The sequence below is a fragment of the Cryobacterium frigoriphilum genome, from assembly GCF_004403305.1.
GTDB classification, from domain to species: domain Bacteria; phylum Actinomycetota; class Actinomycetes; order Actinomycetales; family Microbacteriaceae; genus Cryobacterium; species Cryobacterium frigoriphilum.
In genome coordinates, this window is sequence record NZ_SOHE01000048.1 from 55,437 (window position 1) to 113,107 (window position 57,671).

The 57,671-nt window shown below is 66.0% G+C and carries 50 protein-coding genes and 1 pseudogene (1 of these 51 only partly in view); 31 read left to right on the plus strand and 20 right to left on the minus strand.

The window, feature by feature from the left end; genetic code table 11:
- Positions 1-80 precede the first annotated feature (80 nt).
- Positions 81-158 (minus strand): annotated as a pseudogene (locus tag E3T55_RS21215) (DUF2510 domain-containing protein); the annotation flags it as partial.
- 169 nt (positions 159-327) lie between these two features.
- On the opposite strand from E3T55_RS21215, the gene E3T55_RS11085 reads away from it, so the two are divergent.
- The 3 genes from E3T55_RS11085 to E3T55_RS11095 all read left to right on the plus strand — a co-directional run bounded on the left by E3T55_RS11085 (position 328) and on the right by E3T55_RS11095 (position 1,902).
- Positions 328-726 (plus strand): TA system antitoxin ParD family protein, encoded by a 399-nt coding sequence (locus E3T55_RS11085; protein WP_134519632.1) that lies wholly within the window; start codon positions 328-330, stop codon positions 724-726.
- 3 nt (positions 727-729) lie between these two features.
- Positions 730-1,296: an ATPase gene (locus tag E3T55_RS11090; protein ID WP_134519633.1), complete on the plus strand. Its 567-nt coding sequence runs from the start codon at positions 730-732 to the stop codon at positions 1,294-1,296.
- A 144-nt stretch (positions 1,297-1,440) separates the two neighbouring features.
- Complete coding sequence (locus tag E3T55_RS11095; protein WP_166791758.1) at positions 1,441-1,902, plus strand: SRPBCC domain-containing protein; 462 nt, start codon at positions 1,441-1,443, stop codon at positions 1,900-1,902.
- A 478-nt stretch (positions 1,903-2,380) separates the two neighbouring features.
- Here E3T55_RS11095 and E3T55_RS11100 read toward each other — a convergent pair whose 3' ends face one another.
- Positions 2,381-3,421 (minus strand): NAD(P)-dependent alcohol dehydrogenase, encoded by a 1,041-nt coding sequence (locus tag E3T55_RS11100; protein WP_198418559.1) that lies wholly within the window; start codon positions 3,419-3,421, stop codon positions 2,381-2,383.
- 135 nt (positions 3,422-3,556) lie between these two features.
- Here E3T55_RS11100 and E3T55_RS11105 point away from each other — a divergent pair, with 135 nt between their 5' ends.
- The 11 genes from E3T55_RS11105 to E3T55_RS11155 all read left to right on the plus strand — a co-directional run bounded on the left by E3T55_RS11105 (position 3,557) and on the right by E3T55_RS11155 (position 19,164).
- Positions 3,557-4,231 (plus strand): TetR/AcrR family transcriptional regulator, encoded by a 675-nt coding sequence (locus tag E3T55_RS11105; RefSeq protein ID WP_134519635.1) that lies wholly within the window; start codon positions 3,557-3,559, stop codon positions 4,229-4,231.
- A gap of 347 nt (positions 4,232-4,578) precedes the next feature.
- Positions 4,579-5,103 (plus strand): hypothetical protein, encoded by a 525-nt coding sequence (locus E3T55_RS11110; RefSeq protein ID WP_134519636.1) that lies wholly within the window; start codon positions 4,579-4,581, stop codon positions 5,101-5,103.
- A 130-nt stretch (positions 5,104-5,233) separates the two neighbouring features.
- Positions 5,234-6,712 carry a DUF2397 domain-containing protein gene (locus tag E3T55_RS11115; RefSeq protein ID WP_134519637.1) on the plus strand — a complete coding sequence of 493 codons (1,479 nt, stop codon included), beginning with the start codon at positions 5,234-5,236 and terminating at the stop codon, positions 6,710-6,712.
- Positions 6,709-7,875: a DUF2398 family protein gene (locus E3T55_RS11120; protein WP_134519638.1), complete on the plus strand. Its 1,167-nt coding sequence runs from the start codon at positions 6,709-6,711 to the stop codon at positions 7,873-7,875. The genes E3T55_RS11115 and E3T55_RS11120 overlap by 4 nt, the downstream gene beginning before the upstream one ends.
- Complete coding sequence (locus E3T55_RS11125; protein WP_134519639.1) at positions 7,872-11,957, plus strand: TIGR02680 family protein; 4,086 nt, start codon at positions 7,872-7,874, stop codon at positions 11,955-11,957. The genes E3T55_RS11120 and E3T55_RS11125 overlap by 4 nt, the downstream gene beginning before the upstream one ends.
- Positions 11,957-13,231 (plus strand): TIGR02679 family protein, encoded by a 1,275-nt coding sequence (locus E3T55_RS11130; protein ID WP_134519640.1) that lies wholly within the window; start codon positions 11,957-11,959, stop codon positions 13,229-13,231. The genes E3T55_RS11125 and E3T55_RS11130 overlap by 1 nt, the downstream gene beginning before the upstream one ends.
- Positions 13,232-13,555: 324 nt before the next feature.
- The gene (locus tag E3T55_RS11135) at positions 13,556-14,971 is read left to right on the plus strand and encodes a hemolysin family protein (RefSeq protein ID WP_134519641.1); all 1,416 of its coding nucleotides are present in this window, start codon (positions 13,556-13,558) and stop codon (positions 14,969-14,971) included.
- Entirely contained in the window at positions 14,968-15,999 is a 1,032-nt protein-coding gene (locus tag E3T55_RS11140; RefSeq protein WP_134519642.1) for a CNNM domain-containing protein, read from the plus strand. Before E3T55_RS11135 ends, E3T55_RS11140 begins: the two co-directional genes overlap by 4 nt.
- A gap of 95 nt (positions 16,000-16,094) precedes the next feature.
- Complete coding sequence (locus E3T55_RS11145; protein ID WP_166791759.1) at positions 16,095-16,673, plus strand: TetR/AcrR family transcriptional regulator; 579 nt, start codon at positions 16,095-16,097, stop codon at positions 16,671-16,673.
- A gap of 83 nt (positions 16,674-16,756) precedes the next feature.
- Positions 16,757-18,922: an MMPL family transporter gene (locus tag E3T55_RS11150; protein WP_166791760.1), complete on the plus strand. Its 2,166-nt coding sequence runs from the start codon at positions 16,757-16,759 to the stop codon at positions 18,920-18,922.
- Positions 18,923-18,972: 50 nt separating this feature from the next.
- Positions 18,973-19,164: a hypothetical protein gene (locus tag E3T55_RS11155; protein ID WP_134519645.1), complete on the plus strand. Its 192-nt coding sequence runs from the start codon at positions 18,973-18,975 to the stop codon at positions 19,162-19,164.
- A 217-nt stretch (positions 19,165-19,381) separates the two neighbouring features.
- Here the strand turns inward: E3T55_RS11155 and E3T55_RS11160 are convergent, their stop codons facing one another.
- Positions 19,382-19,801, minus strand: coding sequence for a hypothetical protein (locus E3T55_RS11160; RefSeq protein WP_134519646.1), 420 nt, complete (start codon positions 19,799-19,801; stop codon positions 19,382-19,384).
- 274 nt (positions 19,802-20,075) lie between these two features.
- Positions 20,076-20,342 (minus strand): hypothetical protein, encoded by a 267-nt coding sequence (locus E3T55_RS11165; protein ID WP_134519647.1) that lies wholly within the window; start codon positions 20,340-20,342, stop codon positions 20,076-20,078.
- Positions 20,343-20,759: 417 nt separating this feature from the next.
- On the opposite strand from E3T55_RS11165, the gene E3T55_RS11170 reads away from it, so the two are divergent.
- From E3T55_RS11170 to E3T55_RS11195, 6 genes are all read left to right on the plus strand, one after another.
- On the plus strand, positions 20,760-21,647 hold the full coding sequence (locus E3T55_RS11170; RefSeq protein ID WP_134519648.1) for a helix-turn-helix transcriptional regulator: 888 nt from the start codon (positions 20,760-20,762) through the stop codon (positions 21,645-21,647).
- Positions 21,648-21,868: 221 nt separating this feature from the next.
- Positions 21,869-22,297 (plus strand): NAD(+)--rifampin ADP-ribosyltransferase, encoded by a 429-nt coding sequence (gene arr, locus E3T55_RS11175; protein ID WP_134519649.1) that lies wholly within the window; start codon positions 21,869-21,871, stop codon positions 22,295-22,297.
- Positions 22,298-22,468: 171 nt separating this feature from the next.
- The gene (locus tag E3T55_RS11180) at positions 22,469-22,888 is read left to right on the plus strand and encodes a PEP-utilizing enzyme (RefSeq protein ID WP_134519650.1); all 420 of its coding nucleotides are present in this window, start codon (positions 22,469-22,471) and stop codon (positions 22,886-22,888) included.
- Positions 22,889-22,991: 103 nt separating this feature from the next.
- A complete protein-coding gene (locus E3T55_RS11185; RefSeq protein ID WP_134519651.1) occupies positions 22,992-24,431 on the plus strand; it encodes a hypothetical protein in 1,440 nt (479 codons plus the stop codon).
- 70 nt (positions 24,432-24,501) lie between these two features.
- A complete protein-coding gene (locus E3T55_RS11190) occupies positions 24,502-25,122 on the plus strand; it encodes a hypothetical protein (RefSeq protein ID WP_134519652.1) in 621 nt (206 codons plus the stop codon).
- On the plus strand, positions 25,119-27,659 hold the full coding sequence (locus E3T55_RS11195; protein ID WP_134519653.1) for a pyruvate, phosphate dikinase: 2,541 nt from the start codon (positions 25,119-25,121) through the stop codon (positions 27,657-27,659). The genes E3T55_RS11190 and E3T55_RS11195 overlap by 4 nt, the downstream gene beginning before the upstream one ends.
- 34 nt (positions 27,660-27,693) lie before the next feature.
- Here the strand turns inward: E3T55_RS11195 and E3T55_RS11200 are convergent, their stop codons facing one another.
- The 8 genes from E3T55_RS11200 to E3T55_RS11235 all read right to left on the minus strand — a co-directional run bounded on the left by E3T55_RS11200 (position 27,694) and on the right by E3T55_RS11235 (position 35,872).
- A complete protein-coding gene (locus tag E3T55_RS11200) occupies positions 27,694-29,916 on the minus strand; it encodes a helix-turn-helix domain-containing protein (protein ID WP_134519654.1) in 2,223 nt (740 codons plus the stop codon).
- Positions 29,917-29,939: 23 nt separating this feature from the next.
- Positions 29,940-30,989 (minus strand): alcohol dehydrogenase catalytic domain-containing protein, encoded by a 1,050-nt coding sequence (locus tag E3T55_RS11205; RefSeq protein ID WP_198418560.1) that lies wholly within the window; start codon positions 30,987-30,989, stop codon positions 29,940-29,942.
- Entirely contained in the window at positions 30,986-32,335 is a 1,350-nt protein-coding gene (locus tag E3T55_RS11210; protein ID WP_134519655.1) for a malate dehydrogenase, read from the minus strand. The genes E3T55_RS11205 and E3T55_RS11210 overlap by 4 nt, the downstream gene beginning before the upstream one ends.
- Complete coding sequence (locus tag E3T55_RS11215; RefSeq protein WP_134519656.1) at positions 32,332-32,964, minus strand: BMC domain-containing protein; 633 nt, start codon at positions 32,962-32,964, stop codon at positions 32,332-32,334. The genes E3T55_RS11210 and E3T55_RS11215 overlap by 4 nt, the downstream gene beginning before the upstream one ends.
- Positions 32,961-33,812 (minus strand): ethanolamine utilization protein EutJ, encoded by an 852-nt coding sequence (gene eutJ / locus E3T55_RS11220; RefSeq protein ID WP_198418561.1) that lies wholly within the window; start codon positions 33,810-33,812, stop codon positions 32,961-32,963. The genes E3T55_RS11215 and eutJ overlap by 4 nt, the downstream gene beginning before the upstream one ends.
- Complete coding sequence (locus tag E3T55_RS11225) at positions 33,791-35,173, minus strand: aldehyde dehydrogenase family protein (RefSeq protein ID WP_134519657.1); 1,383 nt, start codon at positions 35,171-35,173, stop codon at positions 33,791-33,793. The genes eutJ and E3T55_RS11225 overlap by 22 nt, the downstream gene beginning before the upstream one ends.
- Positions 35,174-35,247: 74 nt before the next feature.
- Entirely contained in the window at positions 35,248-35,565 is a 318-nt protein-coding gene (locus E3T55_RS11230; protein ID WP_338145126.1) for a BMC domain-containing protein, read from the minus strand.
- A 19-nt stretch (positions 35,566-35,584) separates the two neighbouring features.
- Entirely contained in the window at positions 35,585-35,872 is a 288-nt protein-coding gene (locus E3T55_RS11235) for a EutN/CcmL family microcompartment protein (protein WP_134519658.1), read from the minus strand.
- A gap of 236 nt (positions 35,873-36,108) precedes the next feature.
- On the opposite strand from E3T55_RS11235, the gene E3T55_RS11240 reads away from it, so the two are divergent.
- The 3 genes from E3T55_RS11240 (at position 36,109) to E3T55_RS11250 (ending at position 38,687) form a co-directional block, all read left to right on the plus strand.
- Positions 36,109-37,089: a DUF7064 domain-containing protein gene (locus E3T55_RS11240; RefSeq protein ID WP_134519659.1), complete on the plus strand. Its 981-nt coding sequence runs from the start codon at positions 36,109-36,111 to the stop codon at positions 37,087-37,089.
- Between the two features lie 3 nt (positions 37,090-37,092).
- A complete protein-coding gene (locus E3T55_RS11245; protein ID WP_134519660.1) occupies positions 37,093-38,106 on the plus strand; it encodes an HAD family hydrolase in 1,014 nt (337 codons plus the stop codon).
- Positions 38,107-38,255: 149 nt separating this feature from the next.
- The gene (locus E3T55_RS11250; RefSeq protein WP_198418562.1) at positions 38,256-38,687 is read left to right on the plus strand and encodes a nuclear transport factor 2 family protein; all 432 of its coding nucleotides are present in this window, start codon (positions 38,256-38,258) and stop codon (positions 38,685-38,687) included.
- 178 nt (positions 38,688-38,865) lie between these two features.
- Here the strand turns inward: E3T55_RS11250 and E3T55_RS11255 are convergent, their stop codons facing one another.
- Positions 38,866-39,567: a nucleoside/nucleotide kinase family protein gene (locus E3T55_RS11255; protein WP_134519661.1), complete on the minus strand. Its 702-nt coding sequence runs from the start codon at positions 39,565-39,567 to the stop codon at positions 38,866-38,868.
- A gap of 207 nt (positions 39,568-39,774) precedes the next feature.
- On the opposite strand from E3T55_RS11255, the gene E3T55_RS11260 reads away from it, so the two are divergent.
- From E3T55_RS11260 to E3T55_RS11290, 7 genes are all read left to right on the plus strand, one after another.
- A complete protein-coding gene (locus tag E3T55_RS11260) occupies positions 39,775-40,347 on the plus strand; it encodes a biliverdin-producing heme oxygenase (protein WP_134519662.1) in 573 nt (190 codons plus the stop codon).
- A gap of 5 nt (positions 40,348-40,352) precedes the next feature.
- Complete coding sequence (locus tag E3T55_RS11265; RefSeq protein ID WP_134519663.1) at positions 40,353-42,353, plus strand: sensor domain-containing diguanylate cyclase; 2,001 nt, start codon at positions 40,353-40,355, stop codon at positions 42,351-42,353.
- A gap of 70 nt (positions 42,354-42,423) precedes the next feature.
- Positions 42,424-43,155: a TetR/AcrR family transcriptional regulator gene (locus tag E3T55_RS11270; protein ID WP_134519664.1), complete on the plus strand. Its 732-nt coding sequence runs from the start codon at positions 42,424-42,426 to the stop codon at positions 43,153-43,155.
- Positions 43,156-43,259: 104 nt separating this feature from the next.
- On the plus strand, positions 43,260-45,479 hold the full coding sequence (locus E3T55_RS11275) for a 3-hydroxyacyl-CoA dehydrogenase NAD-binding domain-containing protein (protein ID WP_134519665.1): 2,220 nt from the start codon (positions 43,260-43,262) through the stop codon (positions 45,477-45,479).
- Complete coding sequence (locus tag E3T55_RS11280) at positions 45,476-46,696, plus strand: acyl-CoA dehydrogenase family protein (RefSeq protein ID WP_134519666.1); 1,221 nt, start codon at positions 45,476-45,478, stop codon at positions 46,694-46,696. The genes E3T55_RS11275 and E3T55_RS11280 overlap by 4 nt, the downstream gene beginning before the upstream one ends.
- 57 nt (positions 46,697-46,753) lie before the next feature.
- The gene (locus E3T55_RS11285; RefSeq protein ID WP_338145127.1) at positions 46,754-48,388 is read left to right on the plus strand and encodes an AMP-binding protein; all 1,635 of its coding nucleotides are present in this window, start codon (positions 46,754-46,756) and stop codon (positions 48,386-48,388) included.
- 205 nt (positions 48,389-48,593) lie between these two features.
- Positions 48,594-50,213 carry a bifunctional 3'-5' exonuclease/DNA polymerase gene (locus tag E3T55_RS11290; protein WP_420898000.1) on the plus strand — a complete coding sequence of 540 codons (1,620 nt, stop codon included), beginning with the start codon at positions 48,594-48,596 and terminating at the stop codon, positions 50,211-50,213.
- Between the two features lie 33 nt (positions 50,214-50,246).
- Here E3T55_RS11290 and E3T55_RS11295 read toward each other — a convergent pair whose 3' ends face one another.
- Positions 50,247-50,828, minus strand: a complete 582-nt coding sequence (locus E3T55_RS11295) for a PadR family transcriptional regulator (protein ID WP_166791762.1) — start codon at positions 50,826-50,828, stop codon at positions 50,247-50,249.
- A 188-nt stretch (positions 50,829-51,016) separates the two neighbouring features.
- Between E3T55_RS11295 and E3T55_RS11300 the strand changes: the two genes are divergently transcribed.
- Positions 51,017-51,568: a DUF3145 domain-containing protein gene (locus E3T55_RS11300; protein WP_134519668.1), complete on the plus strand. Its 552-nt coding sequence runs from the start codon at positions 51,017-51,019 to the stop codon at positions 51,566-51,568.
- Between the two features lie 140 nt (positions 51,569-51,708).
- Here the strand turns inward: E3T55_RS11300 and E3T55_RS11305 are convergent, their stop codons facing one another.
- From E3T55_RS11305 to aceE, 6 genes are all read right to left on the minus strand, one after another.
- The gene (locus E3T55_RS11305; RefSeq protein ID WP_134519669.1) at positions 51,709-52,944 is read right to left on the minus strand and encodes a beta-ketoacyl-[acyl-carrier-protein] synthase family protein; all 1,236 of its coding nucleotides are present in this window, start codon (positions 52,942-52,944) and stop codon (positions 51,709-51,711) included.
- Positions 52,945-53,067: 123 nt separating this feature from the next.
- Positions 53,068-53,316 (minus strand): acyl carrier protein, encoded by a 249-nt coding sequence (locus E3T55_RS11310; RefSeq protein ID WP_119975278.1) that lies wholly within the window; start codon positions 53,314-53,316, stop codon positions 53,068-53,070.
- A gap of 60 nt (positions 53,317-53,376) precedes the next feature.
- Entirely contained in the window at positions 53,377-54,381 is a 1,005-nt protein-coding gene (locus tag E3T55_RS11315; RefSeq protein WP_134519670.1) for a beta-ketoacyl-ACP synthase III, read from the minus strand.
- Between the two features lie 78 nt (positions 54,382-54,459).
- The gene (locus tag E3T55_RS11320) at positions 54,460-55,374 is read right to left on the minus strand and encodes an ACP S-malonyltransferase (RefSeq protein WP_134519671.1); all 915 of its coding nucleotides are present in this window, start codon (positions 55,372-55,374) and stop codon (positions 54,460-54,462) included.
- A 99-nt stretch (positions 55,375-55,473) separates the two neighbouring features.
- A complete protein-coding gene (locus E3T55_RS11325; RefSeq protein ID WP_198418563.1) occupies positions 55,474-56,742 on the minus strand; it encodes a PucR family transcriptional regulator in 1,269 nt (422 codons plus the stop codon).
- Between the two features lie 5 nt (positions 56,743-56,747).
- Positions 56,748-57,671, minus strand: partial view of a pyruvate dehydrogenase (acetyl-transferring), homodimeric type gene (gene aceE, locus E3T55_RS11330; RefSeq protein WP_134519673.1) — the final stretch only. It continues 1,803 nt past the right edge of the window; the window shows 924 of its 2,727 coding nt (coding positions 1,804-2,727); its start codon lies beyond the right edge, outside the window; the stop codon is at positions 56,748-56,750.

Genomic DNA, 57,671 nt, shown 5'->3' on the forward strand with positions numbered 1-57,671 from the left:
TGGTTTCTGCGATGTCGCACTGCAGTGAACTCGGGCGGTCCGCTGTCGAGGGGAGGCAACCAGACAACGCCAGGCGCTACGTGATCGGTCCACTGAATGCCGTTCCAATACCTTTGCTGGCCATCCGGCTGTGGATACCAACCCGCCGAACTGCTCATGAGGCCTCCCCTGCAAAGCGGCTTCGTACACTGAGCGGTGAAATGTGTCCGAAACCGCGTGTCTGTGAATTTCACGTGTGGGGATCATAGCGAGTTTTGGGATTTTGGACAGAAGATGTCTGCATCCGCAAGGATTGGACAGCCTGTAGCAACTTGCTACACTCGATGCATGAGCAAGACGATGCCGATGCGGGTCGAAGGCGACCTCTTTGAGGCCGCGAAGTCTGTTGGCACTGTTGCAAGCCGCAGCGCGGCGCAGCAGATCAGCCATTGGGCGCGAATCGGGCGCGAGCTCGAATCCTCACCGGGAACGAGCCTGCGTGACATTCAGCGCGTGCTGGCGGGCGAGGCTGCGTACGATGACCTCGGCGAACGTGGCCAGGCACTAGTGCGGGCAAACTGGGATGAGCAGCTAGACGAACGACGTGCCAAGCTGAATTTCGGTGCGGAGTTCACACAGTCCGGGCGCTCATGGAGCGAAGCCGCCGAGCAGGATGGCCATCTCGTCAAACGTCACCCACGCACTACTGCTGCCAACACCGCGGGTACCGACGCCACCGACGCCTGACCGGTGCCTGTCCTTCATCTCCTCGCCGGCCCGAACGGCTCAGGAAAGACCACCTATGTCACCCACCTCTTGGAACCGGTGACCCACCTTCCGTTTGTGAACGCCGACGTTATCGCCGCCGAGCGCTGGCCGGATTCCCAGTCAGCGCATGCATACGCCGCATCTCGCGCCGCGGCTGAAGAGCGCGCGCAGCTGCTGGCGGCCGGGTCGTCGTTCGTTACCGAGACGGTGTTCAGCCACCCGAGCAAGCTCGACCTCGTTGATGACGCAATCGCCCGCGGCTACCTCGTGCACCTGCACGTCATCCTGCTCCCCGTGGACGTGGCTGTGAGCCGTGTTGCTGAGCGCGTGCAGCACGGTGGTCATGACGTGCCCGAGCAGAAGATCCGCGAGCGGTACGCACGACTGTGGCACCTCATCGCTCGTGCCCGGACTACGGCTCATCGTGCTGAGTTTTTCGACAACAGCTCGGCCAGACATCCGTTCCGCCGAGTCGCGCAGTACGAGCATGGTCTGCTCATCGGGGAGCCTTCCTGGCCTAACTGGGCGCCGGCAATACTCACAGCCTGACGCCGTCGCGTTCCCGGCGCTCTCGGCCGGTGAACAGATACGCAATCACGGGTACGCTCGATGAGGTGCGTTTGCAGGACTTGTTAACGTGCCGCTCGGCGGGCATTGTTCCGTCGCGCTCGGCTTGAACGTGAAGGAAACACCGTGTCTGATCACGCAAGAATCAAGGGGCACACCGTGACCCGCACCGTGCACATCGAGGCCTCGCGCGCGAGTGTCTGGAAGGCGCTGACTGATCCCGATGAGATGGTCAAGTGGTTTGGAGACGGTGTGGGGTTCGCCGCGCTCGAGCCCGGTGCTACCGGCAGCATCGACTGGGATGACTACGGCAGCTTCCCGATCGAAATCACCGAGGTGGTGCCCGACGACTCGTTCGGCTTCCGTTGGTCGGGAATCCCCGCCGAACAGCTCGACGAGTACTCGACGCACGTGCGCTTCACCATCGCCGATGCTGGTACCGGAACGGATGTCACGGTGATCGAATCGGGATTCGACACACTCCCCGGCGGCACCCGCTACCGTCGCGACCGTCTTGAGCAGAACCGCGAGGGCTGGGACGTCGAACTCGACGAGCTCGCGATCCTGCTCGAGCGTGCCACTGACTAGTTCACGATCATGGGGGAGCCGCTCTTAGACGGATGCCTACTGCCGAAGGTCGGTCGGCGCGGTACCGGCTGAGACGACGGCGGTTCGAGGCCAGGTCCAGCAGAGCGCAGGATGAAGGCCAGAAGCAGCACCTCGAGTCCGATGGAGAGACCCTAGAACCAGGACCAATCCGAGGACTCCCCGACCGCGTTGAACACCGAGACGAGGACACCGACCGAAGTAACGACGAGGTTCGTGGCGCGGTTCACGCGGGCAGGCAGCGTCAGGGAGAGTCACACCATCAGGGCCGGGATGGTTATGAGCGCGACGAAAATGGTCAACAAACTGATGTCGAACGCGAAGGTAACACCGCCGCGAAGATCGTCGATGACGCCGGCTTATAGAAGTGGAAGTAGTCGATGTAGAGATAAAGCACCAGGAAGCTGGCAGGTCTGGGCGTACATCAGCACGGGTTGGGTCGTTCTCGTGTGTCCGGTCATCACATGGTGACGACAACCTTCCCTCGGGTGTGGCCGGCCGCGACGTAGCGGAGGGCGTCGGCTGCTTCGTCGAGGGGGTAGGTGCGGTCGATGACGGGCGTGACCTGCCCGGTCGAGAGCAGGTCGGCCAGAGTGAGCAGGTCCTGGCGCTTCTCGACCGACAGGAAGGGCTTCAGCTGCTGACGGGTGAACCCAGACAGCGCGCGCGCTGTGACGATCCGACCGAGGGGGCCGAGCCAGCGGCCGCCGCGTCCGCTGTTGGGGATGAGGGTGCCGGTGGGCGTCAGCGCTCGGCGGACAGCCGCCAGGGTCTGGGCTTCCACGTTGTCGAAGATGACGTCGTAACGCTTCCCGCTGCGCGTGAAGTCGGTCCTCGTGTAGTCAACGACGTGGTCGGCACCGAGCGACCGGACCAAGTCGACGTTGCGGGTGCTGCACACACCCGTTACCTCGGCGCCACATGCCTTGGCGATCTGTACGGCGAAGGAGCCCACGCCGCCCGATGCACCCGTGATCAGCACCGACTGGCCCGGTTGAACGTTCGCGATCTTGCGCAATGCCTGCAAGGCCGCCAAGGCGGACGTGGGCACCGCTGCCGCGTACACGACCGACAGGTTGGCGGGCACGGACGCGAGGTTGTCCGCTGGGACGCAGGCATACTCTGCGAGAGTTCCGGTGGTGCTCCAGCCGAACACCGCGTCGCCGGGGCGGAGAGTGGTGACATCCGTTCCGATCGCTGTCACCACGCCGGCAAGGTCCCGGCCCGGGATGCCGTGGCGCGGCCGGCGGAGCCCATACGCCAGACGCACCACATACGGCTCACCGGTCATCACGAAGTAGTCGCCAGGATGCACCGAGGCCGCGCCCACCCGCACGAGCACATCGCCAGGGCCGGGTAGTGGCAGCCCGACCTCGGACGTCTCGAGCACTGAGGGCGGGCCGTAGCGGTGCTGCACGGCGGCCCGCATCGTCGCCGCCCCGGCCGGACTCGCCCCCGGTGTGTGGCGTGCTCCGGCATTCGACCGCTGTTCGATTCCCATAGAAGCCTCCTCACGTTCGAGCCGCGACTCTCGCTGGCTCGTGCACCGTACGTCGTACACTGTACTGGGATCGTACACTGTACTATAGGGAGCGCGAGACGATTTTTTGAGCCGGTCGAGCGAGCGAGGAGACCCGTGTCCGCGAGAGAAGAACACCAGGTCGCGTCCGACGCGGGGCTGAGCAAGCAGCGGGTGGTGGTCGAGGCGATCCGGCTCGCCGACCGCGAGGGGGTCGACGGGCTGAGCATGCGCCGGCTGGCGGGCGCGCTCGGCGCCGGCGCGATGTCGCTGTACCACTACGTGGCGAGCAAGGAGGAGTTGCTGGACGCCATGATCGACATCGTGTTCGAGCAGATCGAGATTCCGCGCGAAGAGACCGACTGGCAGTCGGCGATGCGACGGCGGGCGGCATCCGCTCGACAGGTTCTCGCAAGCCACCCGTGGGCGATCGGCCTGATGGAGTCGCGCACATCGCCGGGGCCCGCGAACCTTCGCCACCGCGAAGCGGTCACCGCCTGCCTGCGGAGGGCTGGTTTCCCGGTCGTGATGGCGACGCACGCCAACTGGTTGCTCGACAGCTATGTCTACGGTTTCGCCCTGCAGCAAACCAGCCTGCCGTTCGACACCGCCGGTGAGTTCGCAAACATGACCGAGAACGTCTTCCTGCCCCAGCTTCCTCCTGACGAGTTCCCCTACCTCAATGAGTCAGCAGCGGCGCTCGTCGCTGCAGGATACGACCCGGCGGAGGAGTTCACCTTCGGCCTCGACCTCGTCCTAGCCGCCCTCGAGCCCCTGAGATCCTCCGCGTAACCGCGCTCACGGACCGGCGCGGCCGTTCCGAGCTTTGGGGAAGGGCCGGTCTGGGAAGTGCGCTGAGTGGGATCTGCAAGCTGATGGCGTCGCGCTGCACGGACCGGAGTCATCCCGCGACTGCTCCGTTATTACGCAGGCGGGGGCCGCAGTGCTTTTGTTGGTCCTCCAGCAGCACAATAGGGTGAACGGATGAATCGTCATGGGTTGAGCAGGATGCCGTGAGTCCGAGGGGCAGAGCGATACTGAGCCTGAGTGTCGGCTTCGTTGCATCCGTTCTTGCGGGGAGTGGTTTCCTGCTGAGCCTGGTGCGTGACGACCTGCACTACCAATGTAGTTTCCTCCGGATGGGCAGCGACGATCCCGGCTCGTTCTACTGCGCGGACGGCATCAGCTACATCGGAGTTGGGATTGGCACGTACGGTGTGTACGGAGTGATTCTGCTGATCGCTTTGGGTGTTGCCACGGCCGGCCCGAAGCCTTCGCGGCTTCAGCCCCGGCTCATGGCCGGCATCTCAATTCTGCCCATTGCCATGTTCAGCTGGTCCACCTGGTTCGCAACAAGCGCCCGCCCTATTGATCAGGCACCGGGCGTCAATTACTGGGTCGAGCCCCTTCTCGCCGTGACGGCAGTTCTTGCCACTGCGGTGGTCGCCGTCCTGGCAGCCGGGCTCCTTTCTCGGCCTCGGTACCGCACGGCCGGATACCGAGTGGCAATGGCACTGTTCGTCGCGGCCGTGCTGATCCAGCCGGGAAGCCTCTCGGCTGTCGCTGTCGCCGTTGGGATATTGGCCGCGGCCTCGTCGCTTGAGCGGCGGGTTCCCTCCGAGGTCGAAGGCCCCACGGTTGCCTCCGCCGAGCAGAAGTCCTGACGCTTTGCGACGGCACCTGACGATAACGTCATGCGGTAGTCGCCGGTTCAGACTCGCCACCTCGCGGAGAGTGTCGGTGGTCGCCGATAGCATTTTGGGGAGCCGTACCTGACGGCACCGGAGGGGGTCGATGGTGGCTGAACCTGAGAGCGCTGAACTGTCGCGGCTGAGCTTGTACGCCCACCTGCACACTGAACAGACAGAGCAGCACCGCCGTATTATGCGTCTACTTTCCGGGGAGATCCTCACCCGGGAGATGAGTGCCGCAGAGATTGCGTCCGAGTTGGTGGCAAGCGGGTTCCCAATCACTGAGGATGAGGTCGAGTCGCGCTGCACCCAGTTGAAAGGGTGGGGGAACGTCATCCCATCCATCCGCAACTACCGGGTCACGACCATCGCCGAACTGCGACGCGCGAAATCCCGGTACCAAGCCTCCAAACTCGGTGCGCGGGTCACCTCCCAGTCTGACGACATCGTCAACGCCACTGACGGCGCCAAGGAGGTCGCGCGAGAACTCATGGGGGTAATCGCCGAGCAACTCACCCGAATCCTCGAGGAGATTACGGGGGGTAACAATCCTGACCTGATCGCGGCCGCTGTCACCACCACGTTCAACTCCCACCGCGAGTTCCGGGACAGCTTACGAGATTTCACCGCCTACCTCGCTGGAATTCTGTCCCGATACGACATCGTCGGTGACGAATACTTGGCACTGAAAGCCACGCTGATGCGCTATATCGACATTCTGGGCACCGACGTCCGACAGCATGCCCCGCGCATCTCCGCCCTCCTCACCCATCTGGAACCACACTTCCCAGGCATTATCAACACCCTCGCCGTATGGCAGACGCTGACCGTGGAAGGCACCGAACTCAGCCAAGGTCGCACCGCGTCTGACTGGGCGTGGCTCGGCGACTGGTACGCCGCTGACGGGCACGCATCCGGGCCGGTGGCGTTCCGGGCCGCCACCGAGCAAGCCCTCGGCCAGCTGCTGGTGAACGCCAAACGCATCGTCACCGACGCCGGGTCCGGGCATTCCCGACGCAATGACCTGCTCCGGCTCGCTAAAAGGTTCAACATCGCTGAAGACGAGGAAGCGCACCGCCTATTCGCGAACTCGTTCGGCGTGTACTCGTGGCGGCATCTCCTGCTCGGTGACGACGAGAAGATCCAACCGTCCGCGAACACGTCGTGGTGGAACGCGCCGAACGTAGAAGTACCGATCAGTTTGCGAGAGCGCGGCGACCGATCAGCGCGCGGCCGCACCGCCACCGTACGGGATGCCATCCTGGAAACCCAGCTGGCGCACAAGGACGCGATCATTCAGATGCAACGCCGGCAACTGGCCACGGTGGAACTGATCGAGGCAGGCACCCTCGACGGTGTCCGCCTGTCGGCCGCCGCGCAGGAGCTGCTGCACGCTCAGCTGACGTTGATCGACCAGTCCACTGACATTTCAGAGAATCTGGAAGCCGGGTTCCGGCTGCATCGGGAGCCGATCATCGGGGTGAGCACCATCCTGTTCGACGAAGGGGTGTTCACTGTGCACGGGCACCGGTTGACGGTCACGTCGATACAGAGCCAGGTCAGGAAGGAGGCTACCGCATGAGCGACGCCGTCAACTTCGAAGTCAGGGATGCTGCCCGCCACCTGGAACGACATACGTTCCTCACCCAAGCCCGTCACCCGGACGTCTTCCTGCTGGTCCGCCGAAACTCCACGGAGCTAAAAAGACGGTTCGGGGAAACCGTCGGGTACCGGCTCGTCGTGGAATCTACGTTCGCCCGTCTCTTGAAGCCGCCGCTCCCCGGCACCTCTCCGGTCCGTGCGCTGACCGGCCCCAACGGTCCAGTCACCCCCCGCGTGTACCAATACATCTGCTTGCTGGCGGCAGCGCTGCAAGCGCCTGGGGCGGCGGACCAATGGTTGATCTCTGCGCTCGTCGCGCAGGTATATTCAGACGCAGCTACCGCAGGGATCGCCACTGGGGAGTCGCACTCGGAACGTCGCGACCTGGCGACCGCCGTGACCCTGCTCGCCGGGTTCGGGGTCGTGGAAGAAACCGAAGGCTCGGCCAGCGCGTGGGGCGCCGGTCAGGACCCGGAAGTACTGCTGACCGTGAATCAGACGGCGTTGTCGTACCTTCTCGCAAACCCGGTCATCGGGGAGACCCGCACCGACCGTCCCGCTCGCACGCTCGCGCGTCGGCTGGTGGAGGACCCCATCCTGGACCGCGCTCTCCTCACCCCGGAGGAAGATCGGATCTGGTCTCGTGACCGGGCAACGTTGGAGGATCATCTGGACGAGCTCTTCGGGTTGCATTTGGAGGTGCGTAGGGAAGGCGCCCTCGCCTGGGATGTCGCCGAGGACGCCACCGATGAACCGTTCCCCGGGCAAGGATTGCCGCGCCAACTGGCGTTGATGTTCCTCACCGAACTGGCCCGCATCCGCAACACCGGCAGTGGCGGCGTTGTCACGGTCACAGACGAAACAGTCGATCAGATCATCGCCACGATGCTCGACACGTACCGAGGGCATCTGACTTTGGAGTTTGACCCGTCTGACCCGGCCGCCCCCCTCCGGGTGAAAGCCACGGTCAGCAGAATCCTCTGCGCTGTCGGCCTGCTCACGATCGGTTCGGGAATCTTTACCTTGCATCCGGCTGCGGCCCGCTATAGGGCAGCGATCACCCGCCGGTCAGCCCCAATGAAGGTGGACGCCGAGACCGTCGTGGAACTCAGCTTGTTTGACGTGTTGGAAGAGGGATCATGAACATCGCTATCGTCACCGACCTGGCCGCGAACGCGCGAGCGGCGGCGTTCAAAGACCGTTTCCGGCTGGTGCGCGCGGGGATCGTCAACGTTCATAAGTTCGCCAACGTCGAGTTCGCCTGCGAAGGCGGTCGGGTCGTGTTCCGAGGCCCCAACGGGTCGGGGAAGTCCCGGGGAATGGACATGCTGTTTCCGTTCCTGCTGACCGGGGACCGCCGCAAGATGGGGTCCGGGTCCTCGGGAGCGGTCACCATCGACTCGCTTATGCGGGTAATGCTCGGCAAGGACAGTAACCGTGTCGGGTACGTCTGGGCAGAGTACGTCAACAGGGACGGTGACTACCGAACTGTCGGCGCGTACTTCAAGTATTCACGGAACACCAACAACTCAGACGTGCACTTCTTCATCACCCCCTTGCGGGTCGGCTACGATCTGCGGCTCTTGGATGACACCCGACACCCGCTGCCCCGGGCACAGCTCGGTGAACTCGTCGGGTCGCACAACATCACCCAGCAGGGCACTGAACATTGGACGCGGGTCGCCCAGCAGTTGTACGGAGTCACGGACGACGCCGGCCGCACCCGACTCTCTGCCGCGTTCGCTGTCATGTACAACCTCCGCTCCCCGGATTTCGGTGCGAAGTACCGGCCGAAGGACGTCACCCGGCTACTGACAGATTCGTTGCCGCCGATGCCGGACGCCACCATCCGCGCGGCCGGCCTATCCCTGGACAACCTGCAGGACACCCGGGAGCAGCAGCACGACATCGAGGAAGCGTCGCGGCATGCCTCCGAGGCGTTGCACGTGTACCGCGGGTACGTCACCACTGTCCTCCTCACAGAGACCCAACGGTTGACGGAAGCCGTTAATTCAGCGGATACCGCGGCCACCGTCGAGAGGGACGCGCGAGACCATGAAGCAGCCGCGAAGGCCCGGTTCAGGCAAAAGTTGAAGGACGCCCGCGAACTCGGCGAGCAGATCTCACAGCTCGGAGCCCGGAAGTCGGCGTTGGAACAGTCGTCGGCGTACCAGAATGCTGTGATGTTCATGGACCGCCGGGGCACGGTGGCGGCGCTGAAAAGCGAGGCAGCTTCCGAGCTCCGATCGTGGTGGCGCCTCTTCGACAGTGTGAACGCGGCCGTGGTTCGTGCGTCGACCGCAGCCGACAGCGCTGCGGAGGCCGGCAACAGCGTTGCTGGCGCTGTCCGGGCGGCCGGCGCCCGCGCTGTCGACGCTGGCCTCCCGCATGCGCTCCCGGCCGTGTCCGCGTCCGTGGAGGCAGGCGCCACCCGACAGATCACCGTCCGACGCACTGTCGATGACGACCTCACCGATCGGGTGTCCGCTGGCACCCCGACAGTCACCATCACCCCACCCAATCTCCTACCGGTTACCGACCAGCACGTGCTCCTGCGGACAGAGGCTGACGCCAAGTGGGTCGTCGCCGGTGCGCGGCTCGCCACCGCGCAGCAGTTGATCCGTGACGAACGCGCGGTGGGATCGCTCGAACGGGACGCCCAGAAGGCTGACGTCGCTGCCGGCGGCGCCAGGGATGCCGCCATCGCCACGGCCAGGCAGGCCGATACCGCCCGGCACACTCTGGCCCACGCGTGGACGGGATGGGTGCGAAACCCGGCGACGGTTGCCCTCCTCGGTGAGGTGAACTGGGCTCAAACGACACTGGCCGGAATCCTCTCCGACGGTGCCCTCCCGCCCATGAAGGAGCTGGACGGGGTCGCTGACAGCGTCGCCGCCGATGCGCTCGACCGTGTCGCAGTCACCGTCGAGAAGATCCGGCACCGCAGGAGTGCGCTGGCCCTGGAACAGACGGAACTGTCTGCAGAACAGGAAGCGTTGCAGAACAGCATGGCCCCGGAGCCTGAGCGGCAACCGTGGGTGACCGTGGCAGACGGGCACGCGTTCTGGGAGATGGTGGACTTCCAACCCGGCGTGCCTGACCACGTCCAGAATGCGGTGGAGAGCGCGCTGCGCACATCCGGGATCCTCACCGCCACTGTCACGAGAGAGGGGGTGCAACCGGTGACCGGGGAACTCATTGTTTGCGCGCGGGGAACGGTCGCCGCCCGACCGCTCAGCGAAGTCCTGTCCGCAGACCCGGCCGCCCCAGTGGTCGCCCAGATTCTGGAACGGATCGGGTTCAACGACCCCGATCTCCCGCTGAGCATTCAGGAGGATGGTTCGTGGCGCGCAGGCCTCCTGGCCGGACGTTCTCCGGTCACGACAGCCCGGCACATTGGCGCCACAGCCCAGGAACGCGCGAGAGTTGCCCGCTTGATATTGATCAGTGCCCGGCTCAACGAGCTCGACTCACTCCTCGCAGATTGTGACGTGGACGCATCGGACGCGGCCGCGTTGAGGGCGGCGATACGGGCCCATGTACGTGCAGCCCCGACCGCCACCGCGGTCATCCAAGCGGATACGGCTAAGAACGCTGCCGGGAAGACGGCGGACGCATTGTGGCAGGCCGCCACTGCAGCCAAGGGCGAGGCGGTGACGGCGCGCACGGCTTGGGATGACCGGGAAGCCATCCACCGTCGCGCGTGCCACCATGCAGAGCTCCCCGCTACTGAGCCGGCGCTCCAAGAATCCGTCCAGCAATTGAACTCCACCATGGAAGCCTGCGATACCGCCCTCACTCGCATCGGGGCGCTCACCCGGAAATTGAGGGTGTTTGACGTAGCGGAAGGCGACGTCAACACAGAGATCGCCGCAGCCGACAGCCAACTTCTGGTCGCCAACCAGGCGGGGGAGCGGTGGCGCACCGAGGCGGCCGTGATCCGCGAGCTCGAGGCGACCATCGGCGCGACCGCCGAGCAAGTCATTACCGAGCTCGCCACCGTCGAAACCATGCTCGGCACGGCGACCACGGAAAAAAACACGACCGACGGTCAAGTTACGGAGGCAGCAGGCCGGCATGGCACCGCGGTCGCCGCGGTCGACACCGCGACCGACCGGGCCGTCGCCGCAACAGCTAGCGCAGCTGGCGCGGCGGCTCACGTGCAGGCGGTCCTGCGGCTTCCCGGGGTCATTGACGCTGTCACCGGGGACGCCGCTCCTGACGACCAGGGTCCTCCTGCGGATCTGGTCAGGTGGCTCCGGACGAACGTCGCAAAGCAGCGCACCGTGTCCATCGACGACGTCCACGCGGCAGTGGACACACTCCGTGACAATGTCGCCCAGATGTTCGAGGTACACCGACCCACCACCCACGGCGTCCTCCTCGTGGAGCTGACCGGCGGAGAAGGCACCCACGCGCTCCCCGCGGCCGCCGGTGACCTCGCCCGTCGTGCGGAGACCGGACGCCAGGCGATCATCCAGTCGGAGGCGGAGGTGTTCCAGCGGTTCATCGTCGACGGTGTCGCCAACGACATGCGGAAGACCATCCGCCTGGCCGAGGAGACCATCCGGGACACCTCCGTGCGGGTGTCGCGGCACCGCACCAGCAACGGCATTGGAGTTCGTCTGCGTTTCGCAGGCAAAGACGACGTCACCGACGCGGTAAACCGTATCCGCAAGCTGGTCGCGATCGCCGATCAGGTGCGCTCTGCCGCTGAGAGCGATGAACTCTCCGATTTGTTGCGTCAGACTGTCGAGGACGCCTACAACCTGAACCGCGCCGAAGGCTATGCGAAAGCGCTGTCGGACAGCCTCGACTACCGGAGCTGGTACAGCGTCGAACCAGTTGTGCTGGGTCCGAACGAGAAGCAGGAGCGCACGTTGAAAGGCGCGAAACTCTCCGAAGGTGAGCTGCGCTACGTCACCTATCTGGCGTTGATCTCCGCTCTCGACTCTCATCTCAGCGCGCTGCCCGAGATTGCGCCCCGGCTGATTCTCCTCGACGACGCGTTTGCGATGGTGGATGACCACGGCCGTCGCATCCTCACCTCGATCCTTGTGGAACGGGACATCGACTTTATGATGACGGGGTTTGACCTGTGGCTGCACTACGGGAACGTCGGCTCGTTGGACGAGTATGAGATCCGGTCCACCGGTGAGGACTCTCCGACTACCGCAATCAGGTACCACTGGGACGGGCAGCGCCACCACCTCCGGGACGTGTGATGGACGACATCCCGGAACGCCTGCTCAGCTACCTGTCCGCGGCGTCGCTCACCGGTTTCTGGGCGGTGGTCAGGAAACGGTTGGAATCCAACCGGCTGTCGGCGATAGGTGTGGTGACCGTGGAGCTAGATGCGAATGGCGCTGAAAGGCTGAGCGGCCTGTTCGCGGCCAAGGACATCCGCCCAGGTCCGGTCCGGGTGAAGCTGGACGCTCTCGACATGGCACTCCGGCGGTCTTCCCCGCAGGCGAACCTCGCCGACGTGACGGCAGCGGTCACCGGGTCTCCCCTTGTGGACCGCCGGCAAGCCCGGGAAGACCGGACCACATCTACGGCACAACTCATGACCGCTCTCGAGCAGGCGGCCAGCGCCGTGTTCACCCCGGTGCAAGCGCAGGCGTTCGTGGAAGGTGTTCGGAGGTCCGGGGTGCTCACGAAGGCCGGTGCTATGGCCGCGGTGCAAGCTATCGGCGGGTTCAAAATCGGGTGGGGTGAGCTCGCCCGTGCTCTCGTGTTTCACGACCCGGAAATCGGATCAAATCCAGTGTTCGGATTGGGAGAGCTGGCGACCACCGCCACCGGGACAGCGCACGGGTTCGATGAAGGGGAACTAGCTGCCCGCCTTATGGTGAGGGCTTTGGCTGTGAAGTTCGACGAACCGTTGCCGGCGTCTGGTGAGGACACCCGCCGTCTGTGGGAGCGTGCCGGTGTTGCCACGGATGACGTGTCGGGGACGGCCATGACTTGGGGACTCCGCCCGCCTGGGAGTGACCGGTGGGCGGTGATGATGCGGGAACGCGCCGACCTTGGCCTGGTCACCCACCTGACGGTGCAGGAGCTCCGCACCGTCGGTGACACAACGTTCGCCGTACCGGGTTCCGTGGTATTCGCATGCGAGAACCCGCAGATCCTGTCGGCCGCAGCACGGTCGGCCGTCGGCGCACCGTTAGTGTGCCTCTCTGGGCAAGGGGCAGCAGCCGGATGGCAGGTGCTCCGCTCGCTGATCCGCAGCGGGATTACGGTGCGGTATCACGGCGACTTCGACTGGCCGGGAATTCTCATTGCCAGCCGGGTACTGTCTGCCGGCGCTGAGCCGTGGCGGATGGGAGCGGGCGACTATGCGGCCGCTGCGAGCACAGGACCGTTCGGGCCTTTGGACGGTGTCCGCCGGGAGACCCAGTGGGATGAGCAGCTGTCCTGGGTGATGGTACGGACGAACGCCGCAGTGCACGAGGAAGCTGTCGTGAACATCCTGCTCGGCGACCTGCTGGCCTGACTCGGGTGAGTCAGCCCTGGTGCGGCGTCCGATGGCGAGCGGTCGATCGAATGGCTCGAACCTGGGTCGAACAGCCACAGTCCTCCGCCATGACCGCAGGACGCTAGGCAGTGGTCTCGGGGTTTCAATCCGGTGACTCGAACGCTCTGCTCATATACAGCAACCGTTCAGTAAAATAGAGATTCTTTCTATTTGCACACCTCGAAAGGCGTTGACCGCTACTGTGGGCTCACCAGCCATGGCCCTGTGGGCCATTGACCGGCCATGCACGACTTCACATCGAACGCGAGAGTTTCGATCGCACCCTGACGAGGTGACGTACTCGTGATCGAAACCCTGCTTCTCTTGCTGCTCGGCATCGTAATCACACTCGTGATCATCGCGGCCAACGGCTACTTTGTGGCTCAGGAATTCGCCTACATGTCGGTGGACCGCAACCGACTCGGCACCCGCGCGGCGGCGGGGGACGTCTCGGCGGTACGCGCCCTCGCCGTCACGAAGCGCACGTCATTCATGCTCTCCGGCGCGCAACTGGGCATCACCGTGACGGGGCTGCTCGTCGGCTTCGTCGCGCAGCCGCTGATCGGTGAATCCCTGGGCGCTCTGCTGGGCGGGGTCGGCGTGTCCATGGCGGTCAGCGTCACCCTGGGTACGGTCATCGCCCTGGTGCTCGCGACAGTCGTACAGATGATCTTCGGTGAGCTCTACCCCAAGAACCTGGCGATCGCGAACCCTGAGCCCCTCGCGCGCGGTTTGGCTCGTTCAACCACGATCTATCTGGCGGTCTTCGGATGGCTCATCGCCATCTTTGACTTCGCGGCCAATGCCCTGCTCCGGCTGTTGCGTATCGAACCGGTGCACGACGTCGACTCCAGCGCCACGGCACAAGACCTCGAACGCATCGTCTCGGACTCCCGCGACAGCGGTGATCTGCCCGCGGAGCTGTCCCTCATGCTCGATCGCATCCTGGAGTTTCCCGAGCAAGATGTTGAGCACGCGATGATTCCCCGATCCCTCGTCGCCACGGTTCGCCCCGATACCACCATCGGTGAGGTGCGCCAGCTGATGGCGCGTGCTCACACGCGCTACCCGGTCGTTGACGATGAGAGCCAGCCTCTGGGCGTGGTTCAACTCACCGACGTGCTCGGATCCACGCTGCCTGAAGATGCCCCTGTGACACAACTCATGCAACCAGCGGTCGTTCTGTCCACGCTGACGAAACTGCCCAATGCTCTCGCCGAGATCACTCGTGCCCATAACGAACTCGCCTGCGTGATCGACGAGTATGGCGGATTCGCCGGAATCCTCACCCTCGAAGACCTCGCGGAGGAAATCGTCGGCGAGATCACCGATGAGCACGACGAGTCATCCGCTCCGTCCGTCGACATTGACGGTGACGCGATCTGGCTCATGACCGGCGACGTGCACGTCGACGAGATGCACCGCGCCATCGGGTACGAGTTGCCCACCGGTGACTTCGAGACCGTTGCCGGTCTCATCATTGCCGAGCGCGGCGGCCTGCCCCGCGCCGGTGAAACCTTCCACGTCGCACTTCCCGATGACCCCGCTGATCTCGTTCGAGACGACGAGGTGCACAGGGCGCTGGAAATCGAGATCCTGACCATTGAACGCCATGTTCCGCACGAGGTACGCGTGACCCTCATCGAGACCCTTGGCGACGAGCGCTCCCGCCCGGGATCCGAACCGGCATCCGACGACACCGAGGCGGTTGACCGATGAGTGATGGTCTTGTTGTGGCGATCGCCACCGTCGTCCTGATCGCGCTCAGCGCGTTCTTCGTGATCATTGAGTTCGCGCTGTTGGGTGCGCGGCGGCACCGCCTTGAGGCTACTGCGGCGACGGACCGTTCCGCCCGAGCCGCTCTGAAAGGCGTCAACGAACTGACCTTGATGCTCGCCGGTGCGCAGCTGGGCATTACGGCCTGCACCTTCGCGCTCGGCGCCGTGACCAAGCCTGCTCTGGACTACTGGCTCGGGCCGATCTTCTCGACCTGGGGGATGCCGGAGTGGGCTGCCGGCGTGCTCGCGTTCTCGCTCTCTCTGCTGATCGTCACCTTCCTGCACCTCGTGGTTGGAGAGATGGCCCCGAAGTCCTGGGCCATCGCTCACCCCGAGACTGCGGCAAAGGTGATCGGTATCCCGTCCCGCATCTTCATCTGGCCCTTCCGGCCCCTCCTGATCTGGATCAACAGCATTGCCAACAAGCTGGTGGCCGCATCCGGTGTCATGCCGGTCGAAAGCGCCGCGGTCGGCGGGCAGAACGCGGAGACGATCCGGCACCTCGTGGAGTTATCGGCCCGCACCGGCATGCTCGACAGCTCGTTCCGGGATCAGCTGGAAGGCGCGATCGAATTGGAAACGTTGCGCCTCGATGAGCTCATCGACGTCAGTATCAGCCCCACCGTTGTGCCCCACAATGCAACCGTCGCCGACGTGCAGCGTGCTGCTGCTCAATCCGGCCACATGCGCATCCTGGTCGGCGACCTCGAGAAGGGTGTTCCCGGTGTCATCCATGTTCGGGACACCCTGGTCGACGCCCTCGATGCCCCTGCCGCCCCCTTCGTACGATCCGTGCTGGCACTGGCGGGGGAGACCCGCGTCTACGAGGTCCTCGCCCAGATGCGCGCGACGAGCCAGCAGCTCGTCGTGGTGGTCAACGCCGACGGCACGTTCCGTGGCATCGTGACCCTGTCCGACGTTCTCCCGCGCCTGCTGCCTCGCACCGAGGTGACGGATGCGCGCACCTGACTCTGGATCACGGCGTCGCGTATCGTCGAGTTTTATGAACTCCCCGGAAAGGCACCATGCCCAGCCCTAAAGAACCAGCCGTTCCGCGCGTCGACGTGGAACGCCACCAGCGGGCACTGCTGGCGGCGGCGGCCGACGTGCTCGCACGCGACCCCGACTCCTCGATGGCGGACGTTGCGCAGGCCGCGAACCTGACCCGCGCCACCCTCTATCGTCATTTCAGCAACAGGCCGACCCTGCTCAAGGCGATCCAGGCGGAGGCCCTCACTCGTGCGTCGGAGACGCTACACGCGTGTCGCCTCGACGACGGGAATGCTTTGGAGGTGCTCCGGCGTGTCATCGGTGCGCTGGGCAAGCATGGGATGCGCTTCCGCATCATCCTGATCAAGGCGTCCGACGCCAGCCCGCGATTCCTCACCCAGCGCGACCAGGTGCTCGCCCCCGTGGTGGAGGTCGTCAAGCGGGGTCAGCGTGAAGGCGATATTCGTGCCGACCTGGCGCCGGAGTGGATCGTCACGGCCATGGCCTCGATGCTCATCGCCGCGGTGCGCGCGGCGCCGACCACGAAACACGCTGACATCGACGTGTCCGACCTCATTTTTCGCACCCTGGTCGGCGGGATCGCGACAGGGAACGAGAGCCCCGACGCCACGAACCCTGCGGTGGAAAACTAGACAGCGCTGTCTCGTTTCATCTAGTCTCGAATGAGCAGCCCGTATCGGGCTGCCACATTCGATGAATCGTGATGGGACCATCCGTGCTTTCTGCACTCGCTCGCGCATCAACCCGCCACCGTTGGCTCGTAGTCTCGATGTGGCTGGTGCTGCTCCTCGGCACCCTGTTTGGCAGCCGGGCGATCGGCGGCGCCTTCAGCAACGACCTGACCCTCGCCGGCACGGACTCGCAGGCCGCCTATGACACCCTTCGTGAACAATTCCCGGAACTGTCCGGTGACGGCATGCAGGCCATCGTGCACAGCACGGATGCTGGAGCACCCGTCACCTCCGACTCCACCCGTACCGCAGTGGAGGCGGCCGTGGCCGAGCTGGCCACGCTCGACGGCGTCGCCGCCGTTCGGTCGCCGTACGGCCCGCCCCAGCCGATGGTCTCCGAAGACGCCATGACGGCGATGGTGACCATCCAGTTCACCGAGCGGGCCAAGGACATCCCGGCGAAAACTCTGGCCAAGGCGCAGGCCGCCTTTGCCGGCGTGCAGAGCACCGGGGTGCAGGTCGAATTCGGCGGCCCCGCCGCACAGGCCGAGTCTGGACCGTCGGGGAGCGAGGTCTACGGGCTGCTGGCCGCTGCCCTGGTGCTGCTCCTGGTGTTCGGTTCCGTGTTCGCCATGGTGGTCACTCTGGTCAGTGCCCTCATGGCCCTCGGCATCGGGATCGCCTCGATCTCCATGATCGCCTCGGTGATGACCATCGGCACATCCGGCCCCATCGTGGCCGCCATGATCGGCCTCGGCGTCGGCATCGACTATGCCCTGTTGATCGTCACCCGGCACCGCGAGGGCATGTCTCGGGGACTGCACCCGAACGCATCCATCGAAGCGGCCATGACCACCGCGGGCCGTTCCGTTCTGGTGGCCGGCGCCACGGTGATCATCGCCATCCTCAGCCTCTACGCCATCGGCATCCCGTTCGTCTCCTCGCTCGGGCTCGCCAGCGCCATCGTGGTCAGCGCCACGATGCTCGCCGCCGTCACCCTGCTGCCGGCGCTGCTGGCGATCTTCGGCTCCAACCTAGACCGCGTGCGGGTGCGGAAGCTCCGCAAGACGACCCCGCCGACGACGGATGCCGTGCGCAGCTCCCGCACTCAGCCCGCGTCGGGCTGGCGCGGCTGGGTGGGCCTTATTCAGCGTCGTCGCTGGGTGTCGGCGCTCGCCGCGGTGCTCGTGCTGGCGATTCTGGCGCTGCCTCTGCTCTCGCTGCGGCTCGGCACCGCCGACGGTGGGTCCCAGGCCGCAGACACCACCCAGCGCAAGGCCTACGACCTCATCGTCGACGGCTTCGGTGCCGGGTGGGCAGGCCCGCTTCTGGTCACGGTCGACTTCGGCACCGACTCGACACCGGCCGAGAACCAGACCGCGAGCCTCGCCATTCACACCCAGTTGGCGGTGACGGATGGCGTGAGCGCGGTCACGCCGCCGCGACTGGCCGAGAACGGAACGACCGCGCTCTTCACGGTGATCCCCACCAGCTCGCCGGACGACGCCGCCACCGAGATCCTGGTGCACAACCTGCGCGACACCGTACTGCCGGCTGCGGCACCGGATGCGGTCGCCCATGTTGGCGGGGCGACGGCGACGAGCATCGACCTGGCCGATACGCTTTTGGCCCAGATCGGCTGGTTCATTCTGATCGTGGTTGTGCTGGCCTTCATCGTGCTTCTGATCGAGTTCCGAGCGCCGTTCATCGCTGCCATGGCCGTGATCATGAACCTGTTCGCGGTCGGCGCCGCCTACGGCCCCGTCGTCGCCGTGTTCCAGTGGGGATGGTGGCCCGCCGATCTGCTCGGGGTATCCTCCGGCCCGGTGGAATCGTTCGTGCCCGTGATGCTCTTCGCGGTGCTGTTCGGTCTGTCCACCGACTACACCGTGTTTCTGCTCAGTCGCGTCAAAGAGGAGCTCGCTCGCACGGGAGACACCGACCGGGCGGTGCGCGACGGCCTGGCCGCGACGGCCCGGGTGATTCTGGCCGCGGCCTCCGTCATGGTTGTCGTCTTCGGCAGCTTCATTCTCAACGACCAGCGCACCGTGACGATGTTCGGCTTCGGCCTGGCGATGTCCGTCGCCGTGTACGCCCTCGTCGTGATGCTGGTGCTCGTACCCGCGCTGCTCGCGATCGCCGGTCGCGCGGCCTGGGGGAGCGCAAAGCGCCGTTCGTCAGCCGCTGGCGGCGTGGGAACACCCAACTGAAACCGAGGCGCTCGATATTCAGCAGGCTCTCTGGGACAGCGGTGTGCTGCGTGCAGCAGCTGGGTCGGAGCGTCCGCATCGATCAGATCTCGGTGCGCTACCACCCGTCGACGGATGCAGCGGAACGCGGCGTCCTGCTGCCGCAGGCAGGGGGAGCCATGCAGCACAGCGTACTGAGCCTGCGCCAGCCGCGCGCCCACCACGGCCAGGTTGTCGGCTGGATTGTAAGCGTGCGAGGGTAGGCGGTGTTCGGCTGAAGGCATCCGGGTCGCATTGATTCGATCTCGGGTCAGGAGCGTCTCAACGATGCACAGGCGACCGCCACCTGTATCCCGTCGGTCTTGTTGCGCCGTTGACGGGGACGCGGCAGGTCGATGGTCATTTCAGTTCGGGTGCGTCCCGGTCGGGGCCTTTCTTCTCCGCCGCGGTGAAAAAGGGTGCGCAGCCGAAACTCCCGAATTAGTCGTCGTCGCGGGTGACTGGTGCGGACGGGGCTTGCGTCTGGTGCGTGGGTGATTCTGGTCGCGACGCAATCTGCTTGATGGGTGCAAGAAAACGAACGTTTCGAGAGATCCAGTCGTTGACCGCGGGGATCGCCATCAGCTGTGCCAGAAGCTTGGCGAGGAACGCAATTACGAGCCCGAACAGGTTCAGCGCGACGATGGCCCACCCCGGAGTTAGCGCGTCAAAGGGCGGCGTCGCAAGAAGATCCTGAAGAAGTGGAATGGCGAGGTTCAGCGCGAAGAGAATGGGTAGAGCTGATTGGATAAAGGTGCGCCAACCGGCTCTGCGTGGATTGGCAACCTGAGTCGGAACGCCCACGTTTGCTGGATTGCCTGGCGTTGAAGGAACGACGACTTTCTGATCTTGGGAGATCATGATGAATTCCTCTCGTGCAGTAGGTTTGGCACTTCCAGAATCGGCGTGATAATAGCATCAATCCGTTCCCCTGATCAGAGTATTTTTTCGGCGCAGATCTACCGGCGCCGCGGCGGCGACTCGGCTGACAGGTTCGTCCTGTCGCCGAGGGGGCGACGTCGACTACGCGCTTCGGGAAGACACTGTGAGCGACCCCGTACGAGTCAGCCTCCGGGGTCAGTTCTGGGCTGCCGACGGCCGTCCGCATGAGACTGAACAGCCGTCTCGCAACTTGCTAAGCTGCCTCGAAAGGGGGCATCGAAATGGGAACGAACATCCGCAGCCGTACGCTGCTCAGACGAACTCTGGCCGTTCTGCAGTCGATCGGTGGAGTCATACTGACGGTGGCAATCATTCTGGCTGACGTCGTCAAATCGGCATCCGGCGGCGGGGCATCATCATCGGCGTATTCCAGCGTCGTTTTGCCGCGTTCGAGGACCAGCGCGTCGGTGGCTACCTTCTCCGAGAACGACGTCACCGCGAAGACGAAGAGACCGAACAAGAGACGCAGATCTCACCAGTAATGCGGGGAGAACCGCTCGCGACGACGCAGCAGAGTCTCAATGATGAAGAGGCGGCCGCCACGTCGGAAGCGGCGAACCCGGCTCTGCCACGATCACTTCGGTGGCGAATTCAGGAAATCTGCCGGGCAACGGTGCCGCCACCGCACTGGCCCGGCCGCTCCGCACCGGCACGGGAGGCTTTTCCTGAATTCGCCACCGGACGGTCGGCGAACAGCGTTCACGCCGGACCGTGCTGCACGCCGGGGCGAGGGGGGGCAATTCGACTCGCCAGTCTGTCGCAGCGGGAGCCTCGAATCCACTGGCCGGGCTCCTGCGCCGGCCCGCGAGCAGGGTGCTCCCGAGGCAGGTAACGGCAGTGCCTCCCGCACCGGCCTGACGTGGCTTAGCGTTAAGGCATGACCGAAACGCGTGCAGAGATCCGTGAGTTTTTGAGTTCTCGTCGCGCCCGCGTCACCCCGGAGCAGGCGGGTCTGCCGGCCTATGGCGGCAACCGTCGGGTCGCGGGCCTGCGCCGCGAAGAGGTGGCGATGCTCAGCGGCGTGTCGGTGGACTACTACGTTCGGCTGGAACGCGGCAATCTCGCCGGCGCGTCGGAAAGTGTTCTCGACGCTCTCGCGCGAACCCTTCGGCTGACCGAGGCGGAGCGAGAGTACCTGTTCAATCTGGCCCGTGCCGCCGGGCCGGCGCGCCCTCGCCGGCAACGGCCATCCATTTCAGTTCGTCCGGCGGTTCAGCAGATACTCGATGCCGTGTCGGATGCCCCCGCCTGGGTGCGCAACGGCCGCCACGACATCCTCGCGGCCAACAGCCTCGGGCGAGCGCTCTATTCCCCGGTGTTCGACGATCCCCGGCGCCCGGTCAACACCACTCGGTTCACCTACCTGAATCCGGCTGCGCGTGAGTTCTGGCGTGACTACGATCAGATCGCCAACGATTCTGCCGCGATGCTGCGGCTGGAGGCTGGCCGCAGCCCGCACGACCCCGAGCTGATCAAGCTCGTGGGGGAGTTGTCGACCCAGAGCGAGCTGTTTCGGCAGCGCTGGGCATCACGCGACGTGATGCATCACCGCAGTGGTCTCAAGCGAATGCACCACCCGATTGTGGGCGACCTCGACCTCAACTACGAGTCCCTCGAACTGCCGAGCGAGCCGGGCCTGGTCATGAACGTATACACGGCGCCGGTCGGTTCTGCGACAGCGGATGCCCTGAAGGTGCTGGCCTCCTGGGCCGCCACGCAACAGACCGCGAAGAGTGAAGGTCACTGCCAGCCACAGTCGAGGTGACGGAGGCTTGACGCACGATGGCATGCGTCGGCTGGCTGATGGTCGAATCGGTCACGATTTCGCTTCGCACATCCGTGGCGCCAGACGTGGGCGTGGGAGTGTCGCTCGTGACGGGTACCAGCAGGGCCTCCCTCGGCGAGCACGCCGCTAGGCTGAGGTCGAATCAGCTCAGAATTGCAGGGGTTCAGAATTGCAGCGGTTCAGAGTTGCAGGGAGTGCAGATGACGAACGAGCCGACACCCTTCGAAGTCCACGAGTCGGGGGCCTTGTTCCACGGCACCAAAGCGCATCTGGCGGTGGGAGATCTGTTGGTGCCCGGCCGCGACTCGAACTTTGAAACCGGGCGGCGAGCGAACCACGTCTATCTGACCGCAACACTGGATGCCGCCACCTGGGGCGCCGAGCTGGCCGCGGGCGAGGGACGGGGTCGGATCTACATCGTGAAACCGACGGGACGTCTCGAAGACGACCCGAACGTCACGGATAAGAAATTCCCCGGCAATCCGACCCACTCGTACCGAACTCGTGAGCCGGTGGAGGTGGTCGGTGAACTGGTTGATTGGTCGGGACACTCGCCCGCTCAGCTGCAGGCGATGCGCGACGGTCTCGAGAAACTCGCCCGCCAAGGCGTTGCGGTCATCGACGACTAGCCCGGCGGCCGCGAGGTCAGGTCTCGGCGACTATCTCGGCGCGATAGTTACCACGGCGATTGTTGTCTCCCCGCCCAGTCCGTAACAGCGTCGTACTCCGGGAATATACCGCTATGCGCAATCTCGTCGAAGAGACTGCGGCGGCACGCAGACCACTCAAGGAGGATTGGCATGACGACAGTACTCGCCGAAGGCTTCAACGCCTTCGAGACCACGAAGAGTCCGGAAGGAACGGTCAAATACCTGGGATCGCCCCAGGACGTGATCCAGCTTTTGTCCAGCGGCAAGCTCGCCGAACACATTCTGTTGGTCAGAGGCGGCACGACGACCTTTCTGTCGCCCGCTCTGAGCATGGGCGCGATCGGCATCATCACCATGTCGGGCGCTCCCGAATCGCACCTCGGGATTCTCTCGCGGGAGTTCCAGACTCCGTGTGTGATGACCGCCTACCTGACATCGAGCGATTCGCGCTACGTTGTCGGCAAATCGGGTGACGCTCATTTCGAAGAGATGGCGGCCAATCTGGAGGGAAAGCATGTGCGGCTCGACGTGACGGATTCGGAGGTCGGGCGAGTCGTCCTCATGGACTGATCCGCAGGCATCCCCCTAAACCGCTGCAACACCACCAACGCGACACCACCACCGCAACACCACGATCACAACGACACGATCACAATGATGTGAGGAGATACAGATGACGATCGAAGCCGAAGTAGGAAAGCGAGCGACGTACAAGGATCGCTACAAGGAAGAAGACGACGGGCTCAGGTTTCAGGACCTCGAATTCGTCGGCAACTTTATCGATCTGCCGCCGCTGAAAGACGGCATCCTCGGCGACAAGGTGCAAAAAGAACGCGCACAGTCCAAGGTGCTCGAGCGCGTGACGAAGGACGACGTGCTCAAAGACCAGTTCACGATTCCCGAGTTGAACGACCTGAACAACTACCTCGCCTGGAACGTCTGGGATGTGCTGGTCATGCGCGCGACGGAGGGCGTCTCTGGCATGATTCCCCGCCAGGAGTACGAGATCCTTGCCTTCATGCACGAGTTCTACCGCTGGCCGGAGTTTCTGCGCATGACGACCGACGAGGTCGGCGCCCAGGGAATCCTCGACATCGGGGCGCAGTCGCGTCGGGAGATCGGCACCAAGGTCAACGGGGTTCATGACTGGTGTATTGGCGCTGTCGGGTTCGGGATGGGCCGGTGCGGGCTGCTCGCGCTCGACGCCATCAAGCCAAACGACTACGTCGAGGAGAGCAACGAGATCCTCAAGTTCATGCAGCGGGTACTGTACGGCAAGCGCCAGGATGGTTTTATCCTGAACTCGCAGGACCGCTATCGGGCGCGTATCCACGACACGGATTTTCTGCAGACGATCATCGACCAGATCGAGCCGCTCGAGGAGGGAAGCCCCCGTCACGAGCAGTTCACCCGGTTCAACGCGGCCGCCGAACTGCTGGCGTTCCTCGACCACTTCGACTGCCGCCTCGGGCTCGGCGACACGGGACCGTACGAGCTGCCGAACGGCAACATCGTCATCATCCGTGACCTCTTCGTCAACGAGGAGGAGTACCACTGGAGCGACGTCTGCGGCGATGCCGGCCTGCCGCACGCGTACACGCTGGCGATCGAGATCGACCCGAATGCGATGGGGCTGGCGGAGATTCGGGTCAACGACATCTCCACGACCTTCACCCGTCCGAAGAACTACATCCCGGCGATTGTCGGCGGCGCGGTCTTCGCCCGGGAGAAGTGGGACACCCCCATGGCCAACATCCAGACGATCAAGATTCAGGACCTGCCGGCACAGCTCGCGAAGGTGCAGCAAGCCACGATCAAGCTCTACACAAAGATGTCGAAGATGTCCAAGCGTGAGTTGATCTGGGCCGGGCACGACGTGTACTACCAGGGCATGATCCTGCCGCACCTGCGTCGCGCGGGTACCTGGGACAAGGCCGTACAAGACCTCCAGCTGAAAGAGGTCGACCAGCGCATCGCGAACTACTACTACGACATCCAGAAGCGTGGATTCGCCCAGGAAACGGTGCCGCAGAAGATCTTCTCCGGAGCGGGCTATCTGCCGTTCGGCGAGAAGGCCGACATCCGGGCGTCGAAGGCCAGCTGGCTCTTCTGACCCGTTTGTCCCCAGCGGAGGCAGTCGCCCGATGCGGCTGTCTCCGCTTTCCACGCTCGGGAGGACCACCATGACTCGCACGCTGCTCGACAACGTGAACTATGACGTGCTCAATACGATCGCCCTGAAGAAGATGGCCGCCGAGAAGGCGATCGCGGACGCCTCCGGCGTCAGCCTCGGGCAGGTCGCGACGGCCCTTGACGATCTCGAGTCGCAGGGACTCGTGGTCACGATCGGCACGCAGTCCCTGCCAACGGATGATGCGGTTCCGGCGCTCGTGGCCACCGCTGCGACCCGATACGCGAACCTGAGAATCGATCCGGCCGTGCTTGAGATGGCGACGAAGTTCGAGCAGGTCAACGGACAGTTTCTCAAGGCCATCTCGTCGTGGCAGCAGGTCGACGTGGCCGGGCGCAAGATCACGAACGATCACAGCGACTCGGAATACGACAGCAAGGTTCTCGACCGCCTCGACAAGCTCGTGTCGAGGCTGGTGCAGCTCATCGCCGTGTTGAGCCACCAGGACGGTCGCTTCGACAGGTACGCGGTGAGGTTCATCCGCGCGACCGATCTCGTGCTGGCGGGCGACCTGGCGTACGTGTCCTCACCAACCATCGAATCGGTGCACAACATCTGGTTCGAATTTCACGAGGACCTCCTGCGTACCCTCGGGCAGGAGCGTGGGGAATGACAGACACGGCCGAATCGACCGTTCGATCGATCGAGCCGGCTCTCACCTTTTCGTTCGATGATGCGTCGACGGCCGGCAAGGCCGTGCTGGGGGGAAAGGGTGCCGGGCTGATCGCGATGACCCGCAGTGGGCTGCGCGTTCCACCCGGGTATGTGCTCTCGACCGCCTGCTGTCGGGAATACTTTGTCTCTGGCGCCATACCGGCGGGACTGCTCGCGCAGATCGAGGAGCGTCTGGTCTCGCTCGAACGGCAGACGGGCAAGGTCTTCGGCGGCGGCCCCACGCCACTCCTGCTCTCGGTTCGTTCCGGGGCGCCGGTCTCGATGCCGGGGATGATGGACACCGTACTCAACCTGGGCTTGAACCGGCCGGCAGCCGTCGCGCTCGCGACGCAGACCCGCAACCCCCGATTCATGGCCGATGTGCTGTTCCGGTTCCACGCGATGTATGCACAAATCGTGCTCGACGTTCTCGACGTGCCCGACCCGGGCGAGCTCGACGCGATCCTCGGCCCCCTCGGCGACGACCCTGACCCGGCAGTCGTCTACGACACCGTGTGGGACTTCTGCCAGGCGAGGCTCGTCGAACAGGGTGACGAAGAGGTACCGGCAGAACCTCGAGAACAGTTACGTCGAGCGATCGAGGCCGTCTTCCGTTCCTGGAACACCCGCCGGGCGATCACCTACCGCGAGCTTCACCGCATCCCGCACCAGATGGGCACCGCCGTCGTCGTGCAGTCGATGGTGTTCGGCAACCTCGACGCGCATTCCGGGTCGGGCGTGGTCTTCAGCCGTAACCCGGTGAGCGGCGCCCCCGGCCTGTTCGGCGAGTTTCTCGCGGCCAGCCAGGGCGAAGACGTCGTCGCCGGTACCCGCACTCCCGACCCGATCTCCGGCCTGCACGACCTGCTGCCCGACGCGTTCGACGACCTGACCGCCACGGTCGCCCGCCTCGAGAAGCTCAACCAGGACGTACTCGACATCGAGTTCACGATCGAGCGTGGGGTGCTGTACTTTCTGCAGGTGCGCAGCGCCAAGCGCACCGCCACGGCCGCCATCCGAATCGCGACCGACCTGCTCGACGAAGGAACGGTGTCTGACCACGCGGCCCTGCAAATGCTGTCTGTCGATCAGGTACGCCAGGTGCAGCGCCCCGGATTCGACCCCGCGGAAGTCGTGGATGCTCGGGCGACAGGCCGGGTCATCGCTCAGGGGATCGGTGCTTCCCCCGGCCAGGTCACCGGAATCGTGACCCTCGACCCCGATCGGGCCAAGGCCCTCGCGAAGACGGGCGTGCGCGTGATTCTTGCCCGTCAGATCACCAGTCCGACCGACCTGCACGGCATGATTGCGGCCGACGGGATCGTGACGGCGACCGGTGGCGCCACGAGCCACGCTGCGGTCGTCGCCCGGGCACTTGGAAAGACCTGCGTCGTCGGCTGCGCGCAATTGGTGATCGATGCGTCGAGCAAGACACTGTCCGTCGGAGGTCACGTGATTCGGGAAGGTGACGCCCTCTCGCTGGATGGTGCTACGGGGGAGGTCTTCGTCGGAGCGCTGACCCTCACGAGGCCGGCCATCGCCGGTGCGCAACTCGAGCGGTTGCTCGGTCTCTCCAACCGGAGATCCGGGGCCGAAGTGCTCGTGCGGGCGACCACGGTCGACCAGGTGATGGCGGCGAAGCGTGCCGGCCTGCCGGGAGTGGTCGCTTCGGCAGCGGATATCCTGGCCACGAGCGCTCGGTTCGCCGAGGTCATCGAGTCTCTTCGGGCGCCCGAAGACGAAGCGAGTACCTTCGCCGTCGTCGAAGACGTGCTGGCCGAGCAGTTCACCGCGCTGTTCGCGGCGGCCGGTGACCTGGAGTTCAGCATTCGCGCGATCGATTTTCTCACCGACAAGATCTCCGACGTGCTCGACACCAGAACCATCGCGGTCGAGTACCCCCACCTGGCGATGCCGCTCGGTTCGGCGGAGTCCATCCGCGCCCAGTTGCGCGGCATCACCCGCGCGGTTGCGGCATCCGGTGCCCGCCCTCGCGTCAGCCTATGCGTGCGCAACGTCTCCGACCGTGCCGAGGCGGCCGCTCTCGCGGTCATCAGAGCCGAGCAGGAGGGGTCTGGCGGAGTCGAACTCGGTGTCTACCTGACCAGTCCGCGTGGTGCCCTGGCGGCGCACGAACTCGGTGACGAGGTCGAGCTGGTCTGGGTGGAGCTGCGGCTGCTGCAGGCCGCGATGTTCGGCCTGCCGGACGAGTACCTGCTTGCCCGCGAACCCCTGGACCGCTACAGTTCCCGCGGCCTGCTCTCCGTCAATCCCCGCGACTCCATCGACCCCTCGGTCATTCCACTGCTCGCCACGGTCGCCGGGGCGGCCGGCGCAAACGCGGCCACGCGCGTCGGGGTGCGAGTGTCCGGCGAGGCCTCGGAAAGCCTCATCGGTGAGCTGTTCGCTCACGGATTCCGTCGCTTCGCGGTCGATTCGGCCGAGGCGGCCCCCGTGCGTCTCGCCCTCGGAAAGGCCGTTCCCGCTGCGGAATAGCCGCCCCGCTACACCGCAGCGTGAGCCGCTCGAGTCAGCTTTGCACGTTGTTGGCCGAGACCTCGAGAAGGCGCAGCGCAAGGTCGGCACGCATTCGATCCGCATGCACGGACAGGTCGAGGCCGGAGAGCTGGGCGATCTGGTCGAGCCGATAGCGCAGGGTCTTCGGGTGAACGAAGAGCATCTCGGCCGCACGTTTCTGGGAGCAGTCGCTGTCAAAGAATGCACGCAGGGTGATGAGCAGCGAACCGTCGTGTTGCCGGTCGTAGGCGGTCAGCGGGGCCGTCACCTCGTCGATAAAGCGCTGCAGGTCGGCGCTTTCGCCGGTGGGCCCGAGCAGTAGCCTGACGATTCCGAGTTCGTCGTAGAGCGAGAAGGTACCGGTGCGCAGCCGACGTGCTCCGCTCAGCGCGGTCTGCGCCTCGCGAAAGGCAGCAGGGTAGTTGAGCGGCTTGTCGTAACAACTACTCATGCCCCAGTGCAGTTCCACCCCCGGAACGCTCTCGCGGGCTGCCGTCGTGAGCGTCGACATGAGGCCACGCGCGTCCGCTCGCCCGTTGACCTCAACGACGGCCACGATCCAGTCGCCGCGCAGGCTGAGCATCCGTACCGCGTGCCCGGCCGACGATGATTTCAGCGCCCGAATCACCGATCGCTTCGACCTGTCGACGGTCGCGGTGTCCCACTCCCGCTCCCGGGCCAGCTCGGTGAGATTGGCGAATGACCCATGGATGACGCGGTGCGGTCCGCTCAGCTGAATCCCCATTTCGCCAGCCCGGCCCAGAGCGGCCGTGCGGTGCTCGACGGGACCTTCCATCAGGTCCCAGACAATCTGATCGAAGGCGGCGTTGCGTGCCTGGCTCGCCGCTCGCTGCTCCAGATGAGCGAGCGAGCAGGCCATCGCGGCCTGGCCGGCCGCGACCTCCATCGCCTCGTCGGCCTCAGTGCCGCCGATCAGGCTGACCATTCCGATCTCGATCTCTGCGACGAAGACCGCATGCGTCCACCAGCGTCGACCGGAGGGCAGCATGCGTCGGGTGGCGGTGTGAACGGCGCGGTGGTGAGTGCGTGACAGTTCGGCGACGCTCGACTGGATCTCTGCCAGGTGAGCGTCGGCCGGCTCGCAGCAGTCGAGCTGGCCATCGGCCGTCGAATACGCAACCGTGCAGCCCAGCTCTCTCGAGACCGTCTTCACTATGCCGCCGTAGGCCCCCGAACCCTCGAGGATGAGACGCAGCAGCGAGTTCTGCAGCCGAGATGAGCGCCGCAGCAGCTCGACCTGGTGTTCCATCGCGTCGTGCGCCTCACGGAGCTTGTCGACCATCACACGCTGGTCCTCGTACAGGCTCGCGTTCTCAATGGCGATGGTCGCGAGGTCGGCGAGGGACACCATCCGCCGCACATCGGCGTCGGTGAAGATGGAGTCCCGTCGACGCCAGACCTCGAGCACGCCGATGAACTCGCCGTGGGAGCGCAGCGGAACGGCGAGCGCCGAGCGGGTCGCTTCCTGCGCGGCGAGCGAGAGAAAATCGCCGCTGATGGTGCGGTCGGTGAGGTAACTGTCGACGCGACCGATCTCGCCGGTCTGAAAGACGAGCCCGGCAACCCCCTGCCCCCGCTTCATGCGCAGGTGTGCCGTCTCCACCATGCGGTGGCCGACGCAGGAACGCATCTGCACGCGGTCGCCCTCACGCAGCAGCACCCCACAGATGTCGGCATCGAGCAGGCCGAGGGTCTGAGTCGCAATCGAGAGCAGCACCTGATCGAGGTCGCGAATCGTCAAAATTTCAGAAGCGACCAGCCGCAGCACGGTCGCCTCGTCGTCGGCGAAAACGACCCGCGCCGCCGCGTTCTCGAGTGCGATCGTCATCGACAGCCATCGGGCCACGTGACGGAGTAGCTGGGCGTCGATGAGCGGTGGTGCGTCATCGAACCACGCGGTCACGATCGCGATGTCGCCGGCGCGAGCGACGCGATGAGCGGATGGCCGATCCGTGCGAACGCTGAGCGCGGTCACCGCGGGGGAGTCGGCGACTCCGGAAGGCACCAGGGGGGTCCAGGTCTCACCGGCGAGCCGCACAATGGTGAAGACTTCGGGGGCATAGCGACGCAGGCAACCGCCGATAGCGGCAATGGCCGCTGCAGCACTTGTCGGCTCGCGTGCGGTGATCGCGAGAAGTTCGTCGCTGATGGTAGCCAGCGGGCGAGGTGCGGGCAGGGCTGCGAGCACCGGCCAGGATTTGTGGGACAGGGTCATCGTTGACCTCCTACCGGGTCAGGTTACAGCGCGAGCACGATTTTGACAGCCCTCTGAGCGAGTAAATCCTCGTAGGCCGCCACGGCATCGCCGAAGGGAACCACACGGGTGATCACGGCCCGGAGGTCGATCAGCCCGGCCGCGGCAAGGGCCGTGAACTGGTCCCGATCGCGCATCGAATCGCCGATGGCGAAGCGCACCGTCAGCTCGTCGGCGAACGCGCGCCGCACCGGCAGCGACCAGCGGTCCTCGTGGTGCACGCCGACCGAGACGATCGTTCCGCGGCGCCGCACGAGGCCGAACGACGAGCCGAGGCCGATGTGGCCGCCAACCGCATCGATCACAGCATCCGCCCCCCGCCTGTCGGTGAGGCTGTCCACGAGCGAACGGGCCCCGACCGGGTCCACCGCGAGAGACCCCAGGCTCGCCGCCGCGGTGCGCCGCGACTCGACCGGTTCGACGAGCACGACGGGCCCGGCACCCCTTGTCTGCGCCATCATGCTCACCACCTGGCCGACCGGACCACCGCCGATGACCGCGACAGTGTCCCCGGGGAGAATATCTGCGCGGCTCACGGCCGCGTATGCGGTCGCCAACACGTCACCGAAGAACACGCCGACGTCATCGCTGACGGAGTCGGGCAGCAGCTGTAGCACGACGTCGCCGCGCGGCACCCGCAGCAGTTCCGCCTGAGCGCCGGCGAGCGCGGGGCCGAACGCGGTACCGGTGCCGAAAAAGGCACGCACACGACACTCCCAGTGGTCGCCACGCCGGCACCACCAGCAGCGCCCGCAGGCGATGAAGTCGGAACCGCACACGCGGTCGCCGGGGCGGAAGCCGCGCACACCCGACCCGACCGAGTCGACGATGCCCACGTACTCGTGCCCGAGAATGGTACCGACCGGCAGGTGATCCGGATGCCTCAGCAGGCCGAGGTCCGTGCCGCAGATCGCGGCGCGGGTGATCCTGACGAGAACGTCGTCGGGGTCGACGAGCGTGGCAGCGGCAACGGCTTCGATCGATACGCGCTCACTGCCGGCGAAGACCACCGCGCGCATGGTCCCGGCGGTCATGGGTGACCGCCGGCGAGGGATCGAACGCGATCGCTGATGCGGGATGCCGCCGACACGATGGCCCGGCGCTCGCCGGGGGTGAGGTCGAGCTCGACGATGGAGGCGAGACCGTGCCTGCCGAGGCGCACGGGAAGTCCGACGTAGGTTCCGTCGACACCGTACTGGCCGTTGGGTCGCACGGTTGCCGCGACGACGCGGTCGTCCTCGCGGATCATCGCCGTGACCATCTGGGCGGCGCACAGTCCGGGGGTGATGAAGGCGCTGCCGTGACCGAGCAGGCCGACGACCTCGGCTCCCGAGTTGCGGGTGCGGGAGACGACCCCGTCGAGCACCGCCTCGTCGATCCGGCCATCGATCGATGAGCCGTTGACGCTCACGAGCGAGCGTGGGATGACCATCTCGTCGCCGTGGCTGCCGAGGGCGAGTCCGCGGATCTCCGACGCATCGGCGATGCCGGTCAGGGAGAGCAGACTCGCGAACCGAGCGGTATCGAGCACGCCCGCCATGCCGATCACCCGGCCAGAGGGCAGACCCGATTGTCGCCAGGCGTGTGCCGTCATCTCGTCGAGTGGGTTCGTGACAACGAGGATGACGCCGTCGGGCGAGGTCGCCGCGATCTGCTGGGCCAGCGCTCCGACGATCGTGGCGTTGGTGCCGGCCAGATCGCCTCTGCTCATGCCCGGTCGGCGCGCCTGGCCGGCCGTGACGACGGTAAAGGCGGCCGTTCCGGCGGCAGCAACGGTCTGCTCTCCGCGCAGCCTGGTGCTGAAGCCGAGCAGCCCCGCCGAGTGGCTGATATCAAGGGCAATGCCAGCGGCGAGTCCGCCGGCGACGTCGACGAGCACGATTTCGTTCACGAGGTCGGTCTCGGCGAGACGCATCGCGGTGATCATGCCGACGCGTCCGGCACCGACGACGACGATGCGGGCGACCCGGCCGGGCGGCGTACCGTGGCCCGGGCCTGGGCCGTGCGCCGTGTCAGTCACCGCGGTTCGACGCGATCGGGGCAGATAGCGAGCCTCGAGGGGAGCGCCCCGACGGTACAGCGCGGGGGAGGGCGAAAGCGCGGAAGAAGGCATGAGCGCGGGGGCCAGCGCGCGACCGCCCGGTACTGTCCCTGGTGCTGTAGCCGGCGCTGTACCCGGCGCTCGGCCGGATGGCGAGGGCCGCACCGGAGCGTGAGCCGGCGCGGCCGCCTCCGTGACGATGATCTCGACCCCGACTGCGGCCGCCTGGTCGCGGGCCAGCGGCGTCACGATGTCTCCGCGCCTCACGGTGAGGCGCGCGGCTGCACCCCCGGCGGATGCGATCACCGCGTCGATGTCGTCGGTACCGTACACGGTCATCGACGAGCCTCCTCGACTCCGCTCAGGTGCTCGAGGGCGGACACGGCCGCGTCTCTGGCCGTCTGCACGTCGGATTCCGTGCCGGAGAGAAACATGCGGCCGAATCGGCCGACGGCCCTGATCTCGATAATGCTGATCTCGGCCGCCTTCTCCGCCTCGTTCGCGGCGAGTGTGACGTAGGCCGCGGGGGCGACCTCCATGACGAAGAGGCTGGAGCCGGGCATCAGCAGGGATCCCTTGCGCCACTTGTTGAGCAGCTGCGCCTGGTAGGCGTGCACGTTGGTGATGAACTGGGTGGACTCGATTCGCGGCTTGATCCGGTCCTCTTCCCTCAGCCCGAGGGCGTCGAGCACCGCCTGGCCCGCTGCGAGCACCTCCGCCTGTTGTTCGGAGTGGATCTCGAGCAGCCCGAACTCGCGCTCGATGATCTGCAGCGCGGGCCGGACCCCCGCCGCCTTGAGGGCGATGTCGGCGGCGCGGAACACCTCGTTGCCGGGAGCGAGTTCGATGAAGAGTTCGGCCATTCCGGCGAGTGGCACGTCACCCGGGCTCGTCGCAGCGACGTGCGCGGCGCACTGCGGCTGCATCCGGTCGAGAAAGGCATATGTTCGAAGTGATGGTGAACTCATGATGCGTGCCTCGCGATTCCCAGTGGGGTGATGTACAGAGCGTGGGGATACGACCGCACGGGTCGACCGAGGTAGGCGGCGATGACGCGGTCGGCGCCGTCAATCATCAACGCACCGCCGGCCAGGTGCACGTCGAGCTTTTCGGCACCCAGGCTCAGCGCGCGGATCGACTCCGCGACGCGTTCGAGCCCCGGACGCAGAATCCCCAGGTAGTCGTCGGCGTGGGTTCGCTTCAGCAACTCGGCCTGCTCGAGGGGGATGCCCAGGGACCCGGCAAGAATCAGGTCGAGATGGTGGCCGCCGCCCGGTCGATCGTCGAGCGCGACGAGTCGTCCGTCGCGAAACACCCCCACGCCGGTCGAACCGCCGCCGACGTCTACGACGACACCGTTGTCGATTCCGAGGGTCAGGTTGGCCGCGCTCACCTCGTCGAGCAGCAGAATATCATCGAACCCCGCCGATTCGAGCACGAATCCGCAGGCGCGACTGTCGGATTCATCGACCCCGGGAGGAAATGCGGTCGCCGCCCGGGTGAAGGCGACCCCGAGTGCGGCCTCCGCGTCTTCTTTGAGCGAGGCCGTCGCATCCCGTGCACCCCAATAGTCGAAGACGACGCCGTCACGGATGGCCGCGGTACCGCGGGAATCCATCCACACCGGCACGCCCTGGGCATCGACGACCGCAATCGCGCACGTCGAGGTTCCCAGGTCGATGCCGACGCTCAGCGGGCCGGTCCAGTGCTCGGCCGGGGTGCGGTAGACCGCGAAGGCCGTCTCGAGTCGTTGCTCAACCGAACGGTTGATCTGCGGGTCGGTCATGGCGGCGATCACGCGTAGACCCCGCGCCACGGGCGAACCTGGTGGGCGATTCGTTTGATGTTGACCAGGTGCAGGGGCGTGACGTTGTCGGAGCAGATCGAGCCGCTCCAGGTGCCGGTGCCGAGCTGGAATGACGGATCGACTTCGGCCGAGTACCCCATCCCTCCGAACAGCGCGGGCGTGTTGATGACGATGCGCCCCGCCGGCAGCGCCCCGAAGCGTGCAATCACCTCGGCATCCGCCGCGTGCACGGCGACGGTGTGGCCCTCACCGCCGAACGCGAGAATCTCGCGGCAGCGGGTCCAGCCCTCCGTGCTGTCTTTCACCCGGTAGACGGACAGAACCGGCCCGAGGATTTCGCGCGACAACGGCTCGTCGCGGCCCACCCGACCCAGTTCGGCGGCAAGCACTTTGGTACCGGGGGCGACCGTGAAGCCGCTCAGTTCGGCCAGGCGCACGGCCGACTGCCCGACGTTGGCGGCACGCAGCGCACCTCGTTCATCGAAGAGGACGCCGGTGAGAGCCTTCTGCTGCTCGGCGTTCAGCCACGCGGCCCCCTGCTGCTCAAAATGGCGAAAGAAGGGCTCGGCAACGGACTCGGCGACGACGACCGATTGCTCGGCGACGCAGGCGGTTCCATTGTCGAAAGACTTCGACGCAATGATCATCTCGGCCGCCTCCGCGACGTCGGTGACGCTCGAATCGACGTAGGCTGGCACGTTTCCGGCTCCGACCGCGATCGTCGGTTTGCCGCTCGAGTACGCGGCTGCCACCATCGCCGGCCCGCCGGTCGCCATCACGAGACGCACCGCGGGGTGTCGCATGAGCGCCTGCGTTGCTTCGAGCGTCGGATCCGTCAGGCAGGAAATGAGTCCGTCGGGCGCTCCGGCCCGCATGGCCGCCTCCGCCATGATCTCAGCCGCGAGATTCGAGCATCGGGCGGCCCGCGGGTGCGGGGCGTGAACGATGGCGTTGCCCGCCTTGACCGCGGCTAGGGACTTGAAGAGGATGGTCGCGGTCGGGTTGGTGACGGGGATGATCGCGGCGATCAATCCCATCGGGGATCCGATCGCGGTCACCTTGTGCACCTCGTCGACCCAGAGCACGCCGACGGCGCGGCGCTCGAGCATCCACTCGGCGACGAACCCCGTGTTGAAACGGTTCTTCACGACCTTGTCCTCGTATACGCCATATCCGGTCTCGGTCACGGCGAGGCGGGCAAGTTGCTCGGACGCGGCATAGCCCGCCTTCGCCATGGCCCGAATGATTTCGTCGAGCCAGGCCTGGTCGGCGTTTTCGATCTCTCGAGCGGCGCGGCTGCCCGCATCCGCTTTTGCGCGCACATCTGCGAGCGCGGCGAGGTCGGCGTCCAGGGATATCGTCACCGTCATCACCTCTCCTTTGCATGGTCGAGGATGCTTCCGGCGAGAACGCGGGAGGCATCGTGGTGCGAGTCGAGGGGAGGTCAGGCCTTGCGGGCCACCAGGGCGATGAGCATTTCCTCCGTCTCCTCGTGAGGTCGGGGGATGACGTGCACGGAGACGACTTCTCCGGCCTTCCCCGCTGCCACGGCCCCGGCATCGGTCGCGGCCTTCACCGCACCAACGTCACCTCGAATGAGGATCGTCACGAGTCCGCCACCGATCTCTTTGTGACCGATCACGCGCACGTTGGCCGCCTTGACCATCGCATCGGCCGCCTCGATCGCTCCGACGAGGCCTTTCGTCTCGATCAAACCGAGAGCGCCTGCACTGCGCATTCCACCGGGCTGTATTTCAGCCATGTCAATCCTCCGAAGGTCGTTACTTGCTGTAGGTGATTTCGCCGCGTCGAATGACGGTGTCGGCAATGGCGACCACCGCCGAGTCGACGGACGCTTGGCCGGCGGCCTGGCTGACACGCGCTCCACTCCCCGTTGCCACGAGAACGACTTCTCCGTCGCCCGCACCAACAAGGTCAATCGCGACGTAGACCGAGCCTGCCTCGGCCGGGGGTCCGTCCAGGTCTTCGATGAGCAGGAGTGTGAAACCGGAGAGTCCCGGTTCTTTGGCTGTCGAGACAACCTGTCCCACGACTGTTCCGAGTCGCATGTGGTCACTCCCATCGTGATAGAACCCCATCGTGATCCAACCCATCGTGATCCAACGAGAGTGCCATCGCGGCACCTCGTCGTGTTGCGTTGCCAAGGTCAAGTAAGGCCCAGTCGAAGAATGACCGCGTTATCTCCCCGGGATAACGTGATGCGGGTCGGTTGTCGGCCGGCGTCGTATCTCGCGGCCTTCCCAGACGGGACAGTGTTCCACACACCTAGTGAGGAGAATCCGCCGTGATCAAGCCTGAAGACGCCGACTTCCACCCGCCGACGAGTGATGATCCGACCTGGGCGGAGACGAACTTCTTTGGCTTCTACATTGCCGAGGTTCCACTCAACGTCGGCGTTTACACCCTGTTCCGCCCGAACGTCGGGGTGGTCATCTCGACCGTCGCGATCAACTCGCGCTTTGTCGACAAGCCGTGGGAGGCGGACTACTGGGACCCGCAGCACCACCTTCCCATTCCGCAGCCCCCGAACCTGCGCGATTACACCCTGCGCAACGGGCTGTCGGTGAAATCGATCGAGCCGAATCGGGTGTGGCAGGTCGAGTTCGACAACGGAAAGAACGTGTCGATGCGGTTTCGCTACACCGCGCTCGGCCTCGCCTTTGACATCTCAGACCCCGAGCAGGACCCGATCGTCGCGGCACAGCGCGGTGCCGACACCTTCGCCTGGGGCGAAGCGTACAAGGGCCACTTCGACCAGACGGGACATTACGAGGGCGAGCTGACGCTCAACGGCACGAGCTATCCCATCGACTGCGTCTCGACGATGGACCACAGCTGGGGCCTGCGCGCCGAGCACCAGGACCACAACATGAGCTGGCTGCACGCACACTTCTCGAAGGACCTCGCGATTCACGCGATCTTCGACTTCGACCACACCAAGGGGCCGGATGCGGTTACCGTCGCACCGGCTCTGCACGGCTATGTGCTCGAGAACGGTGAAATCTTCGGCATCGCCTCCGGCACGAGCCGAACGGTCCGCGAGGGGTACTACGCGAAGAGCGTCGAAATCGAGGTCGTCGACAGCGCCGGCCGCACCTGGAACCTCAGCGGTGCCGGGCGCACGAGCTTCCCCTGGCAGGCAGGACCCGGCACCGTGGGGTTCAACGTTCTCGCCGAATGGCGCTGCGGCGATCTGACCGGCTGGGGTGAGATCCAGGACTTCGTCGGACCGCAAAACCTGACCGCCATCTACAGCCGGCTCTAGCTGATGACCCAGTCGCGGCCCGCGAGCCACATTCTGTTCGATCTGGATGGCACCCTGGTGCAGACCAGGGTCGCATCCTGGCAGGTATTCCAGCAGGTAAATGACGAGTTCGGCCTGGGCATCGATACCAAAGAGCAGTATTTCGACCTGCTGAACGGCAACCTCTTTGAGCAAATTCGCGAACTCTGCGACAGCACGCAGAGAGCGGATGCCGCGATCGAATCGTTCATGAGCCGCCTCGGAAGCGACTACTTCCCGGTGATGATTCCGGGCATGGTGGACGTCGTGCACGCTCTCGCCCCCACATCCGTTCTCGCCGTGCTGACCTCGAACCTCACCTCCGTGATCAGACGGGTGCTGATCGGCAACGGCATTGAATACTGCTTCGCTCACGTGTTCGGCGGCGACGTCGAGCCGAACAAGACCCACGGCATCCGCCGTTTCATCGCCGACGCGGCGCAGGGTACCGGCCGACGATGTTCGGCCTTCTACGACGAGGACGCTCCCGGTATTCCCCTGGGCGACGACCAGACGGTGCTCGTGACCGACACGATCGGTGACGTGGAGGCGGCACTGGCCGCGGGAATCCGCGCCGTCGGTGTGAGCTGGGGCATGCACACGGAGGATCAGCTGACCGCGGCAGGCGCGGAGTTCGTGGCATTCTGGCCGCAGGAGCTCGTGTCCTATCTGCGCAACGGGGATTCCTCGACATCGTGCGCTGTTGCCGAGGTCGCGCAGACCGCTGCGCCGGATGTCACCGATCCCGGTGCGGTGTCTGCGGCAATCCGACGTGCGCGCCGCCACGCGGTCGTCACCGGGGCGGCTGCAGCAGTGACGCATCGCTTGACATCCGCCGTACCGCCGGCAGCTGCCGCGGGCTGCGGTTGCGGTTGCGCGAAGACCGGGGTACAGACTGATTCGCCGGCGCCGGCGCCGGCGCAGGCGCAGGCACCGCGGTCACGTCAGACTCACGACGATCTGTTCGATGCCGTGCAGAGCATCCTCGGCCACCGCTGATCCCTGCCGTTCCCGGCCCGCGAAGCCTCCTGCGTGAGTAGAGCCGCATTCCATTGAATTGAGCACCCTTACAGTGATCGATCTGCCGCCATCGTTGCAGAGCGATGTCCCTTGTACCGTGATCGTTGATAGTTGCCCTTCTCTCGGGCATGATCGTCACGAGAATCTCCAGCGGCAACGACCACGAGGAGGCCCGGACCATGGGCGACAAGGTGACGCAAGACGTGCTGAAGGGTTTTCTGGAGGCATTCAACAGCCATGATCTCGACGCCATCATGGGATATTTTGCCGACGACTGCGTCTTCTTCATGCCGCGCGGTGCGAGGCCGCGCGGTGACCAGTATGTGGGCAAGGCCGCCGTTCGGGCGGGGCTCGCGACGCGATTCGCGGGCATCCCGAACGTTCACTACGGGGACGACCGTCACTGGGTCTGCGGTGATGACGTCGGCGTGTCCGAGTGGACGCTCACCGGCACGTCGACCTCGGGCCAACAGATCGAGGTGCGCGGACTCGACCTGCTCGAGTTCGACCACAACGGCAAAATCAGCCGCAAGGATTCCTTCTGGAAGATCCTTGAGTGACGACTGACTGCGAGTGAGTCTGGGCGCGCCCCCGCACGACCCGTACGACCCGAACGACACGTGCGATCCGCATGAGGCGGCGCGGCGGGCGGTGCGGCCGGGCATGGAGGCGTGACTCTTGTGTCCGAGGTCCCAACGAAACCATCCCCTCCTGAGTCGCCCTATCGGTTCTGGGCTCTCACCCGGGCTGTGAGTGCGAAACCCCGCCCTCACCCGAGATGACGAGGGCGGCCCGATGCCGTGAGTCATCGACCAGGCGAGCGTTCACTCCGTCCACGGTGCGCGCCCAGGCCTCCGCGGCCTCGGCGCTGCTGCCGTGCCGCTCGTGGCGGTCGATGAGCCGCCGCATCCGCTCGGTGTCGGTCGTCTCGCAGAACCAGATCTCGGTCGCGAGACGGGCCGTGGCACGCCACGGTTCCTCGTCGACGAGCAGGTAGTTGCCCTCGGTGATCACAATGCGGGATTCGGGCAGTACCGCGATCTCGCCGGCGACGCCCTCGTCGACCTCCCGCCGAAAGCTGGGCGCGTACACGATGTGGTCGACCTCGACCAGAAGACGCTGCAGCAGGGCCGTGAAGCCCCAGGCGTCGAAGGTGTCGATCGCGCCCTTGCGGTTGTGGCTGCCGAGCCGATCCAGGGTGGCGTTCGCGAGGTGAAACCCATCCATCGGCAGGTGCACGGCGAGGTGCTGCGCCCCGCCGCGGGCGACGGAGAGCGCGTTGATGGCTTGCACGAGGCCCAGGGCCATCGTCGTCTTGCCCGAACCCGGTCCGCCCGCAATGCCCAGAATCATCCGCTGCCCCGGGCGCTGCAGGCCCAGGACCCGACTGACCAAGGTCGAAAGCTCGCTACGGGTCGCAATACTGTCGGTGTCCGGCATGCCCCTCATGGTACGGGAGCGCGGAGCGCGCCTTCGAACCCTCCGCCGACGGTTCGACGAATGCCCGGACAGCGCGGCCGGTGAAGCCGCGGAAAACAACGAACATGAGGTATTTTCGGAATGATTGTTGTATCGTGTGAACTGCCTGTTTGTGGGCCTGCACGGTGGTCGTGTTCGCCCAGACTTCAGTGAGGCGGAAACCTCGAGATGGAAGACTTGCCGTCGCTTCTTCGGCGCGAAACTGCTGATCTTCATGCTGCGGTCGAGACCGCAACCGGTCTACCCGGCTCCATTCGCAGCCGTGTCGACTACCGAACGCTTCTCTATCGCCTGCACGGGTTCCATCGGGCGGCGGAGGTGTCCCTCGCTGATTCGCAATGGGCGCAAGCGTGGGCAGTTCTCGACATCGATCTGCGACGATTCCGGCGATCCCACCTGATCGAGAAGGACCTTCAGGACATGCAGGCGTCGCCGCCCGTTGACGCGTCTCCGATAACGGGCATCTCGTGCTTCCCGGGCATGCTGGGGTGCCTGTACGTGCTCGAGGGCTCGGCTTTGGGCGGACGCGTGATCGGACCGGCCATCCGATCCTCGATCGGAGAGGTTCCCACGCGCTTCTTCGAGAGCGGAGACCGGGGGCATCCATCGCCGTGGCGAACGCTCACCGAGGCCCTCCAACGATTCGATGGTGGTGCCGACGGCAGCAGTTTGGTCGTCGACGGGGCTCGCCGGACTTTTCTGTCCTTCGAAATGCACGTCGCGATGCCTCGCCAGGACTAACCCCGATGACCCTTCCACGCCTTCTCGTCACCGACGCCGAGCGTGCCCGCCTCGAGGCATGCGCTCGAGAACCCATTCGCCGTCCCGGTTCCATTCAGGCCCACGGCATGCTGCTGACGGTGAGCCGAGCGACGTGGACGATACTGCAGGCCAGCCAGAATAGTGCTGCTCTGGTCGGGCGTTCCGTGCCGCAATTGTTGGGGACTCCGCTCTCGAACCTGATCGGTCCTGCCGCCGTGGCACGGCTCGCGGCGGTCCTGAGGGGGGACCAGCGCACGTCGAATCCGGTCACCATCGAGTGCAACGCGGTGACCTTCGACCTGATTGTTCACGCCGCCGACGGAGTCACCGTCGTCGAGTTCGAACCCGCGCTGCCACCCGGACGGTTCAGCTCGACGCCGTCGGTGTACGCGGCAATCAGCCGCATGGCGACGCTGTCGACACCGGACGAGCTCTGGGATCTCGCCGCCCGTGACATGCAACGGCTGACTGGATTCGATCGAGTCATGATCTATCGGTTCCATCCCGACGGGCACGGGGAGATCGTCGCTGAGAAACGAGCCGACGACACACTGGAATCCTACCTGGGCCTGCACTTTCCGGCGTCTGACATTCCGGCGCAGGCCCGGGAGCTTTACCTGACCAAGATTTCGCGCACCGTTGCTTCGACGTCGGAAACGTCCTCTCGCGTGGAGCCAGCAGAAAACCCCCTGACGGGCGAACCGTTGGACCTGAGCGTGGCAGAATTGCGCAGCATCTCGCCCTACCATTCCCGATTTATGCGCAATATGGGTCAGGCGGCAACGCTGTCGTTCTCGCTCATCACCGGCGGCACACTGGTCGGAATGGTGACGTGCGCCCACCGCACTCCGCGACGTCTGCCGTACCGACTCCGTCAGTCCCTCGAGGTCTTCGCCGGACAGATCGCGGCACTGTTCGCTGCCATGAGGGACATCAGCGCGCTGATGCACACCAACCGGGCCCTCGCGCTGCGCAAGCGGCTGATCGAGCAATTCAGCGCCAGCGGCGACCCGGCCCCGGCGCTACTGTCCGGGGCAGTCACGATGTTCGACCTGGTTCCCGCTCATTCCGCCGCGCTGCAATATCAGGGACGCGTCTGGGTGGCGAACGACGTTGTGGACAGAGACCGGGTGGGGTGGTTCGTGCAGCGACTCCTCGCGAGCGGCGGCCAGTTGCCCTTCGTCTGCGAATCCCTCGTTGCTGAGCATGCCGAGTTGGCCGGGATGCTACCCGAGGTAGCCGGAGCCTTGATCGTGCCCTTCGGCCCCGACGGGAACTATCTGGCGTGGTTCCGGCGGGAGATGACGCAGACCATCAGCTGGCTCGGCGATCAGTCCGAGTCCAATCGCGACGCCAGCCTGTCCCCGCGGAGTTCATTCTCCGCCTGGAGCGGGAGTGTTTCCGGCCGGGCAGAGCCGTGGAACGATGCCCAGCACGACGCCGTCGAACTCGGTCGCGACCTCAACGGCGCCTTCCTTCGCCGGGTGGAGTCCAGCCTTGCTCGGTTCGCCCTGCACGACTCGCTGACGGGATTGCCCAACCGGCGTCTTCTCGTTGATCGTCTCGAGCATGCTCTGGAGGCGCACACTCGTGGCGGGGACGTCGCCGTGCTCTTTGTCGACGTCGACTCGTTCAAGGCGATCAACGATTCTCTCGGGCACGACGGTGGCGACGCGGTTCTCACGCAGATAGCCGAGCGCTTTCTCTCGTCCGCTCGCGCGGCGGACACGGTCGCCCGCTTTGGCGGCGATGAGTTCGTCATTCTGTGTGCGGAAACGGACGCGGTGACCGCACGGATCGTCGGGGATCGGCTGTTGGCCGCCCTCGGTCCACCGCTGAGCATCAGAGGTCAGGACGTGCCGGTCACCGCATCGATCGGGGTCGCGACTGCTCGGGTCGGTGACATCGCCGGTGATCTGATCCGCCGCGCCGATGCTGCGATGTACCGAGCGAAACGCGGTGGTGGCAACCGTACCGAGGTATAGCCGCTGCGCTCGGCCGCTTGGCCCCTCGCGCCGCCCCGGCAAGCCATCGATGTGATAACTTCACCAGACCATGCCTGAAGCGCGATCGACCAACCCGCCCCTCGACACTTCAGCGCGGCATCAGGGACTGTCCCGCATCAGCGTCGGCGACATCGCGGTGCGGCTCTTTCACGAGCGCGGCTACGAGGCCACGAGTGCAACCGAGATCGCCGAGGCCGCCGGCCTGTCCCGCAGCACCTTCTTTCGGCAGTTTCGGTCCAAGGACGACGTCATCTTCGCCGACCACGACGAACTTCTCGATCACATCTCCGCCTATTTCGGTCAGGACCACCCTGATCCCTGGATCGCCGTCTGCACCGCGGCGATCATGGTCTTCGACCAGTTCCACGCCCGACTGAATATTGTGCGCCTGCGCGATCAGGTCGTGCGCGAGAGCGAGATTCTGCGAGACCGCGAGACCGTCATGGTCTCCCGCTATGAGAAGACCTTCTCGGCCTACCTGCGACGCCAGCCCGGTGTCAGCGCCCTCGCCGCCATCCGCTTCGCCGCCGCCGTCACGGCCACCCACAACTTTGAGCTGCGCCGTCTCATCCGAGCCGCTGAGCCCTTCGGTCCCGATGAGCTGATCAGCGCACTCGCGGAGGTGCGCCGCCTGTTGCGCCCATCCGATGGTGAAGCGGATGCCGCCGGCACCGCGTCGACGGCGCCCGCGCCCATCGTGGTCGCGATTTTCCCTGCGTCGACTCCGCCCGCCGACCTTGCCCGCCTGATCGCCGAACGTGTGGGGTCCGCGGCGCCCTAGCGGTCTCGCTCCAGCCTGAGAAGAAACTGGGTGTCACTTGACATGACACTCAGTGTCAGTTAGACAGGACTCACACACCCTCTCACCTGGCGCAAAGGAGCACCGTGAAGTCTGCTGTCAACTCTCGGCACACACCCACCCGGGTCAGCCTCGGAATCCGCACCCTCGGCGCCCACCGCATCGCCGTCATCACCTTCGAAGCGGCCCCGGGCGCCCTCGTGACCTGGACTCCCGGTGCACTCACCGAGCTCGCGGCCGTCGTACGGTCGATTGATACCTCCACGGTCTCGGCGGTCGCCTTCATCGGAAGCGGGTCCGCCTTCGGGGCGGGTGCCGACCTCGCCGGCTTTCAGCAGGCCGCCACCCCGGCCGACGGCGAGGACATCGCCCGTGAGGGCTTTGCGGCCTTCGCCGGCATCACCGGCCTCGCGGTGCCGACCTTCGCCTTTCTCAACGGCACCGCCGTCGGGGGAGCCCTCGAACTCGCCCTGCGCGCCGACTACCGCACGGTCGCGGCGGGCACCCGGGCGATCGGCCTGCCCGAAGCCAGCCTCGGACTACTGCCGGGCTGGGGCGGTCTCGCATCGCTCAGCACCCTCATCGGAGCAGCCGCGACCGCAGAGATCGCGATCGTGCGGTCCCTTGCCGGCCGCCACCTCACGGCGGTCGAATCTCAGAACTTCGGCGTGACGGATGCCGTCATCGCCGACGCAGACTTTCTCACCGCCTCGCTGACCTGGGCCGTTGACGTGCTCGATGGGCGCGAGCCGCCCGCCCTCGCCATTGCCGCGGGCAGCTGGAGCGCCGATGCCGTGCGCGCCACCGTCGCCAAGCGCATTCCCACGACTCTCCCCGCGGTCGAGGCCATCATCACCCTGCTGACGGAGTGGCAGACCCGGTCGGCCGGCCCCAGCGACGTCGGCAACCGCACACTGGCACGACTGGCCGTCGGCGGCGACCCGATCGAAGCCGACACCGTTGCCCTGTTCGGTGCCCTCCTGCACACCGATGAATGCCGGGCGAGCATCTACGCGTTCTTCACCCTGCAGGCCGCCCGCAAACGCAGTCGCCCGGCCGGCGGAGACCGCGAGGGCACCGCCGAATCCGCCGCCTCCCCGGCCCCCACCCGGGTCGGGGTCATCGGCGGCGGGCTCATGGCCACGCAGCTGGCCGTGCTGTTCGCCACCAAGCTGGATGCCCCCACCCACCTCACCGAGGTCACTCCCGAACGCGCCGACCTCGCCCTCGAGCGGGTGAGTGCCCAACTTGACCGGGCCGCCGCCCGTGGTTCCCTGCCCCCGGAGCGTCGAGACCGGATCGCCGCCCACATCACGGCGAGCGCCGACCCGACCGACCAGACCGGCAGCACACTCGTCATCGAGGCGGTCTTCGAAGACCTCACGGTCAAGCAGCAGGTCTGGGCCTCGGTAGAGAGCGTCGTGCCCCTCGACACGATCCTGCTCACCAACACCTCGTCGCTCTCGATCGCCGAACAGGGCGCCGAGCTGCTTCGCCCGGAACGCCTGATCGGCCTGCACTTCTTCAACCCGGTCGCGGTGCTGCCCCTGATCGAGATCGTGCGCGCGGCCCACACCAGCCCCGACGTGATCGACGCCGCATTCCACCTCGCCGGTTCCCTCGGCAAGACGGCGGTGCTCGTGGCTGACACCCCCGGGTTTGTCGTCAATCGGCTGCTGACCCGGCTGTTCAGCGATTCCCTCGCCCTGATCGACACCGGTACGGATGCCCGGGTCGTCGATACCGCCCTGGTCGGCGACGGGCTTCCGATGACCGCGCTGACGCTGCTCGACTACATCGGTCCGGCCGTGCAGCTGCACATCTTCGAGACCATGCACGCCGCCTTTCCCGACCGGTTCACGGTCAGCCCCAGCCTCGCCCGCATCGTCGAGCAGAAGCTGTCCGGATACCTCACGACGACGGGCGGCCTGACGCCGGAGGCGCAGGCGATCGTCGATGGAGTCGCCGCGGCATCCGCTGCCGAAGCCACGACACCAGCCACGACACCAGCCACGACAGCACCCACTACAGCGGCGGGCCCCGCTCTGACGAGCGCCGCCGTGCGCGACCTGCTGCTCGGCGGACTGGCCGACGAAACGGCCCGCATGCTGGCCGAGGGCACCGTCGCTACGGCCGCCGATATCGACGCCTGCATGATGCTCGGTGCCAACTACCCCCACCACACCGGTGGACTCACCCCACTTCTCGACCGGTCAGGGGCCTCCCGCGCCCAGACCGGCTCCACCTTTCACTCACCCGGTGTCGCAAGCGCACCACGAATCCCCGAACAGGCGGTTGCACGATGAGCACGACGACTACGACCACGAGACCCACTGCCACCGCGCCGGACTATGACGTCTCGGTTCCGCTCGACACCGACTACTACGGCATCTTCGCCACCGTTCCCGCCGCTGACCGGGCGTTCTGGGACCGCGCCCGTACCTTCGCGGTCGATACCCTCGACGAAATGAACGCGGCCTGGGACAAGGCAGAGTACCCCGTTCACCTCGCCCGCCGCCTCGGCGAACTCGACCTGCTGACCGACGGTGTCGAAGGGCCGGGCCTCACGCCGATGTCCCCGCTCGCCGCCGGCCTCGTCAACATGGAAATCTCGCGCGGCGACGGGTCGATGGGTACCGTCATCGCCGTGCAGGGCGGACTCGCCCTGCGCAGCATCGCGATGTACGGCAGCGACGCGCAGAAGGCCCAATGGCTCGTGCCGCTCGCCCGCGCCGAGAAGCTCGGCGCGTTTGCCCTCACCGAACCCGATCACGGCTCCGACTCGGTCGGCCTGACGACCACGGCTCACCGCGACGGCGATGAGTGGGTGCTGAACGGCGAGAAGATGTGGATCGGCAACGGGTCCGTCGGCGATCTGACCGTCGTCTGGGCCCGCGACGATGCCGGCGACGTGCGGGGCTTTCTCGTCGAGCAGGACACCCCCGGCTATGACGGCGTCACCATGACCGGCAAGGCCTCGCTGCGCGCGATCCACCAGGCCCGCATCACCCTCACCGACGTGCGCATTCCGCTCGACGCCGTGCTGCCCGGCACCCACACGTTCAAGGACACCGCCGCGGTGCTTTTCGCGACCCGGCTCGGTGTGGCCTGGTCTGCCCTCGGCCACGCCACCGCCGTTTTCGAGGCGGCACTGAACTACTCAACCCTGCGCCACCAGTTCGGTAAGCCGTTGGCCTCGTTCCAGATCGTGCAGGAGCGTCTGACGCTCATGCTGTCCCAGCTCACCTCCATGCAGTTGCACTGCCTGCGCCTGGCCGAGCTCGATGCCGCCGGTACGCTGCGCCCCATCCAGGCGAGCCTCGCCAAGTTCCATAACACCCGCGCCGCCCGTGAACTCGCCTCGCTCGCCAGGGACATGCTCGGCGGCAACGGTATCCTGCTGGAAAACCACGTCATCCGGCACCTGGCCGACATCGAATCGATCCACACCTACGAGGGCACCGAGAGCATCCAGTCGTTGCTGATCGGCCGCGACCTGACGGGCGTCAGCGCCTTCAAGTAGACCCTGATCTGCGACACCCCTTCACCACCTCACCGTTATTCGGACAAAGGAGTCCCCGTGCTGGAACAGATGGCCGCGTCACCCAACGATTCACCGCTCACCCCGATGCGCTTTTTGCAGCGCTCTGCCGAAGTCTTCCCCCACAAGAATGCGATCATTTACGGAGGCCGCCGCTACACCTACACCGAGTTCCGCGAGAGTGCCGAGAAGCTCGCGCACGCCATCCGCGCCCGCATTGAGCCCGGCGACCGGGTCATCTTTTTGGCCCCGAACATTCCCGAAATGCTCATCGCCCACTACGCGGTGCCGCTGGCCGGGGGAGTACTCGTCGCCCTCAACTCCCGTCTGGCCAAGCCGGAGATCGACTACGTGCTCACCCACTCCGAAGCCACGCTGCTGTTCGTGGACGCCGAGATACTGGCCACCGTCGGCAACGCATTCGAGGCGTCCCCGAGCCTCAAGGCCGTGATCGAGATTGCCGACGCCGAGTTCGGCGTCGCCGCGAGCGGCCTCAGCCTCGGACAGCAGCGCCTCGACAGCTTCGTGTCGGAGGCCATCGACACCGATGAGTCGCCGCTCTGCTGGGAGGTGCGCGATGAACGCGGCGTCATCGCGATCAACTACACCTCGGGCACCACCGGCAAGCCCAAGGGCGTGATGTACTCGCACCGAGGCGCCTACCTCAACTCCTTCGGCGAGGTCTTCCACAACAAGTTCACGAGCGATTCCGTGTACCTGTGGACCCTGCCGATGTTCCACTGCAACGGCTGGTGCACCCCGTGGGCGGTCACCGCCGCCGGCGCCACCCACGTCTGCCTGCGGGCCGTACGAGCGGATGCCGTCTGGGGCGCCATCGACGCCCTCGGCGTCACCAACCTCTGTGGCGCGCCGACCGTGTGCAGCATCATCGCCAACGCACCCCAGGCCCACCCCGTGGAACGCCGCTTGAGCATCACGACCGCCGGCGCACCGCCGTCGCCGAGCGTGATCCAGCAGCTCGAACACCTGGGCATCACCGTCGTGCACGTCTACGGCCTCACCGAGGTCTACGGGCCGTACACGATCTGCGAATACCAGCACGACTGGGACGACCTGCCCGAAGACGAGCGTGCCCGCAAGATCTCCCGCCAGGGGGTCGGCATGCTGCAGGCCGAATCCGCCCGCATTGTGGACAGCGCCATGCAGGACGTGCCGAAAGACGCCCGCACGATCGGTGAGATCGTGCTGCGCGGCAATAACGTCATGCTCGGCTACTTCAAGAACCCGGCGGCGACCAAGGACGCCTTCCGCGGCGGCTGGTTCCACACCGGCGACCTCGGCGTGATGCATCCGGATGGCTACATCGAGATCAAGGACCGCGCCAAGGACATCATCATCTCCGGTGGCGAGAACATCTCGACGATCGAGGTCGAGAACGCGATTCTGGCGCACCCGACCGTGCTCGACGTGGCCGTCGTGGGTGTGCCGCACGAGAAATGGGGGGAGCGACCGAAGGCCTACGTTGTGCTGCGGCCAGACCACATCATCACCGAGGTCGACCTGCTCACGCACACGAAGTACCTCATCGCGAGCTTCAAGGTGCCCGACTACATCACCTTCGTCGACGAGCTGCCGCGCACCGCAACCGGCAAGATCATGAAGGTCGTGCTGCGGGAGTTGCAGAGCGACGGTGTCCCGACACCCTCGGCCTGAGCCCGCTTACTCACGGGTCCTCATCGATGTGCTGCGGGCGGCGTGACGACCGAGTGTCAGCAGGCAGAATGGACGTGTGTACTTTCTGGTGACGAGCGACGAGTCCGCGGCGCCCGCACGGATCACCGGCGAGATCGCCCCTGCCCTGCTGCTCCGGTCGTTCGACGACGGCGGTGTTGCACTCGAACCCGGGCGCCGGTTCACTCTGGCGACGTTTCTCGCCTTCGTGCGCGACCACGAACTCAGCCACCGCGGGCAGGATGCAGCGCGCTGGGTGTGGGACGACACGGCGAGCTTCTACCCGAAGCTGCTCGCCGCCGACGTGCGCGTGCAGCGCTGCCACGACCTGCGTCTCTGCCACGCCATCCTGCGCAATTCCGCCCTGACCGGTGCGAGCCTTCTTGCGTCCACCGACCGCGGCTTCTGGGACGCCGCTCCCGAGCAGCAACCCACGGCTCGGCATCGGGGCACGGCGCTGTTCGACCTGGAGGCCGAGCAGGCTCCCGAATCCGACAGTGAACCGGAATTTCGGCGCCAGCTCGCCGCGGTGAACTCGTCTGCCGAGCCCCGTCGCATCCGGCTGCTGCTGGCGGCCGAGTCGGCCGGCGCGCTGATCGCTGCCGAGATGCGTTTCGCGGGCCTGCCGTGGAACACCGCGGCGCACGAGCAACTGCTGACCAGGGAGCTCGGTGCCCGAGTGCCCTCCGGCGTGCGCCCCGAGCGGCTCGAGCAACTCGCCGCGACCATCCGCGTGCTGCTCGACGACCGCACGCTGAATCCCGATTCACAGCAGGATCTGCTCAAGGCCCTGCAGAACGCAGGGCTGCCGATCACCTCGACCCAGCAGTGGCATCTCAAAGAGGTCGAGCATCCGGTCATCGCCCCGCTGCTGCAGTACCGAAAATTGTCGCGGCTGCTGAGCGCCAACGGATGGTCGTGGCTCGACGCCTGGATCGTCGACGGGCGGTTCCACGCCGAATACCTGCCGGGCGGTGTCGTCACCGGCCGGTGGGCGGCGCGCGGCGGCGGGGCGCTGCAACTGCCCAAACAGGTGCGTGCCGCGGTGATCGCCGACCCCGGCTGGACCTTCGTGGTAGCGGATGCCGCCCAGCTCGAACCACGCATTCTCGCGGCGCTGTCGGGCGACCTGGCCATGGCCCAGGCCGGCCACGAAACCGACCTGTACGCGGGAATTGTCGCAAGCGGGGTAGTCGAAACCCGCGCCCACGCCAAGGTCGCGATGTTGGGAGCCATGTACGGCGCCACGACGGGGGAGAGCGGCCGGCTGCTGCCGCGGCTCGCCCGTGCGTACCCGCGGGCGCTCGGCCTCACCGAGGCGGCCGCCCGCACCGGGGAACGGGGCGACGTGGTCACGACCCGGCTCGGCCGGTCATCGCCCCGGCCGCCCGACGCCTGGCTCGCCGCGCAGGCCCAGGCCTACGCCGCGTCGGCGTCACACGTCGACGAACGCCGAGCTCGCAGCCAGGCCAGGGATTGGGGGCGCTTCACGCGCAACTTTGTCGTGCAGGGCAGCGCCGCCGAGTGGGCGCTGTGCTGGATGGCGGAGATCCGCACCCAGCTCTGGAAACTCGAGGGCAGCGCATCGGTCGCGGGCCGCGGTCCCGGGCTGTTCGCCGCAGCACCGCACCTGGTCTTCTTTCTGCACGACGAGGTCATCGTGCACACGCCGCTCGCGCTGGCCGAGCAGGTCGCCGCACTCGTCGCCCGGGCAGCGACCGCGGCCGGAAAGCTGCTCTTCGGTGATTTTCCGGTGGACTTTCCGCTGACCGTCGCGACGGTCGAGAACTACGCCGACGCGAAGTAGGCGCCAGAATCGGGCCCCGGATCTGCCTTCAGATCAGGGCTCGAGCACCGCGGCCGGCCGACGGCCGCGCCGCGGACGCTCCTCGCTCAGGCCACGCTCGATACTGCCGGGTTCGGCCGTCAGCAGCTGCAGCTCGGCCTCGTCGAGCCAGCGCAGCGCGGCCTCGGCGAGAGCGGATGCCGCCGCCACCGCAAGGCGGTCCTGTGCCGTGTCGACGGGTCCGCGTGGGGCAGCGTCGCGGCGGGTGATCCACCAGGCGCGGTTACCGGCAATGATCGCCTGGGCGTCAACGTCGCTCTCGGTGCGGGGCAGGGACGACGCGATCAACACCCGGTCCACGAGGTCATCCCACTCATCGCCCACGGCACTGTCGGTGTCGTGCAGCCACTCAAGGGCTTCGGCGTGGCCGGCCGGGGTCAGTCGGTAGAGCGGCAGACCGTCATCCGTCGTTCCGGCGGATTCGATGGCTGCCTGCATGATGAGACGTTCGAGGGTGCCGTAGATCTGTCCCACATTCACCCGTCGCCGACCAGCGGTGCGGGCCGCGAGCTCACCGTGGAGCTGAAAGCCGTAGGCGGGGCCGATGGTCAGAACGGCCAGCAGACTGGTGCGCACGGACACGGATCCTCCAGGTACCACGGTCACAAAACGTATACCGAGCATACCGAAGCGTATTGTCAATTGCCGGGTGGATGGGCCATACTGCAAAGACAACTGAACAGCACCACCGCAGATATCGTTGTCGATATTTCCGTTGCAGGTCGTTGGGGAAGACGCGCCTACATCAAACGGAAGGAGAAACGATGACTGCACCACAATCTCTGGCCGGACCGATCCGTGCCGGTAGCGAACGCCGTGCCGTGGCACGGGGAGTGCTGTACGTGCACTCCTCACCGCGTGCGCTGTGCCCCCACGTCGAGTGGGCGGCCGGTCGCGCCCTCGGCGAGGCCGTGAACTTCGAGTGGGCCGACCAGCCCGTGCTTCGCGGTTCTCAACGCGCCGAATATTACTGGCAGGGACCCAGCGGAACCGGTGCCGCACTCGCCTCCGCGCTGCGTGGCTGGGAACACCTCCGATTCGAGGTGACCGAAGACGCCGGGCCGGCGAGTGACGGCGGACGCTGGCTGCACACGCCCGATCTCGGTATCTTCTATGCCCAAACCGACACCGTCGGCAACGTGGTCATTCCCGAAGATCGGCTGCGGTACGCCATGGAGGTCGCCGGAGCCAACGCCCTCGAACTGCATCGCGAGCTGCGTCTCGCCCTCGGCCAAGCCTGGGACGATGAGCTCGAGCCGTTCCGCCACGCCTGCGACTTCAACTCCGTGGTCTGGCTCCACGCCGTCGGCGACTAGAACTGTCCGCAACGCGAGGTGTCGGCGGCTCACGCCATCGTCAACGACCGCGAGAGCGGGTGAAACGTCGGTTTGGCAGAGCCAAGGCGACGATTCACCCGCTCTCGCGGGGTGCTGCTGCGGGTGGTTAGAACCGAGCGTTAGACCGAACGGAACGCGATGACGGCGTTGTGGCCGCCGAACCCGAAGGAGTTACTGATCGCGAGCAGGTCGCCGGCCGGCAGGGCGCGCGGCGTGGTCACCACGTCGAGCGGAATGGCCGGGTCCTGCGCAGTGAGGTTGATCGTGGGCGGCGCCATGCGCTCAGCGAGCGCCTTGACCGTGAAGACCGCTTCGATCGCACCGGCACCGCCGAGCAGGTGCCCGGTGGATGCCTTCGTGGCCGACACCGGGATGCCGTCGAGCAGGTCGCCGAAGACGCGGCGCAGCGCGTTGTACTCCGCGATATCGCCGACCGGCGTGCTCGTGGCGTGTGCGTTGATGTGGGCGACGTCTTTCAGATCGAAGCCCGCGTTCTGGATCGTGCCGATCATGGCACGGGCGGCTGCGGCGCCCTCGGGGTCCGGAGCGGTGATGTGATAGGCGTCGCTGTTCACGACGCCGCCGAGCAGCTCGGCGTAGATGTGGGCACCGCGGGCCTTCGCGTGCTCCTCGGTCTCGACGACGAGGGCGGCCGCGCCCTCACCGAGCACGAAGCCATCCCGGCCAATGTCGTAGGGGCGGCTGGCCGTCGCCGGGTCGTCGTTGCGGGTCGACAGGGCGTGCATCGCGGCGAAGGCGGCGATCGGCAGCGGGTGAATCGCGGCCTCGGAACCTCCGGCGATCACGATGTCGGCGAGCCCGGCCTGCAGGCGGTCGTAGGCATTGACGAGTGCCTCGGTGCTCGACGCGCAGGCCGAGACGACGGTGCGGATGCCGGCACGGGCGTGCAGGTCCATGCCGAGGGCCGCTCCCGGCCCGTTGGGCATGAGCATGGGCACGGTCATCGGCAGCACGCGGCGCGGGCCGCGCTCGCGCAGGGTGTCCCAGGCGTCGAGCAGAGTCCAGACTCCACCGATTCCGGTGGCCCAGTCGACGGCGACGCGTTCGGGTTCGACCTCGGGGGAGCCGGCATCCGCCCAGGCCTCACGGCCGGCGATGAGGGCGAACTGGCTGGAGGGGTCGAGGCGTTTGACTTCAAAGCGCTCGAGCACGTCGGCGGGCGACACGCGGGCCTGTGCGGCGAAGGTGACCGGAATCTGGGTCTCGGCCACCCAGGGATGATTGAGGGTGCTCGTGCCGGACTGGCCGGCGAGCAGGTTGGTCCAGGTGTCGGTTGCGGTGCCGCCGAGGGGCGTCGTCGCCCCGATCCCGGTGATAACGATCTTTTTGGTCATAACGAACTCTCCGTGGGGCGTGAAAACGCCGTGAGACGTGGAAACGGGAGGTAAGACCTGAGAACAGGCCCACAAAGCAGGCCGGTCGGCCCGAAAGCCGACCGGCCTGCTGCGTGCAGGGTGTTAGACCTGAGCCTTGACGATGAACGAGACCGCGTCGCCGACGGACTTGAGGTTTTTGACCTCTTCGTCGGGGATCTTCACATCGAACTTCTCTTCTGCGTTGACGACGATGGTCATCATCGAGATGGAATCGATGTCCAGGTCGTCGGTGAACGACTTGTCCAGCTCAACCGTGTCGGTCGCGATGCCCGTCTCGTCATTGATGAGCTCGGCGAGGCCGGCAAGAACTTCTTCGGTGGACAATGCCATGGTGTTTTCTCCTTGTGAATTTCTCGTTTGACCGAGATTTAGTTTACGGGGTGGGGGTGGTCAGGGCAGTACAACGACCTGCGCGCCGAAAACCAGACCGGCGCCGAAGCCGATCTGCAGTGCGAGGCCGCCGCTGAGCTCGGGGTGTTCCTCGAGAAGACGGTGGGTGGCGAGCGGGATGGAAGCCGACGACGTGTTACCTGTCGTGGCCACGTCGCGGGCGATCACGACGGATTCCGGCAGTTTGAGCTGCTTGGCGAATTCGTCGATGATGCGCATGTTGGCCTGGTGCGGGATGAACGCGGCGAGGTCGGCGCCGGTGATGCCGGCGACCTCGAGGGCCTTCTTGGCGACCTTGGCCATGTCCCAGACGGCCCAGCGAAAGACGGCCGGTCCTTCCTGACGCAGGGTAGGCCAGTCGGCTTCACCGCGGCGGTACTCCTGCAGCGTGTGATCCATCTGGATCGTCGCGGCCTTGGAACCATCGGATCCCCACACCGTCGTGGAGATACCCGGGTACTCGCTCGGGCCGATGACGATCGCGCCGGCACCGTCGCCGAGCAAAAAGGAAATGCTGCGGTCGGCCGGATCGACGAGGTCCGAGAGCTTCTCGGCACCGATCACGAGCGCGTAGTGTGCGGCTCCGGTGCGGATGAGGGCGTCGGCCTGTGCGACGGCGTAGGCGTATCCAGCGCACGCGGCGTTGATGTCGTAGGCCGCGGCGGGGTTGGTGCCCACCCGGTCGGCGACGACGGCCGCGATAGATGGCGTCTGGCGTGAGTTGCTGATGGTCGCGACGATGACCGCGTCGATCAGGGCGGCATCGATTCCGCTGCGTTCGATCGCTTCGCGGGCGGCATCCGTCGCCAGATCGACCGCGTCGATCTGCTGGCTGGCCCGGGTGCGCGTGATAATTCCGGTGCGCTGCTGAATCCACTCGTCGGAGGAGTCGATCGGCCCGACCAGCTCAGAGTTGGGAACGACGAGGTCACCGCGGGCGGCACCGACCGACAGGATGCGGGTGTACTGCGGACCGTGCGACTGCTGAAGTGTTGGCTTGGTCATACGTCTCTTTCAATCGGGGTGCTGCTGTGCTGCAAATTCGTGCGGGTGTTGGTTCTGTGTGTCTTAGTTCTGTGCGTCTTAGTTCTGTGCGTCGATCAGGGCGAAGGCGGCGGGCAGGTCGTCCGGCGTCTTGATGGCGACGCTCGGAATGCCTTTGAGGGCACGTTTTGCGAGGCCGACGAGAGCTCCGGCCGGTGCGACTTCAATGATTCCGGTTACTCCGGCCTCGCCGAATGACTGCATGCACCTGTCCCACCGTACCGAGGAAGAGACCTGACCGACGAGTAGGTCGACGAATCGGCTGCCGTTCTCGACCAGGCTGCCGTCATGGTTGCTCCAGATCGGCATCGTTGGATCGGCGGCCGTGAGGGTCGCTGCGACGGTGCTGAGGCGCTCGACCGCGGGGCGCATGTAGCGGGTGTGGAAGGCACCGGCCACGGAGAGCGGAATGACTCGTGACCGGGTGGGCGGGTTCGCGGCGAGCTCCGCGAGGGCGGCCATGGCCCCGGCGACGACGATCTGTCCGCCACCGTTGAAGTTGGCGGGTTCCAGTCCCAGCTCCTGTAAGCGTGCCAGCAGTTCGGCCTCATCGCCGCCCAGCACGGCGCTCATGCCGGTCGGTTCGAGCGCGGCCGCGCTCTGCATGGCCAGGCCGCGTTCACGCACGAAGTGAATAGCCTCGTCGGTGCGCAGGATGCCGGCACCGGCGGCCGCGGTGATCTCGCCAACGGAATGACCGGCGATGCCGCCGATCTTCTCGCGTCGCCCGTCCGCGAGCAGCAGGTTCAGGGTCAGCAGCCCCGCGGCCACGAGCAGCGGCTGCGCGATGGCGGTGTCGCGAATCGTGTCGGCATCGCTCACGGTGCCGGCTTCAACGAGATCGAACCCGGCCGCGGTGCTGAGTTCGCTCAGCTCCGAGCCGAAGTGCGGCAGCCACGGTTCGAGAAATCCTGGAGTTTGGGAGCCCTGTCCGGGGCATACGACGACGATCACTTATCTAGTTTCCCAATCTGAATTCGGGGGTGAGTGTTAGAGAACACCTAAGTATTCGAAGAAGGTTTGTGTGAATCCGCAAATTTGTGCCGGGAGTGCCTATCTCCGCCGCGTCGACCCGTCATGTTCGCTGATGGAACCGAGAATGAGAGCGGCCTGCAGAATAAGCGCCTCGCGGGCACCGGTGGCGTCGTAACCGATGACCTCAGAGACCCGCTTCAGGCGATACCTGACGGTGTTCGGGTGCACGAACAGCTCCCGAGCGGTGGCCTCGAGCGATCGGCCGTTGTCGAGATAGCACCAGAGCGTCGTGAGCAGCTCGGTCGAGTGCGCCTGCAGCGGCCGGTAGATGCGGTGGATCAGCGTGGCTCGCGCCAGGGGATCGCCGGCCAGGGCACGTTCGGGCAGCAGGTCGTCGGCCTGAACCGGGCGCGGGGCATTCCGCCACGATCGGGCCACGGCGAAGCCGGCCAGCGCAGCCTTCGCGCTCTTCGACGCGTCGACCAGGTTCGGTACCTCGTGGCCGAGCACGAGGTGCCCGGGACCGAAGATGGGCTCGAGCTGCATGGCGATGTCCATGAAGCTGAGGGTTTGCTCAGTTCCGGCTGCGTGGCCGTTGGTCGACCCGGTGCCGACGGCGCCCAGGCTACCGGTGGCGGGTGCGGCGGCATCCGTCACCGGATCGGGGGAGGCCGGGCGAGCCCGCCCGATGACCAGCACGAGTCGATTGCCCTGCACGCCGATCAGTACATCGGCGGCCATGTGTCTGGCCGAGCGACGCAGCTGATCCACGTCGAGCATGCTCGGCGTGGTGCCCACGAGCACGCAGACCTCACCGTGCCCGTGCCAGCCGAGGGCGGCGATGCGGCTGGGCAGATCGTCGTCGTACTCGCCGCTCAGGATCGAGTCCACCACGAGCGCCTCGAGACGCGCGTCCCAGAGCCCGCGAGCCTCGGCGGCCCGGGCGTAGACATCCGCTGCCCCGAACGCTATCTCCCGCGAGTAGAGCAAGATCGCCTCGCGCAGGGATTCGCTGCCGTCCTTGACCCGTTCCTCGACGACCTCCACGGTGACCCGAATCAGCTGCAGGGTCTGCTGCAGGCTCACCGAGCGCAGCAATTCCCGCGGTGCCGCGCCGAAGACGTCGGCCGCGATCCACGGGGTCGACTTGGGGTCGTCGAACCAGGAGATGAAGGAGGTGATGCCGGCCTGTGCCACGAGACCGACCGCGGACCGCCGCCCCGGTGGCATATCGCCGTACCAGGGCAGCGTGTCCTCGAGTCGCTTGAGTGTCGTCGTGCACAGCTCGCCGCTGATCGTACGCAGCCAGTTGAGGGTTTGCTCTTTTGTTCGGGGCGCCGATGCCACGTGTTTTAGCTCTCGCCCCCGGCCGATCCCGTGGTTCCGGCGCTCACGTCGTGAAGACGGTAGCGCTCGATGGCCTGGCCGGCGAATCCGGGGTCGATCTCGCCGCGGCGGGCGAGCAGCTCAAGGGTGCGTACGACCATCGAGGGGCCATCGATCTTGAAGAACCGGCGAGCCGCCGGGCGGGTGTCCGAGAAGCCGAAGCCGTCGGCGCCGAGGGTGGCGAAGTCACCGGGGACGAACTGTCGAATCTGGTCAGGCACCGCGTGCATGAAGTCGGTCACGGCCACGTAGGGTCCGTCGGCGCCCGCGAGCTTGCTCGTGACGTACGGGGTCTTCGGGGCGGCGTCGGGATTCAGAAAGTTGTATTCCTCGGCGGCCAGGCCGTCACGGCGCAGTTCGGCCCAGCTCGTGACCGACCAGACATCGGCCGAGACGCCCCAGTCGTCGGCGAGAAGCTTCTGGGCCTCCAGTGCCCAGGGCACCGAGACACCGGATGCCAGCAGCTGGGCCTTCGGACCGGCCACCGTCGATTCACTCACCCGGTGCAGGCCGCGCAGAATGCCGTCGACGTCGACGTCGAACGGTTCGACGGGCTGAACCTGCGGCTCGTTGTAGACGGTGATGTAGTACATGACGTTCGGGTCGGAGTGCTCGCCGCCGTACATGCGGTCGAGGCCCGCACGCACGATGTGGCCGATCTCGTAGCCGTAGGCGGGGTCGTACGAGACGACCGCCGGGTTGGTGGAGGCGAGCAGCGGAGAGTGGCCGTCGGCGTGCTGCAGGCCCTCACCCGTCAGGGTGGTGCGGCCGGCGGTAGCGCCAATCATGAACCCACGGGCCATCTGGTCGCCGGCGGCCCAGAGGGCATCCCCGGTGCGCTGAAAACCGAACATGGAGTAGAAGACGTACACCGGGATGAGCGGTTCACC

What these genes read in the sequence shown, in the direction of transcription:
- E3T55_RS11085 (WP_134519632.1), top strand. Translation starts at nt 328, where the DNA reads ATGAGCAAGACGATGCCGATGCGGGTCGAAGGCGACCTCTTTGAGGCC.
- E3T55_RS11100 (WP_198418559.1), bottom strand. Translation starts at nt 3,421, where the DNA reads ATGGGAATCGAACAGCGGTCGAATGCCGGAGCACGCCACACACCGGGG.
- E3T55_RS11110 (WP_134519636.1), top strand. Translation starts at nt 4,579, where the DNA reads ATGGGCAGCGACGATCCCGGCTCGTTCTACTGCGCGGACGGCATCAGC.
- E3T55_RS11115 (WP_134519637.1), top strand. Translation starts at nt 5,234, where the DNA reads ATGGTGGCTGAACCTGAGAGCGCTGAACTGTCGCGGCTGAGCTTGTAC.
- E3T55_RS11120 (WP_134519638.1), top strand. Translation starts at nt 6,709, where the DNA reads ATGAGCGACGCCGTCAACTTCGAAGTCAGGGATGCTGCCCGCCACCTG.
- E3T55_RS11125 (WP_134519639.1), top strand. Translation starts at nt 7,872, where the DNA reads ATGAACATCGCTATCGTCACCGACCTGGCCGCGAACGCGCGAGCGGCG.
- E3T55_RS11130 (WP_134519640.1), top strand. Translation starts at nt 11,957, where the DNA reads ATGGACGACATCCCGGAACGCCTGCTCAGCTACCTGTCCGCGGCGTCG.
- E3T55_RS11140 (WP_134519642.1), top strand. Translation starts at nt 14,968, where the DNA reads ATGAGTGATGGTCTTGTTGTGGCGATCGCCACCGTCGTCCTGATCGCG.
- E3T55_RS11160 (WP_134519646.1), bottom strand. Translation starts at nt 19,801, where the DNA reads ATGATCTCCCAAGATCAGAAAGTCGTCGTTCCTTCAACGCCAGGCAAT.
- E3T55_RS11170 (WP_134519648.1), top strand. Translation starts at nt 20,760, where the DNA reads ATGACCGAAACGCGTGCAGAGATCCGTGAGTTTTTGAGTTCTCGTCGC.
- arr (WP_134519649.1), top strand. Translation starts at nt 21,869, where the DNA reads ATGACGAACGAGCCGACACCCTTCGAAGTCCACGAGTCGGGGGCCTTG.
- E3T55_RS11180 (WP_134519650.1), top strand. Translation starts at nt 22,469, where the DNA reads ATGACGACAGTACTCGCCGAAGGCTTCAACGCCTTCGAGACCACGAAG.
- E3T55_RS11185 (WP_134519651.1), top strand. Translation starts at nt 22,992, where the DNA reads ATGACGATCGAAGCCGAAGTAGGAAAGCGAGCGACGTACAAGGATCGC.
- E3T55_RS11190 (WP_134519652.1), top strand. Translation starts at nt 24,502, where the DNA reads ATGACTCGCACGCTGCTCGACAACGTGAACTATGACGTGCTCAATACG.
- E3T55_RS11195 (WP_134519653.1), top strand. Translation starts at nt 25,119, where the DNA reads ATGACAGACACGGCCGAATCGACCGTTCGATCGATCGAGCCGGCTCTC.
- E3T55_RS11200 (WP_134519654.1), bottom strand. Translation starts at nt 29,916, where the DNA reads ATGACCCTGTCCCACAAATCCTGGCCGGTGCTCGCAGCCCTGCCCGCA.
- E3T55_RS11205 (WP_198418560.1), bottom strand. Translation starts at nt 30,989, where the DNA reads ATGACCGCCGGGACCATGCGCGCGGTGGTCTTCGCCGGCAGTGAGCGC.
- E3T55_RS11210 (WP_134519655.1), bottom strand. Translation starts at nt 32,335, where the DNA reads ATGACCGTGTACGGTACCGACGACATCGACGCGGTGATCGCATCCGCC.
- E3T55_RS11215 (WP_134519656.1), bottom strand. Translation starts at nt 32,964, where the DNA reads ATGAGTTCACCATCACTTCGAACATATGCCTTTCTCGACCGGATGCAG.
- E3T55_RS11225 (WP_134519657.1), bottom strand. Translation starts at nt 35,173, where the DNA reads ATGACGGTGACGATATCCCTGGACGCCGACCTCGCCGCGCTCGCAGAT.
- E3T55_RS11230 (WP_338145126.1), bottom strand. Translation starts at nt 35,565, where the DNA reads ATGGCTGAAATACAGCCCGGTGGAATGCGCAGTGCAGGCGCTCTCGGT.
- E3T55_RS11235 (WP_134519658.1), bottom strand. Translation starts at nt 35,872, where the DNA reads ATGCGACTCGGAACAGTCGTGGGACAGGTTGTCTCGACAGCCAAAGAA.
- E3T55_RS11245 (WP_134519660.1), top strand. Translation starts at nt 37,093, where the DNA reads ATGACCCAGTCGCGGCCCGCGAGCCACATTCTGTTCGATCTGGATGGC.
- E3T55_RS11250 (WP_198418562.1), top strand. Translation starts at nt 38,256, where the DNA reads ATGATCGTCACGAGAATCTCCAGCGGCAACGACCACGAGGAGGCCCGG.
- E3T55_RS11255 (WP_134519661.1), bottom strand. Translation starts at nt 39,567, where the DNA reads ATGCCGGACACCGACAGTATTGCGACCCGTAGCGAGCTTTCGACCTTG.
- E3T55_RS11260 (WP_134519662.1), top strand. Translation starts at nt 39,775, where the DNA reads ATGGAAGACTTGCCGTCGCTTCTTCGGCGCGAAACTGCTGATCTTCAT.
- E3T55_RS11265 (WP_134519663.1), top strand. Translation starts at nt 40,353, where the DNA reads ATGACCCTTCCACGCCTTCTCGTCACCGACGCCGAGCGTGCCCGCCTC.
- E3T55_RS11270 (WP_134519664.1), top strand. Translation starts at nt 42,424, where the DNA reads ATGCCTGAAGCGCGATCGACCAACCCGCCCCTCGACACTTCAGCGCGG.
- E3T55_RS11280 (WP_134519666.1), top strand. Translation starts at nt 45,476, where the DNA reads ATGAGCACGACGACTACGACCACGAGACCCACTGCCACCGCGCCGGAC.
- E3T55_RS11300 (WP_134519668.1), top strand. Translation starts at nt 51,017, where the DNA reads ATGACTGCACCACAATCTCTGGCCGGACCGATCCGTGCCGGTAGCGAA.
- E3T55_RS11305 (WP_134519669.1), bottom strand. Translation starts at nt 52,944, where the DNA reads ATGACCAAAAAGATCGTTATCACCGGGATCGGGGCGACGACGCCCCTC.
- E3T55_RS11310 (WP_119975278.1), bottom strand. Translation starts at nt 53,316, where the DNA reads ATGGCATTGTCCACCGAAGAAGTTCTTGCCGGCCTCGCCGAGCTCATC.
- E3T55_RS11315 (WP_134519670.1), bottom strand. Translation starts at nt 54,381, where the DNA reads ATGACCAAGCCAACACTTCAGCAGTCGCACGGTCCGCAGTACACCCGC.